This is a genomic window from Luteitalea sp. TBR-22 (genome assembly GCF_016865485.1).
Taxonomy (GTDB): Bacteria; Acidobacteriota; Vicinamibacteria; order Vicinamibacterales; family Vicinamibacteraceae; genus Luteitalea.
In genome coordinates this window covers 6391545-6449215 of sequence record NZ_AP024452.1, presented here as the reverse complement: position 1 = coordinate 6449215, position 57671 = coordinate 6391545, and the positions used below count along the sequence as shown (strand labels likewise).

General features: G+C 67.0%; 50 protein-coding genes and 2 pseudogenes (2 of these 52 cut by a window edge). 38 read left to right on the top strand and 14 right to left on the bottom strand.

Annotated features, from left to right (window positions below; genetic code table 11):
* Nucleotides 1-665 carry the 3' portion of an ABC transporter ATP-binding protein gene (locus tag TBR22_RS26590; protein ID WP_239490874.1) on the top strand. It extends 757 nt beyond the left edge of the window, so the window shows 665 of its 1422 coding nt (coding positions 758-1422); the start codon falls outside the window, past its left edge; its stop codon occupies nucleotides 663-665.
* Nucleotides 652-1155: a D-glycero-beta-D-manno-heptose 1-phosphate adenylyltransferase gene (rfaE2, locus tag TBR22_RS26585; protein WP_239490873.1), complete on the top strand. Its 504-nt coding sequence runs from the start codon at nucleotides 652-654 to the stop codon at nucleotides 1153-1155. The genes TBR22_RS26590 and rfaE2 overlap by 14 nt, the downstream gene beginning before the upstream one ends.
* 399 nt (nucleotides 1156-1554) lie before the next feature.
* Here rfaE2 and TBR22_RS26580 read toward each other — a convergent pair whose 3' ends face one another.
* Together TBR22_RS26580 and TBR22_RS26575 are read right to left on the bottom strand one after the other, a co-directional pair.
* A complete protein-coding gene (locus tag TBR22_RS26580) occupies nucleotides 1555-2799 on the bottom strand; it encodes an amidohydrolase family protein (protein ID WP_239490872.1) in 1245 nt (414 codons plus the stop codon).
* Between the two features lie 125 nt (nucleotides 2800-2924).
* Nucleotides 2925-3587 (bottom strand): DUF5612 domain-containing protein, encoded by a 663-nt coding sequence (locus TBR22_RS26575; protein WP_239490871.1) that lies wholly within the window; start codon nucleotides 3585-3587, stop codon nucleotides 2925-2927.
* 120 nt (nucleotides 3588-3707) lie between these two features.
* On the opposite strand from TBR22_RS26575, the gene mfd reads away from it, so the two are divergent.
* From mfd to dusB, 3 genes are all read left to right on the top strand, one after another.
* Nucleotides 3708-7367 carry a transcription-repair coupling factor gene (gene mfd, locus TBR22_RS26570; protein WP_239490870.1) on the top strand — a complete coding sequence of 1220 codons (3660 nt, stop codon included), beginning with the start codon at nucleotides 3708-3710 and terminating at the stop codon, nucleotides 7365-7367.
* Nucleotides 7368-7635: 268 nt separating this feature from the next.
* Nucleotides 7636-8760, top strand: coding sequence for a peptidyl-prolyl cis-trans isomerase (locus TBR22_RS26565; RefSeq protein ID WP_239490869.1), 1125 nt, complete (start codon nucleotides 7636-7638; stop codon nucleotides 8758-8760).
* Nucleotides 8761-8789: 29 nt separating this feature from the next.
* Nucleotides 8790-9914: a tRNA dihydrouridine synthase DusB gene (gene dusB / locus TBR22_RS26560; protein ID WP_239490868.1), complete on the top strand. Its 1125-nt coding sequence runs from the start codon at nucleotides 8790-8792 to the stop codon at nucleotides 9912-9914.
* Between the two features lie 209 nt (nucleotides 9915-10123).
* Here dusB and TBR22_RS26555 read toward each other — a convergent pair whose 3' ends face one another.
* From TBR22_RS26555 to TBR22_RS26535, 5 genes are all read right to left on the bottom strand, one after another.
* Nucleotides 10124-10438 carry a Dabb family protein gene (locus TBR22_RS26555; protein ID WP_239490867.1) on the bottom strand — a complete coding sequence of 105 codons (315 nt, stop codon included), beginning with the start codon at nucleotides 10436-10438 and terminating at the stop codon, nucleotides 10124-10126.
* Nucleotides 10439-10446: 8 nt separating this feature from the next.
* On the bottom strand, nucleotides 10447-10689 hold the full coding sequence (locus TBR22_RS26550; protein WP_239490866.1) for a hypothetical protein: 243 nt from the start codon (nucleotides 10687-10689) through the stop codon (nucleotides 10447-10449).
* Nucleotides 10690-10904: 215 nt separating this feature from the next.
* Entirely contained in the window at nucleotides 10905-11147 is a 243-nt protein-coding gene (locus TBR22_RS26545; protein WP_239490865.1) for a hypothetical protein, read from the bottom strand.
* 50 nt (nucleotides 11148-11197) lie between these two features.
* Nucleotides 11198-12391 (bottom strand): hypothetical protein, encoded by a 1194-nt coding sequence (locus TBR22_RS26540; RefSeq protein ID WP_239490864.1) that lies wholly within the window; start codon nucleotides 12389-12391, stop codon nucleotides 11198-11200.
* A 96-nt stretch (nucleotides 12392-12487) separates the two neighbouring features.
* Complete coding sequence (locus TBR22_RS26535) at nucleotides 12488-13897, bottom strand: sigma-54 dependent transcriptional regulator (RefSeq protein ID WP_239490863.1); 1410 nt, start codon at nucleotides 13895-13897, stop codon at nucleotides 12488-12490.
* 90 nt (nucleotides 13898-13987) lie between these two features.
* Between TBR22_RS26535 and TBR22_RS26530 the strand changes: the two genes are divergently transcribed.
* Both TBR22_RS26530 and TBR22_RS26525 read left to right on the top strand, forming a co-directional pair.
* Entirely contained in the window at nucleotides 13988-14215 is a 228-nt protein-coding gene (locus TBR22_RS26530; protein WP_239490862.1) for a hypothetical protein, read from the top strand.
* A gap of 335 nt (nucleotides 14216-14550) precedes the next feature.
* Nucleotides 14551-15093: pseudogene (locus tag TBR22_RS26525) on the top strand (sigma-70 family RNA polymerase sigma factor); the annotation flags it as partial.
* Nucleotides 15094-15284: 191 nt separating this feature from the next.
* On the opposite strand, the gene TBR22_RS26520 reads toward TBR22_RS26525, so the two are convergent.
* Nucleotides 15285-16880 (bottom strand): ATP-binding protein, encoded by a 1596-nt coding sequence (locus tag TBR22_RS26520; RefSeq protein ID WP_239490861.1) that lies wholly within the window; start codon nucleotides 16878-16880, stop codon nucleotides 15285-15287.
* A gap of 165 nt (nucleotides 16881-17045) precedes the next feature.
* On the opposite strand from TBR22_RS26520, the gene TBR22_RS26515 reads away from it, so the two are divergent.
* On the top strand, nucleotides 17046-17753 hold the full coding sequence (locus TBR22_RS26515; RefSeq protein ID WP_239490860.1) for a CsgG/HfaB family protein: 708 nt from the start codon (nucleotides 17046-17048) through the stop codon (nucleotides 17751-17753).
* A 149-nt stretch (nucleotides 17754-17902) separates the two neighbouring features.
* Here the strand turns inward: TBR22_RS26515 and TBR22_RS26510 are convergent, their stop codons facing one another.
* Nucleotides 17903-18382 carry a transposase gene (locus tag TBR22_RS26510; RefSeq protein WP_239490859.1) on the bottom strand — a complete coding sequence of 160 codons (480 nt, stop codon included), beginning with the start codon at nucleotides 18380-18382 and terminating at the stop codon, nucleotides 17903-17905.
* A 258-nt stretch (nucleotides 18383-18640) separates the two neighbouring features.
* A complete protein-coding gene (gene fabZ / locus TBR22_RS26505) occupies nucleotides 18641-19099 on the bottom strand; it encodes a 3-hydroxyacyl-ACP dehydratase FabZ (protein WP_239490858.1) in 459 nt (152 codons plus the stop codon).
* 140 nt (nucleotides 19100-19239) lie between these two features.
* Between fabZ and TBR22_RS26500 the strand changes: the two genes are divergently transcribed.
* The 22 genes from TBR22_RS26500 (at nucleotide 19240) to TBR22_RS26385 (ending at nucleotide 44458) form a co-directional block, all read left to right on the top strand.
* Nucleotides 19240-21033 (top strand): GAF domain-containing SpoIIE family protein phosphatase, encoded by a 1794-nt coding sequence (locus TBR22_RS26500; RefSeq protein WP_239490857.1) that lies wholly within the window; start codon nucleotides 19240-19242, stop codon nucleotides 21031-21033.
* Nucleotides 21034-21173: 140 nt separating this feature from the next.
* Nucleotides 21174-22085, top strand: coding sequence for a serine hydrolase (locus tag TBR22_RS26495; protein ID WP_239490856.1), 912 nt, complete (start codon nucleotides 21174-21176; stop codon nucleotides 22083-22085).
* A 367-nt stretch (nucleotides 22086-22452) separates the two neighbouring features.
* Entirely contained in the window at nucleotides 22453-22956 is a 504-nt protein-coding gene (locus tag TBR22_RS26490) for a UpxY family transcription antiterminator (protein WP_239490855.1), read from the top strand.
* A 247-nt stretch (nucleotides 22957-23203) separates the two neighbouring features.
* Entirely contained in the window at nucleotides 23204-23803 is a 600-nt protein-coding gene (locus TBR22_RS26485) for a polysaccharide biosynthesis/export family protein (RefSeq protein ID WP_239490854.1), read from the top strand.
* Nucleotides 23804-23806: 3 nt separating this feature from the next.
* A complete protein-coding gene (locus TBR22_RS26480) occupies nucleotides 23807-25306 on the top strand; it encodes a hypothetical protein (RefSeq protein ID WP_239490853.1) in 1500 nt (499 codons plus the stop codon).
* Nucleotides 25307-26929, top strand: a complete 1623-nt coding sequence (locus tag TBR22_RS26475) for a GNVR domain-containing protein (RefSeq protein ID WP_239490852.1) — start codon at nucleotides 25307-25309, stop codon at nucleotides 26927-26929.
* Entirely contained in the window at nucleotides 26926-27663 is a 738-nt protein-coding gene (locus TBR22_RS26470) for a CpsD/CapB family tyrosine-protein kinase (RefSeq protein ID WP_239490851.1), read from the top strand. The genes TBR22_RS26475 and TBR22_RS26470 overlap by 4 nt, the downstream gene beginning before the upstream one ends.
* Nucleotides 27664-27872: 209 nt before the next feature.
* The gene (locus tag TBR22_RS26465) at nucleotides 27873-28289 is read left to right on the top strand and encodes a hypothetical protein (RefSeq protein WP_239490850.1); all 417 of its coding nucleotides are present in this window, start codon (nucleotides 27873-27875) and stop codon (nucleotides 28287-28289) included.
* Nucleotides 28290-28380: 91 nt separating this feature from the next.
* A complete protein-coding gene (locus tag TBR22_RS26460) occupies nucleotides 28381-29499 on the top strand; it encodes a sugar transferase (RefSeq protein WP_239490849.1) in 1119 nt (372 codons plus the stop codon).
* The gene (locus TBR22_RS26850) at nucleotides 29500-29979 is read left to right on the top strand and encodes an acyltransferase (RefSeq protein ID WP_305068759.1); all 480 of its coding nucleotides are present in this window, start codon (nucleotides 29500-29502) and stop codon (nucleotides 29977-29979) included. It abuts the gene before it with no gap.
* Between the two features lie 348 nt (nucleotides 29980-30327).
* The gene (locus TBR22_RS26445; protein ID WP_370651559.1) at nucleotides 30328-31272 is read left to right on the top strand and encodes a Gfo/Idh/MocA family protein; all 945 of its coding nucleotides are present in this window, start codon (nucleotides 30328-30330) and stop codon (nucleotides 31270-31272) included.
* A 3-nt stretch (nucleotides 31273-31275) separates the two neighbouring features.
* Nucleotides 31276-32637: a hypothetical protein gene (locus TBR22_RS26440; RefSeq protein ID WP_239490847.1), complete on the top strand. Its 1362-nt coding sequence runs from the start codon at nucleotides 31276-31278 to the stop codon at nucleotides 32635-32637.
* Nucleotides 32634-33662, top strand: a complete 1029-nt coding sequence (locus TBR22_RS26435; protein WP_239490846.1) for a GNAT family N-acetyltransferase — start codon at nucleotides 32634-32636, stop codon at nucleotides 33660-33662. The genes TBR22_RS26440 and TBR22_RS26435 overlap by 4 nt, the downstream gene beginning before the upstream one ends.
* A gap of 125 nt (nucleotides 33663-33787) precedes the next feature.
* Complete coding sequence (locus tag TBR22_RS26430; protein ID WP_239490845.1) at nucleotides 33788-34990, top strand: DegT/DnrJ/EryC1/StrS aminotransferase family protein; 1203 nt, start codon at nucleotides 33788-33790, stop codon at nucleotides 34988-34990.
* Between the two features lie 111 nt (nucleotides 34991-35101).
* Nucleotides 35102-36598 carry a hypothetical protein gene (locus tag TBR22_RS26425; RefSeq protein ID WP_239490844.1) on the top strand — a complete coding sequence of 499 codons (1497 nt, stop codon included), beginning with the start codon at nucleotides 35102-35104 and terminating at the stop codon, nucleotides 36596-36598.
* A gap of 29 nt (nucleotides 36599-36627) precedes the next feature.
* Entirely contained in the window at nucleotides 36628-37818 is a 1191-nt protein-coding gene (locus TBR22_RS26420; protein WP_239493527.1) for a glycosyltransferase family 4 protein, read from the top strand.
* Entirely contained in the window at nucleotides 37815-38435 is a 621-nt protein-coding gene (locus tag TBR22_RS26845) for an N-acetyltransferase (RefSeq protein ID WP_305068758.1), read from the top strand. The genes TBR22_RS26420 and TBR22_RS26845 overlap by 4 nt, the downstream gene beginning before the upstream one ends.
* 35 nt (nucleotides 38436-38470) lie before the next feature.
* A complete protein-coding gene (locus TBR22_RS26405) occupies nucleotides 38471-39595 on the top strand; it encodes a DegT/DnrJ/EryC1/StrS aminotransferase family protein (protein WP_239490843.1) in 1125 nt (374 codons plus the stop codon).
* Complete coding sequence (locus tag TBR22_RS26400; RefSeq protein ID WP_239490842.1) at nucleotides 39595-40473, top strand: glycosyltransferase family 2 protein; 879 nt, start codon at nucleotides 39595-39597, stop codon at nucleotides 40471-40473. Before TBR22_RS26405 ends, TBR22_RS26400 begins: the two co-directional genes overlap by 1 nt.
* Nucleotides 40474-40492: 19 nt before the next feature.
* Nucleotides 40493-41701, top strand: coding sequence for a hypothetical protein (locus tag TBR22_RS26395; RefSeq protein WP_239490841.1), 1209 nt, complete (start codon nucleotides 40493-40495; stop codon nucleotides 41699-41701).
* 7 nt (nucleotides 41702-41708) lie between these two features.
* On the top strand, nucleotides 41709-43505 hold the full coding sequence (locus tag TBR22_RS26390) for a hypothetical protein (RefSeq protein WP_239490840.1): 1797 nt from the start codon (nucleotides 41709-41711) through the stop codon (nucleotides 43503-43505).
* Nucleotides 43506-43513: 8 nt separating this feature from the next.
* Complete coding sequence (locus TBR22_RS26385) at nucleotides 43514-44458, top strand: GNAT family N-acetyltransferase (RefSeq protein WP_239490839.1); 945 nt, start codon at nucleotides 43514-43516, stop codon at nucleotides 44456-44458.
* Nucleotides 44459-44461: 3 nt separating this feature from the next.
* Here TBR22_RS26385 and TBR22_RS26380 read toward each other — a convergent pair whose 3' ends face one another.
* Complete coding sequence (locus tag TBR22_RS26380) at nucleotides 44462-45592, bottom strand: hypothetical protein (protein WP_239490838.1); 1131 nt, start codon at nucleotides 45590-45592, stop codon at nucleotides 44462-44464.
* A gap of 311 nt (nucleotides 45593-45903) precedes the next feature.
* On the opposite strand from TBR22_RS26380, the gene TBR22_RS26375 reads away from it, so the two are divergent.
* The 3 genes from TBR22_RS26375 to TBR22_RS26365 all read left to right on the top strand — a co-directional run bounded on the left by TBR22_RS26375 (nucleotide 45904) and on the right by TBR22_RS26365 (nucleotide 49236).
* Nucleotides 45904-46809, top strand: coding sequence for a glycosyltransferase family 2 protein (locus TBR22_RS26375; protein WP_239490837.1), 906 nt, complete (start codon nucleotides 45904-45906; stop codon nucleotides 46807-46809).
* Between the two features lie 11 nt (nucleotides 46810-46820).
* Nucleotides 46821-47585, top strand: coding sequence for a polysaccharide deacetylase family protein (locus TBR22_RS26370; RefSeq protein WP_239490836.1), 765 nt, complete (start codon nucleotides 46821-46823; stop codon nucleotides 47583-47585).
* Nucleotides 47586-47691: 106 nt separating this feature from the next.
* Nucleotides 47692-49236, top strand: coding sequence for an O-antigen ligase (locus tag TBR22_RS26365; protein ID WP_239490835.1), 1545 nt, complete (start codon nucleotides 47692-47694; stop codon nucleotides 49234-49236).
* Between the two features lie 208 nt (nucleotides 49237-49444).
* On the opposite strand, the pseudogene TBR22_RS27020 reads toward TBR22_RS26365, so the two are convergent.
* Nucleotides 49445-49978: pseudogene (locus TBR22_RS27020) on the bottom strand (glycosyltransferase family 2 protein); the annotation flags it as partial.
* Here TBR22_RS27020 and TBR22_RS26360 point away from each other — a divergent pair.
* From TBR22_RS26360 to TBR22_RS26350, 3 genes are read left to right on the top strand one after another with little or no spacing between them, the layout of a single operon-like run.
* Nucleotides 49953-50822, top strand: a complete 870-nt coding sequence (locus TBR22_RS26360) for a bifunctional 2-polyprenyl-6-hydroxyphenol methylase/3-demethylubiquinol 3-O-methyltransferase UbiG (RefSeq protein ID WP_239490834.1) — start codon at nucleotides 49953-49955, stop codon at nucleotides 50820-50822. The pseudogene TBR22_RS27020 and the gene TBR22_RS26360 sit on opposite strands and share 26 nt — an antisense overlap.
* 58 nt (nucleotides 50823-50880) lie before the next feature.
* Nucleotides 50881-52368, top strand: a complete 1488-nt coding sequence (locus tag TBR22_RS26355; protein WP_239490833.1) for a lipopolysaccharide biosynthesis protein — start codon at nucleotides 50881-50883, stop codon at nucleotides 52366-52368.
* A complete protein-coding gene (locus TBR22_RS26350; protein WP_239490832.1) occupies nucleotides 52365-53288 on the top strand; it encodes a glycosyltransferase in 924 nt (307 codons plus the stop codon). Before TBR22_RS26355 ends, TBR22_RS26350 begins: the two co-directional genes overlap by 4 nt.
* Nucleotides 53289-53292: 4 nt before the next feature.
* Here TBR22_RS26350 and TBR22_RS26345 read toward each other — a convergent pair whose 3' ends face one another.
* Together TBR22_RS26345 and TBR22_RS26340 are read right to left on the bottom strand one after the other, a co-directional pair.
* Complete coding sequence (locus TBR22_RS26345; RefSeq protein WP_239490831.1) at nucleotides 53293-54363, bottom strand: Gfo/Idh/MocA family protein; 1071 nt, start codon at nucleotides 54361-54363, stop codon at nucleotides 53293-53295.
* 69 nt (nucleotides 54364-54432) lie between these two features.
* Entirely contained in the window at nucleotides 54433-55137 is a 705-nt protein-coding gene (locus TBR22_RS26340; protein WP_239490830.1) for a hypothetical protein, read from the bottom strand.
* A gap of 27 nt (nucleotides 55138-55164) precedes the next feature.
* Between TBR22_RS26340 and TBR22_RS26335 the strand changes: the two genes are divergently transcribed.
* Both TBR22_RS26335 and prsK read left to right on the top strand, forming a co-directional pair.
* Nucleotides 55165-56004, top strand: a complete 840-nt coding sequence (locus TBR22_RS26335; protein WP_239490829.1) for an exosortase/archaeosortase family protein — start codon at nucleotides 55165-55167, stop codon at nucleotides 56002-56004.
* A gap of 4 nt (nucleotides 56005-56008) precedes the next feature.
* Nucleotides 56009-57671, top strand: the 5' portion of a protein-coding gene (gene prsK / locus TBR22_RS26330; RefSeq protein WP_239490828.1) for an XrtA/PEP-CTERM system histidine kinase PrsK. Its footprint extends 425 nt past the window's final position; the window shows 1663 of its 2088 coding nt (coding positions 1-1663); its start codon is at nucleotides 56009-56011; its stop codon lies off the right edge, out of view.

Below are 57671 nucleotides of genomic sequence, written 5' to 3'. Positions count from 1 at the left end.
AGGTGGAGGAGAGCGAGGAGGCGTTCCTCGCGTCGCAGGACGCCAAGGCGCGCGCGCGCGTCGATCTCGGGGCCGGCAGTTCCGTGCCGTCGGAACAGGGCGACGCGTCGCAGCCGGGCGTCACCGCCGGCGACGTGGAAGCGCCAGCCGACATGTTCAAGGCCGAGGCGGGCCGCTGGGGATCGGGCGACATCGAGATCACCAGCGTCGAACTCGTCGGGCAGGACGGCAGGCCCGGCCACGTCTTCCACTCGGGGGAGGCGATGACCATCCGCCTCCACCTGAAGGCGAAGGCGGCCGTGAAGGACTTCGTGTTCGGCATCGGCCTGTTCAACGCCGATGGCGTGTGCATCTACGGCACCAACACGAACATCGAGGAGATGTCGGCGCAGGAGTTCGCCGGCGAGGGCCGGGCCGACTTCGTGATCGAGGAACTGGCCCTCACCGAGGGGACCTACAAGCTCGATCTCGCCGTCCACAAGCTCGACGGCTTCCCGTACGACTACCACCGGCAGCTGTACACCTTCCGCGTCAAGTCGTCGATCAAGGACGTGGGCTTCTTCCGCCCCCGCCACACCTGGCAGTTCAGCCCCTCGGTCCGCCTGAAGCAGTTGCAGGGGCCAGAGGGCTGGCGACCGCACATGAAGGACGATGACGCGGGTTGACGGGCAGGTGGGGCGCGTCGTGAGCCGGGAGGCGTGCGTCGCGCAGGTGCGGGCCTGGCAGGCCGACGGCCGGACGGTCGTCTTCACCAACGGCGTCTTCGACATCCTGCACCCGGGCCACGTGCGCTACCTGGCGGCGGCGCGCGCCGAGGGCGATCACCTGGTGGTGGGCGTCAACACCGACGACACGGTGCGGGCCGCCAAGGGTGCCGACCGCCCCGTGCACCCGGCCGCCGAGCGCGCCGAGTTGCTCGCGGCGCTGAAGGTGGTCGACCTCGTCACCATCTTCCCGGAGCCGACGCCAGCCGCGCTCATCGACGCCGTGCAGCCCGACGTGCTGGTGAAGGGCGCCGACTGGCCGCTCGATCAGATCGTCGGGCGCGAGACCGTGTGGGCCCGCGGCGGGCGCGTCGTGCGCGTGCCCACCGAAGAGGGCCACTCCACGACCAGCATCATCAGGAAGATCGCCGGCCCCGCGACCGGCGAGTAGCGGCTACACGGGCGGTGCGCCCGTCGTTCCCACTGGCGCCGCCATCCACAGCTTCAGCCCCGCCCGGGACCTCGGCGCGGGCCCTCTCGATTCGGCACGAGCCCTGCTCCTGGAAGGGCATGCTCGTTTGGGTCGAATTCTTCGAAGGTTGCGTCGAGCCGCTCGATTCAGGGCCGACGCGCACCCCGGACCTCCAGGTCGACCTCATGCCGACCTCGCGCGCATCCCCAGCCGCGCCCCGCACGAAGCGACGTGCGGCTGGCGCATCGGCTGCGGATGGAACGACCAACGGCGGGGTGGGGACACCCCGCCCTACGCCCCCGCAGAGGTAGGGCGCGGTCTCCCCTTCGACTTCGCTCAGGGCGAGCGACCGCGCCGTTGGTCCGATCGGCGGCGTGCCTACGGCGCCGGGTGCGATGGCAGCACGCGCAGCGCGTTGGCCTGGTAGACCTTCTTGAGGATCGGCTCCGGCAGGCCGAGGCCGTAGATCTGCCAGCGGCCCTGCGGTGGCACCGGCGCCGGCGCGTAGTCGAAGTACTCGTCCTCGGTCTGCAGGAACCGGTAATAGATCTGGTACAGGTCGAGGCCGAAGATCTGCTGCGGCGTCTCGGTGCCGTTGGGCACCGCGTCGGTGCCGAACATGATGCGGTCCTGGTACTTGTCGAAGAACTTGCGCGACTGCCGCGGCTGCCGCCCGAGTTCGCCGATGCGTGCGCCGATCTCGATGTGCACGTTGGGGAAGCGGTCGAGCATCTCGCCGACGGCGGGCAGGTTCTCGGCCCAGTGCCCGACGTGCAGCGCCACGAACGTCGTCTTCGGGTGCCGCGCGAACACGCGATCGCGAGCCTCGAGCACCGCCTTGAAGGACGGGAAGTCCTTTCCGTGGAACGACCAGTCCGGGTGGTTGGCCAGTTCCTCGTACCGCTCGTTGTACTTGTCGGTCGGCAGGAAGAAGGCCTCCGGATCGCCGACGTGAATCGCCACCGGCAGCCCGAGGGCGCCGGCCTGCTCCCACAGTGGATCGAAGCGCGGGTCGTCCACCTTCACGAGCGCGCCGTCCTTGCCGCTCGCGTCCTTGTCGCGCAGGAACAGCCCGAGCGTCTTGAGCACCTTGATGCCCATCGCGCCGGCCGCCTTCGACTTCGCGAGCTCGTCGGCCTGCCACTTGCCGTAGTCGGGCCGCTGCGCCTCCGTCCAGCCCGGTTCGGTGAACGTGAGGAAGCGACCCGGGTGCGCCTTGTCGAGGCCGGCGATGTTGTTCACGAGGCGCTCGCCATAGCTGCCCGTGAGGTTCACCATCGTGCGGATGTTGCGCGCGTCCATGACCTTCAGCAGGTCGGCCGTCGGCACCGCGCGGCGCGACTGCCGCCCGTTGGCCTGCGCATTGGCCCGCACCGCCAGGTGCGTGTGCATGTCGATCACCGGGAACGCGGCCTTCTCGACCGTGGTCACCGGCACGTGCAGCATGCTCTTCGGCTGGTAGTCCACCAGCTTCAGGGAGGCATCCGGCCTGGCCGCTGCCTCCTGCGTCTCGTACAGGTCGTGATCGTCAGCCGACGACCAGGCCCCTGCGCTCGCCCCACCCGTCGACACCGCGGCGCCCACCACCGCGCCGGTCCTCTGCAACCACTCACGTCGATTCACGAAACACTCCAAACACTGGGTAGGGCGCGGTCTCCGACCGCGCCGTTCCTGTTACGGCGGGGTGGGACACCCCGCCCTACCTTGCCCTGAGCCCTGAGCCCTGAGCCCCGACTCCCGAGCCTTCCTCAAAACACCCGCTTGCTCAGCCTGTCGATCGTGAACCGCGCCGTGTCCGCGATCGCCATCACCGCCATCACCCCGGCTTGCACCGGGTCGGTCACCACCAGGTCGCTCGCGTCGGGCACGCTGCCGGCCATGTTCAGGCTGATCACCGTGAGGCCCTGGGCCCGCACCTCGCGCACTGCCTTCTCGATCTCGCCGCCCATCAGCGACCCCGCGAGCACCAGCACACGGGCCCGCGGCAGCCGCGATACGGCGCGCACTGCCTCGGCCAGCGGCTGCTCGCCGACGAGCGGAATGGTGTCGACCGAGATCTTCTCGCCGCGGATGTTGTGGCGGTCGGCTTCCGCAATGGCCCCGATCGCCACCTGGCCCACCTGCGCCCCGCCGCCCATGATGATCACGCGCTTGCCGAACACGTGCTGGAAGGTGGCCACGCGCTCGACCGACATCACCGCGTTGGCCGCCTCGAGCGCCGCCAGCAGGGCGGCACCGTCGGGCACCGCCACCTCGAGCAACAGCCGCGTCTGATCCTGCCCGTGCTCGACGATGGTGAAGGTGGTGATGTCGCCGAGGTGGGCGGCGATGACCCCGCTGACCTCGTGCAACACCCCGGGGCCACTGCGCGTCGTCAAAACAAGGGCCAGCTGTGAGACCTGTTCCTGCACGGCGGCATGGTACGTCAGACACGGGTAGGGCGCGGTCTCCGACCGCGCCGTGAGCCGGACAGCGGCGGGGTGGGGACACCCCGCCCTACCTGATATTCTGAAAAGTCTTTCGTCCGCCCGATGTCCGGAACCTCTGCCTCCTCGCTCTCGCTTCGCCACCTGCTGAAGGACGCGGCCGCCGCCACCGGCCTGGCGGCGCCGGCGACCCGCCTGTCCGGGCTGACCCCCGCCGGCAAGGCCTTCGCCGTTGCGGCCGCCGCGCAGACCACGCCGGCCGTCGTCATCGTGCCCGCCGACCGCGACATCGAGCCGTTCATCGCCGACGCTCGCTTCTTCCTGGGCAGCCTGGAAGGGCTGAGCGGCAACGCGCTCGACCGCGGCGTGCTGCCGCTCCCGTCCCTGGAAGTCGACCCCTACCGCGGGCTGCTGCCGCATTTCGACGTCGCCTCGGCGCGCGCGAGGGCGTTCCATGCCCTCGCTACCGGGCAGGCCCGCGTTGTCGTCGCCTCGGCTGCCGCGCTGCTGCCGCGCCTTCCGGACCCGGCGACCCTCGTCGCGGCCTCGCTGGAACTGAAGCAGGGCGACGAGATCGACCTGATGGACCTGGCCGACGTCCTCGTCAAGGCCGGGTTCACCCGCGAGGACCCCGTCGACCAGCACGGCGAGTTCTCCGTCCGCGGCAACGTCGTCGACATCTTCCCGGCGGGGGACCGCCTGCCGGTGCGCCTCGAGTTCATCGGCGACACGATCGAGTCGATCCGGCAGTTCGATCCGGCGACGCAGCGGTCGGTGGCCGCCCTCGACCGCGTCACCATCGCGCCGGTGCGTGAGATTGCCGACACCCTGGAGGCCCGCGAAGCCGACCGCCCCGCGACGTTCTTCACGTACCTCGGCCGCACGCCCCGGCTGCGGCTGTTCGTCTCGGAGTTCGACAAGGTGCGCGAGGCGGGGGACCGGAAGTTCACGGCGCTCCTCGACAGCTACCAGGACGCGCTGGCGCGCGACGAGCGTCCGCTGCCGCCCGGTCGCCTCATGCTGCCGTGGCCCGACGTCATGTCGATGCTGCCGTCGGCCTCAAAGCTCGAGACGTTCGCCGCCGACCCGGTGATCGGCGACGACGCGATGCCGGACGTCCCCACCCCGTCGTCTGCGTCTGCCCACTCCGAACGCTACGTCTCCTGCCAGCCCGCGCCGACCTTCCACGGCCGCGTGCCCGATTGGGTGGCGGAGCTGCGCAAGGGGCGCGAGATCGGCGAGACGGCGGTGCTGGTCGCCGAAACGGCGGGTCGCGCCGAGCGCGTCATCGAGATCCTGCGCGACTACGGCGTCGTCGCCGTGGACATCAGCCGCGCCGAGGTCACCTCGGGCAGCGCGTTGCTGGTCACCACCGGCCAGCTTTCACAGGGCTTCCGCCTGCCGGCCGCGAAGCTGCGCCTGTTTGCCGAGACCGACATCTTCGACGAGGAGCGCGTCGGCACGCAGCGCCGCGCGTCGGCGGCCAAGGCGTTCCTCTCCGACTTCCGCGACCTGAAGGTCGGCGATCTCGTCGTCCACGTCGACAACGGCATCGGCGTGTTCGTCGGCCTGAAGCAGATCAACGTCGGGCACGAGACGCGCGAGTTCATGGAGCTGCGCTACGCCGGCGACGACAAGTTGTTCGTCCCGGTGGACCGGCTCGACCTCGTGCAGAAGTTCTCGGGCAGCGGCCGGCCGACGCTCGATCGGCTCGGCGGCGCCACGTGGGAGAAGGCCAAGGCGCGCGTCAAGAAGGCGATGCGCGACATGGCCGACGAGCTGCTCAAGCTCTACGCCGCGCGCAAGGCCGTGCACGGGCACGCGTTCCCGCCAGACACGCACTGGCAGGAGGAGTTCGAGCTCGCGTTCCCGTACGAGCTCACGCCCGACCAGGCCAACGCCGTCATCGACATCAAGCGCGACATGGAGTCGCCGACGCCGATGGACCGGCTGCTGTGTGGCGACGTCGGCTTCGGCAAGACCGAGGTCGCGATGCGCGCTGCCTTCAAGGCGGTCATGGACGGCAAGCAGGTGGCCGTGCTCGCGCCGACCACCGTGCTGGCGCTGCAGCACCTCAAGACGCTGCGCACCCGCTTTGCCGCGTTCCCGGTGCGCATCGACATGGTCAGCCGGTTCAGGACGAAGGCGGAGCAGGCCGAGTCGTTGAAGAACCTGCGCGAAGGCAAGCTGGACATCCTCGTCGGGACGCACCGGCTGCTGGCCAAGGATGTCGAGTTCCGCGATCTCGGGTTGCTCATCGTCGATGAGGAGCAGCGCTTTGGCGTGACGCACAAGGAGCGCATCAAGCAGATGCGCAAGAAGGTGGACGTGCTGACGATGAGCGCGACGCCGATCCCGCGGACGCTGAACATGTCGCTGGTCGGCATCCGCGACATGTCGGTCATCGAGACCGCGCCGCACGATCGCCAGGCCGTGCAGACGGCGGTGCTGCCCTTCGATCCGCAGATCATCGGCGCGGCAATCGCCAAGGAGCTCGAGCGCGGCGGGCAGGTCTACTTCGTGCACAACCGCGTCGAGTCGATTCACTCGATGGCCGGCCTGCTGCAGCGCGTCGCGCCCGACGCGCGAATCGGCATCGGGCACGGCCAGATGGGGGAGGAGGCGCTCGAGAAGGTCATGGTCGACTTCATCGAGCGCCGCTACGACATCCTGCTGGCGACGACGATCATCGAGAACGGGCTCGACATCCCGAACGCCAACACGATGATCATCAACCGCGCCGACCGCTACGGCCTCGGGCAGCTCTATCAGCTGCGCGGGCGGGTCGGCCGGTCCGATCGGCGCGCGTACGCCTACCTGCTCATCCCACCCGTCGACTCGCTGTCGGAGGTCGCGCGCAAGCGCCTCGCAGCGATCAAGGAGTTCAGCGCGCTCGGCAGCGGCTTCCGCATCGCCGCCCTCGACCTCGAGATCCGCGGCGCCGGCAACCTGCTCGGCGGCGAGCAGAGCGGCCACATCGAGGCCATCGGCTTCGAGATGTACACCAAGCTGCTCGAGGAGACGATCCGCGAGCTGAAGGGCGAGGATCTCGAGGACGACCGCCGCGCCACCGTCAACCTCGGCGTCGAGTTCCGCATCGACGAGGGCTACATCCCCGACACCAACCAGCGCCTCGGCATCTACCGCCAGGTGGCGCAGGCGCGCACCGACGCCGACATCGACAAGGTGCTCGACGACGTGCGCGATCGGTATGGTCCGGTACCGGAATCGGTGCTCAGCCTCGCCGACCACGCACGCATCCGGGTGATGGCCGATCACCTCAAGCTCGATGCCATCGAGCGCGAGGGCAAGACGATCGTCTTCAAGTTCCGCGACGGCGCGCGCGTCGAGCCACAGCGAGTGATGGCCGTCGTCAATCGCCGCGTCGACCTGCGCGTGGTGCCGCCGGGCCACCTCAAGCTCGATCTCGCCCCGCCCGAGATCGCACCGAGCCTGGGTAGGGCCGCGTCTCCCTTCGACTCCGCTCAGGGCAAGCCGACCGGGCCGCCTGCTGCCCCGATACCCGGCCGACCCGGAGGCCCGCTTGTCCGCCGTAGCCTTGGCGGAGGCGGAACCACCCACGGCCCCGTCGCGAAGGGCCGCGGCCCGTCGTGGTGGACCGTGCGCGCGACGGCCGGCGAGGTGGCCCCCGGCTTCACCAAGGCGGAGGTCCTCAAGCCGATGCCTGAGGACCCGCGGGCTCCCGACGGCCTGTTCGCCCGCATCGTCGGCGTGATGAAGGAACTGAGCGACGACCTCAGGTAGGGCGCGGTGTCTCACCGCGCCGTTGGCCGACGGCCGCGTACCAACGGCGTTTTCGTGGGCGTCGACATTCATGTCGACGCTCATCGCACAAGATGTTGTGCTCTCGACGTGTCGACTTCCCGCATCTAGCATCCGCCCGTCGCGCTGGCGCGATCGTCAAAACTCCTTGAGCCTGCCCCTCGAGCCCGCGCTCCTGAGCCATGAGCCTTGTTTTTGAGCCCTGCGCCCTGAGCCCTGAGCCTCTTGGGGGGGTACCATAGGTAAAGCGATGATGCGAATGAACTTGCGGACGTTCGTGGCCCTCGGCCTGGCAGTGGGACTCTCGATGGCCGGCCTGCGGGCCGAGGTGATCGAGCAGGTGCTCGTCAAGATCAACGGCGAGATCCTCACAAAGACCGACATCGAGCAACTGCAGGTCGCCGCACTGCGCGCCAACAACCCGAACGTCTCGGCCGCCGACCTGCAGAACGATCAGGCGCTCCGCAAGATGCTCGACGAGGTGACGCCGCGCGTCATCGTCAACGCCATCGACGAGATGCTGCTCGTGCAGCGCGGCAAGGAGCTCGGGCTCAAGATGAGCGACGAGCAGTTCAACGGCATCCTTGCCAACATCCGCAAGGAGAACAAGCTCGACACCGAGGAGAAGTTCCAGGCCGCGCTGAAGCAGGAAGGCCTGACGATCCCGGGGCTGCGCAAGGCGTTCGAGAAGCAGATGCTGATCAACCGCGTGCAGCAGCAGGACGTCTACTCGCGGATCAGCATCTCTGAAGAGGAATCGCGCGCGTATTACGACCTGCACAAGGAGGAGTTCCTCACCAACGAGTCGGTGACGTTGCGCGAGATCTTCGTGCGCGCCGCGCAGACCGCGCCTGCCGAGGGTCCTGCCGCCGCCAAGGCCGCCATGGACGCGGCCCGCGAGAAGGTCGTGCAGATTCGCCAGCGCGTCGCCAAGGAGGACTTCGCGGCCGTTGCCGGTGAGGTCTCCGACGCCGCGTCGAAGGCCAACGGCGGCCTGATCGGGCCGCTCAGCGCCGACGAACTCAATCCCGACATCCAGAAGGTCCTCTCGACGATGAAGGTCGGGCAGGTCACCGAGCCACTCGACGCCGGCAATGGCTACCGCCTGCTCAAGCTCGATGCGCGCATCCCGAAGAAGCAGGCCACCTTCGAGGAAGCGCGCGACCAGATCGCCGACAAGGTCTTCAACCAGCGTCGCGCTGGCGAGGTGCTCAAGTACCTCGATCGGCTGCGGTCGCAGGCGATCATCGAGTGGAAGAGCGCGTCGCTGAAGCAGGCGTTCGAGGTCGGCGTCAAGGAAGCGGAGAAGGCGATTGCCGAGGCCGCCAAGGCGGGCGAGGCCGGCGCCGCTCCCAAGCCCGGCACCAACCAGTGAGCGCCGTCGACACGTCGCGGCCAGTCGACGTGGCTGTCGACCTTCAGGTCGGCAGGCGCTCCGCTGAGGGCACGCCATCACCGGTCGCCACGCCGAAGATCGGCACGATCACGCTCGACGCGCCCGCGGGCGTCGCGCCGATGGCCGGGATGACCGACACGGCATTCCGTCGGCTGATCAAGCGACAGGGCGGCTGCGGCCTCGTGGTCACCGAGATGGTGAGCTCCGAGGGCCTGGTCCGCGGCATCGACCGCACCCTCGAGTTCGCCGAGTACACCGAGGAAGAACGTCCCGTCTCCATCCAGATCTTCGGGGGTGATCCCGCGAAGATGGCCGACGCCGCCCGCGTCGTCGAGGGCATGGGCGCCGACATCGTCGACATCAACATGGGCTGCCCGGTGCCGAAGATCTCCAAGCACAACGCCGGGTGCTCGCTGATGCGCGATCCGCGTCACGCCGCGTCGATCGTCGAGGCGATGGCTCGCGCCGTGAAGATTCCGGTCACCGTCAAGATGCGCGCCGGCTGGACCGAGGCCGAGATCAACGCGCCGACGCTCGCGAAGATGGTGGAAGACGCCGGCGCGGCCGCCGTCACCGTGCATGGCCGCACCGCGAAGCAGGCCTACACGGGAAGCTCGGACTGGTCCTTGATCGCGCACGTCGCAGAGCAGGTGTCGATTCCGGTGTTCGGCAGCGGCGACTGCGTCGAGCCCGAACACGTCATCGATCGCTTGCGCAGCGGGCCCGAAGGCGTGCTCGTCGGGCGCGGCGTGCTGCGCAATCCGTGGATCCTCGCGCAGGCGGCCGACATCGCCGCCGGTCGCGCGCCGCGCGTCGTCACCATGCGCGATCGCGGCCAGTTCCTCCTCGACTACATCCAGTTGCTGCTCAACGAGCGCATCGACGAGGCCGAGGGCTTCCGGCACACCGCGCCGGGCACGCTCGAGGAGGACCTCTCGCCGGCCGACGCGCGCGCCGCGGCGCTCCGCGCCCCCAAGCGCGGGCGGGAACGCTGGGTGGTGAACAAGATCCGCGCGCTCAACGGCTGGTACTCGAAGGGGTACGAAGGGGGCGCCGAGTTCCGCGCCAGCGTCAACCGCGCCGAGTCGATCGGCGAGGTGCGCGACCTCATCGCGCAGTTCTTCTTCGCGTAGAGCGGTAGGGCGCGGTCTCCGCCCGCGCCGTTGGTCCGGATCGATCAACTTCCTACGCAACTCCTGCTGCCGATCGCCGGCCGCCGACTGCCGTTCCCGTGCTGAGCGCGTCGCGGGCGGCGTGGCTGGGCGACCGGCTTGCAGAGCCTCAGCGGCTGGACTCCCGACGACTCCGATCCGCGATCCCCGGTCCCCGATCCGCGGCTCTCCTACTTCATCGCCTCCGCGATCTCGTAGTCGTAGATCAACGCGGCTTCCGCGGTGGCGTTGAAGCGCGTGCCAAGGTCGCGGTGCAGCGGGTGGGTGAGGTACGCCTGCAGGCCGGCGGTGTCGTCGAACTCCAGCAGCGCGATCCACGGGAAGCTGGGGAAGCCGCCGAGCACGTAGGTCGGCGGCGGGTCGAGGTGCGCCCCGATGCGGAAGCCGCGCACGCTCGGCACCTCCCGCGCCGCCACGCGCATCGATTCGAGCAGGCCTTCGCGCTCGGCGTCGCTGACGTCGGGCCGTGGGCGAAACAGCACCACGTGCACGATCAAGACGGGTCACCAGAGGGCAGGACAGCAAGCCCGAGTTCGCGTGCCGCGTGGCCTTGCGCGGCATCGAGCGTGACGAATCCCTCGAGCCGGGACTCGGTGTGAAACCAGAGGGCGCTACGGAGGTGCGCCAGGTTCAGCGAGCGGGGGGTCGCGACGGCCGGCACGAGTGACGAGGCACACAGGTCGAGCGTCAGGTCACGCACCGAGAATCGTTCGCTGTCGGACGCCACGCGCCTCATGCAGGCGTCGTACTGCCCGGCGTCGAGTGCCCCTTCTCGCGCAAGCCTGACGAGGTTGCGTCTTGCCTCGAGCACCAACAGGACACTCGAGCACAACTCGGCACCATCGGTGCACTCGGACAAACGCTCCCACCCATCTTCGCCCAACAGCACACACAGATAGGCCGAGGTATCGACGTACAGGCGGCGCGGGGAGGACTGGCGCGGCCGAGGGCTCACCGCTCGCACCGATCGTCGAGCAGCACGGCGAGGTAGCGCCCGTTCGTCCCCCGGGTCACGGCCGGCGTGAGCGTGAACGCTGCCTGGCGCGCGCCGACGTGCACGTGAGGCGAGACCGCCGGTCCGAGCTGAGCCACGGCACGATTGTGCCGGGTCACCAGCCACGTCTCGCCGGCCTCGGCCGCGGCGATGGCACCAGAGAGCTGCGCCTTGAGGTCCTGAACAGAGATGCGCTTCATGTCCTTATCTCGTCACGAGAAGGGCCCAGAAGTCTGGGTAGATCAGGGCGTCAGTCTTCCCGCTTCTTCTTGCGGTCGGCCGGCGGCAATTCGCCGACCCGCCACGTCTTGCCACGCTTGGCCGCTGGCTTCGGCGCGTCGCCACCCGAGCGCGGCGTCGCATCGCCGCGCGTCGCGCGGTCGCGCCAATCGCCGCGGGGCGCGTCGCTCGGCGCACCACGGCGTATCCCCGGACCGCTCGGCTTCCAGGCCGGCCGCTTGCCCTGAGCGGAGTCGAAGGGGTCGCCCTTCGGCTTGAACCCGCCGCCATCGCCCTGAGGGCGCTCGGCCCGCGGCTTGAACGACGGCCTGTCGCCGTCCGGCCGATCCGCGCGTGGCTTGAACGCGGGGCGATCGCCCTTGGGCTTCCATTCAGCCCTGTCCTCACGTGGCTTGAATGGCCGATCGCCTGCGGGTCGGTCCGACTTTGGCTTCCAGCCGCCTTCGCCTCTCGGCTTCGGCGGACCATCGGCGCGATCCGCCTTGGGCTTCCAGGCCGGTCGCTCGCCGCGTTCGCCATCGGGCCGATCCGAGCGAGGCTGGAATGCAGGTCGATCGGTCTTCGGCTTCCACGCCGGCCGATCCCCCGTGGGCTTGTCGCCCCGCGGCTTGAAGGGCCGATCGCCGCTCGGACGGTCGCCCTTGGGCTTCCAGGCCGGTCGCTCGCCGCGTTCGCCATCGGGCCGATCCGAGCGAGGCTGGAATGCAGGTCGATCGGTCTTCGGCTTCCACGCCGGCCGATCCCCCGTGGGCTTGTCACCCCGCGGCTTGAACGGCCGATCGCCGCTGGGCCGGTCGCCCTTCGGCTTCCACGCCGGGCGTTCGCCCCGTTCGGCGTTCCCCTCCGGTGCCCGGAACCCGCTGCCCGGTGCCCGGTCCTTCCCCTTGACCCACGGCCCGCGCCCGTCGGCCGCCTGCGACGCCCACCGCGCGCGCTTCACGTCGCGGGGCACCTTGTAGGCGTCACGCGGATCCTTGTGCTCGCCGCCGGGTCGCCAGGTGGCGCCGCGCCGCGGCGGCTTGCTGGCGTCCATGGCGTCGCCGGGCGTCTCCCACAGGCGTCCGCGCTGGAACCACTTGATCACGGCGTTGGGATGCTGCCGCTGCAGTTGCTTGAGGGTCGGCAGCAGGTCCTCCCGCACCGGGGCGCGGAAGGCGGTCGGCTGATCGTCGACGATGATGGTCCAGAATGCGCCGCGCGCCATGAGTTGCGTCCTTGCGAGTGTCGAGGCGTGTCGAGGCGTCGCGCCGAAGGCGCCGACGCCCCAGAATTTCACAGTTCCAGTTTCGAATGACCCGCGTCAGAGCAGTCCGTCCCCGAGTCCCATCCGCTCGAGTCGCTTGATCTTCTCGACGAGCGTCGTGCGTTTGACGCCGAGCAGGTCGGCCGCGCGACTGCGGTTCTGCTCGGTGCGCGCCAGCGCCTGCGTGATGTACACCCGCTCGACGAGCGCCAGCTCGCGCTCGAGGTCCATGCCCTGTTCCGGAAGGGCGATGGCCACGCCACGCTCGCCGGGCTTGTCGCCGCGCACGTCGGGCGGCAGCACGCTGACGTCGATCTGCGAGCGTCCCGGGCTCAACGCCAGCGCCCGCTCCACCGTGTTCTCGAGCTGTCGGATGTTGCCCGGCCAGTCGTGCGCCATCAGCCGCCGCATCGCCTCTTGCGAGAACGTCACGTCGGTGCGCGGCGGCACGGCCTGCGCGCCGAGCCGTTGCAGCATGTCGCGCACCAGCAGCGGCACGTCGTCTCGCCGATCGCGCAAGGGCGGCAACTGCACCGGGATCACGTTCAGCCGATAGAACAGGTCCTCGCGGAAGGTGCCCGCCTTGACCATCGCCTCGAGGTCGGCGTTGGTGGCCGCCAGCACCCGCACGTCGATCTTGATCGGCCGCGCCTCGCCGATCCGCTCGACCTCCCGCTGCTGCAGGGCCCGCAGCAGCTTGGCCTGCAACGGCATCGGCATCGTGCCGATCTCGTCGAGGAACAGCGTGCCGCGATGGGCCACCTCGAAGCGGCCGGGCCGGGCTGCCACCGCGCCCGTGAACGCGCCCTTGGTGTGGCCGAACAACTCCGCTTCGAGCAGCGACTCCGGGATGGCGCTGCAGTTGAGCGCCACGAACTTCTCGCCGGCCCGCGGACTGAGCTGGTGGATCGCCCGCGCCACGAGCTCCTTGCCCGTGCCCGTCTCGCCGAGGATCAGGATCGTGCTGGTCGTCGGCGCCACCGTCTCGACGACCTTGAACACCTCCTGCATCGCCGCGCTTCGACCCACCAGCTGGTCCAGTCGGTATCGCTCGCGCAGCTGCTCGCGCAGGTAGGTGTTCTCCTCGCGCAATCGCTGGCGCTCCAGCGCCCGCCCGAGGGCGAGGTCCAGCTCTGCCAGCTGGAACGGCTTGGTGACGAAATCCGCCGCCCCCTGCCGGATGGCCTCGACGGCGGCGCGAATCGAGCCGTGCCCGGTCACCACCAGCACGACGATGTCCGGGTAGCGCGCGCGGGCCGCCTGGAGGACCGCGGTGCCTTCGCCGTCGGGCAGGCGGAGGTCGGTGAGGACCACGTCGAACGCAAAACCCTCGAGTTGTTCGAGGGCCTCGGCCACGGTCGAGGCTTCGGTGACGGCGAATCCCGAGCCCGACAGGTACTCGGCAACTCCGCGTCGGAAGGCGCCTTCGTCATCGACGAGCAGGAGTGGACGAGCCGCGGCGGTCATGAAGCGTCAGTATTTTGACACAACTCGCGGGGCATGCCTCTACAGGCCCGCGACGGGCGGTCCGATACCACCTCTCGGTACGGCCCTCACATGACCTCCCTTGGCCCGCTGGGCGACCTCTTCCACAAGCTGAACAATCACCTCGGCATCGTTCTGGTCAATGCGGAGTTGATCGAAGCGAAGTGTCCGGACCCGGGAACCCGCACCAGGGCCGCCGACGTGGTGCAGGCCGCGGTCGGCGCGCTCGACGCCGTCAAGGCGATCCAGCGCCAGCTGCCGACCGACCTGCTCGACGCGGACGGGTCGTCAAAAAACTAACGGCCATCACCTGTCGGATAGCCAAAATATTGACGAATACACATTGTTGACCTTTTGACCGGCGCCAAATTGCCCTCAAATTGATCAACATAAGTTGCTGTAATAAAAGGGCTTACAAACAAGAACCCAGCGACAAGCTTCTCCTGTCACGTATTTGGCACCGTCGTTGCTCTGACACCAGTCGGCGCCGGTGCGAACCCGGCCCGGCCGACTCCCAGCCGGCGTGCGAGTGACAGGAGACTGACGTGTTGCAGCCCCTTCGTGAAGACCAGCAGAGTCGGGTAATCGCCAGCCGGGCGTTCGTGGAAGCCCTGGCCCGTCGCGTCGCGGCCTCCATGCCGTCGGGCGTCGACGTCGGCGACCTCGTGCAGGACGGCATGCTCGGCCTCATCGACGCCGTGCACCGGTATGACGAGGGTCGCGGCATCCGCTTCGAGACCTTTGCCGAGCGCCGGGTCCGTGGCGCCATGATCGACGCGCTCCGCCGCGACGCCTGGCCGCGCGGCGTCCGCCGCATCCGCCGTGAGCTCGAGGCGGCGCGTGAAGCGCTTCGGGCGTCCACTGGCGCCGAGCCGTCGCTGGCCGACCTGGCCGCGCACCTCGGCACCGACGAGGAGCGCCTCGGTCGGACCATCGTCCGCATCAACACCATCGAGGCCACTTCGGCCGCGTCCGGCGGTGACAGCGAGGACACCAACCTGCCGCCCGGGTGCGTCCCGACGGCCACCCCGCTGCCCGACGAGCGCTATGCCCTCGTCGAGCGCCGCGAGCGGCTCCGCCAGGCCATGGCGAAGCTCCAGCCCCGCGACCGCAGGCTCCTCTCCCTCTATTACTTCCAGGACGCGACGATGAAGAGCATCGGGCAGGCGCTCGGCGTCAACGAGTCGCGGATCTCGCAGTTGCACGCCCGCGCCCTGACGCGCCTGAAGGACGCCCTCGTCGCCTGCGGCTACACCGACGGCGCGACGCGCATGGCGGCGCTCGTCGACCTGCAGCAGGCCCGCAGCCAGCGCGCCACCGGGCACGACGCCGTGCTCGACGCCGCCTCGCCGAAGGGCAAGTTGCTCACCTATCCGACGACGTCGCGGACGACGCGCAGGAGTTCGGCGAGTCGGAACGGCTTGGCGAGCCAGCGACAGCCGCTCTCGTCGAGGAACCTGGCGGCCTCGGTGCCGGTCACGTCGCCGGTCACGAAGATCACCCGCCGCGCCTGAGGCGGCGAGATCGCCGCGATGGCCCGGTAGAACGTCGGGCCATCGACGCGCGGCATGCGCAGGTCGCAGATGACGGCGTCGAACGTCTGCGCCTGCGCCCGCGCCAGCGCCTCCTCCCCATCCCCCGCCATCGTCACCTCGAACCCCGCGTCACGCAGCGTGTCGGCCACCGCCCCGGCCAGCGCCGGCTCGTCGTCGGCCAGCAGCACCCGGAGGCCTTCGCCGAAGCGATCCGAGGTGTCGGCGACCACGGTCGTCTGCATGCGCGGCGCCTGGACGGTCGCGCCTGCGGCCGGGAGCACCACGGCGAAGCGCGCGCCCTGACCGGGCGTCGAGTCGACGTCGATGCGTCCGCCGTGCTCGGCGACGATGGCCTGGACCACGGCCAGTCCGAGGCCGGTGCCTTCGCCGACGTCCTTGGTGGTGAAGAACGGATCGAAGATGCGACTCACGACGTCGGGCGACATGCCCGGGCCGTCGTCTTCCACCTCGATCCGGACGTGATCGGTGTCTTCCATCGCCGTGCGCACGCGGATGCGCCTGCCGACGTCGGCGCGCAGCATGGCGTGCTCGGCATTGATCAGCAGGTTGAGCACCACCTGCTGCAACTGGTGAGGGTCGGCGAAGACGTCCGGGAGGTCGTCGGCCAACTCGGTCGCCACGCGTAGTCCCGCGCGATCGAGGTCGGCCTGGCGCAGGCGGACGGTCTCGGCCACCACCTCGTTGAGGGGAACCATCAGGCGCGTCGTCTGGCGCTTGCGGGCGAAGGTCAGCAGTTGGCGGGCGATGCGGGCGGCGCGCTCGGCTTCCTTGTGCAGGGTGTGGAGGCCGCTAGCCAGCGGCGTGCGTGCGCCCTGCAGGCGCAGCCGTTCGGCGAGCGCGAGGATGGCGCCGAGCGGGTTGTTCAGCTCGTGCGCGACTCCCGACATCGTCTGGCCGAGCGCCGCCATCTTCTCGGCCTGCAGCAGTTGCTGGTACAGGTCGCGCGACTGCTCCTCCCGTCGTCGCCGCTCGCCGACGTCGCGGACGAGCACGTAGGCGAAGGGGGAGGGCGGTGTGTCCCCTTCGACTCCGCATAGGGCAAGCCAGCCCGCCGTTGGTCCGTTCGTCGGGCCCGCACCGACGACCGCCGTGATCTCCACGTGGGCGATCGTCCCGTCGGCCCGCCGCAACCGCGCCGTCGCGTCGACGACGGGTTGCCGTTCACGCAGCGCCGTGCGCAGCCGATTGCGCTCTTCGGGATCGACCCACGCGGCTTCGGCAAACAGGTCGGGTGGGGTGCCGCTCGCGCCGCGGAGCAGTGCGATCAGGGCAGGATTGGCGGCGACGGTGCGCCAGGGGCCCTCGTCCGAGGGCGCGACGACGGCGAGGCCGACGGGCAGGAGATCGGCCAGGGTCTGCCACGGCTGTTCGTCCGGAGGGTGACCGTCCGTTTCGATCAGTGCGGCCATGCGCGGGGCCACTCTAGCACGTGGCCTCGCAGCGCCCGGGAGGAGCCTCCCGCCGCGCGGCTTCAGGCTGGCTGGAGCCGCACCCGGGCACGGGCCACGAAGGGCCCGCAGGTAGGGCCGGACGTCCCATCCGGCCGGAACTCGGAAAGGGTCATGGAGAAGTTCATGCGTACTTTGCTTCGTTCGTTCGTGGCCGCCGGTGTGGTGGCGCTGTCGGTGGTGGCGGTGGCGCAACCCGCGGCGGCGCAGTCCAAGCGTCCGACCGTCGCCGTGCTGGATCTCGACTTCGGCAGCGTGCAGCAGTGGTGGTCGGGGAACTGGGACATCGGCAAGGGCGTGGCCGACATGATCGTCGACGAGTTGGTCAACGACGGGTCGTTCCGGATGATCGAGCGCAAGCGCCTCGACGCCATCCTCGCCGAGCAGAACTTCTCCAACAGCGATCGTGCCGATCCGAGCGCCGCCGACATGGCCAAGATCGGCAAGGCGCTCGGCGTGCAGTACCTGCTGGTCGGGTCGATCACCAAGTTCGGCACCGAGAACAAGAACGTCGGCGTCGGCGGTGGCGGCTGGGGCGGCGGCAACTTCGGCCTCGGCAAGGTGGGCACGTCGAAGGGCAAGGCGACCGTGGCGCTCACCGTGCGCATGATCGACGCCTCGACCGGCGAGATCATGATCAGCGCCAAGGGCCAGGCCGAGTCGTCGCGCAGCGGCCTGCTGCTCGGTGGCGGCGGCGGGTCGGGGGCGGCGGGCTTCGGCGACGTGCAGATCGGCTCGTCGGACTTCCGCGAGACGATCCTGGGCGAGGCCACCGAGAAGGCCGTCGCGCAGGTGACCACCAACCTCGTGGCCAAGAAGGCGAACCTGCAGTAACCGAGGCAGGGCGCGGTGAGGTGGGATTGGGATAGGTAGGGCGCGGTCGAAGTGGAATAGGTAGGGCGCGGTCTCCGACCGCGCCGTTGGTCCGCGGAGGTATCGCTAACGGCGCGGTGAGGACACGGCGCCCTACCGCTGTGGCGCTGTCACCAGGTCCAGAAGTACGGCCACTCCTCCGGCCTGGCGGCCAATCCCGCACGCACCGGATTCATCCGCAGGTACTCCACCTTTGCGTCGAAGTGCTCATCGCGACGCAGGCGGTGCTCGAAGAAGTCTCGCTGCCACTCGATGCCGGCCTGGCGGGCGAGGTACCGCTTCCAGTAGGTCACGGTGTGGTCGAGGCTCGTCTCGGGCGACACCGTCGCGATGAGGTGGACGTGGTCCGGCATCAGTACGCACGCGTGCAGGCGCCACGTCGCTCGGGCCTGCTGGAACTCCAGCGAGGCGTGGATCAGCGCGGCAACCGTGTCGTGGCACAACTGATTGAGGCGGCGTGGTCGCGTGCACACCGTGAGCAGGTATGTCGAGGGTGACCGACGCTCCGTCCGTGTGCCGTGCGGCAGCAACCGCCGGACGGGCAGCCGCAGGTCATCGATCCACTCTTCCCACGCCTCGGGCATGGTCATGGGTTCAGCGAAGGGTGTGCCAGCGGGATGGCGCGATGTCGCCGCAGGCGGGCGCCCGCCGAGTGCGGGAACTGCGACGGAGCGGAGCGTCGCGGTGTGCGGATCATGGAACAGCCGGCCAGCTACGGCGCGGTCATCCCTTCGACTTCGCTCAGGGCAAGCGACCGCGCCGTTGGTCCGCGAGGTATCGCCAACGGCGCGGTGGGGACACCGCGCCCTACCTCTTGTAGGGTGGGACACCGCGCCCTACCTGAGCGATTAGCCCTGTGGTTCGTTGCGGGGGCCGAGCGCGAAGGTCATCGTCCCTTCGGCGACCACCTGATCGCCGACCCGCGCGAACCCCTTGAGCACGCCCATCCGGCTGCGCAGGCGCTGCACGTGCGCCTCGATCACGACCGTGTCGCCCGGGTGCACCGGCTTGCGGTAGCGGACGCGCTCGATGCCCATGAAATAGATGAGCTTCTCGCGGTTCTCGGGCTTGGCGAGGATCAGGATGGCTCCAACCTGCGCCACCGCCTCGGTGAGGATGGTCGGCGGCAGCACGGGCAGCTGCCCGTGCACGCGCGACAGGTAGCTCTCGTCACCGGTCACGTTCTTGATGCCGACCACGCGGGTGTCCACCTCGAACTCCGTGATGCGGTCGACGAGGAGGAACGGGTATCGATGCGGCAGGATCCGCTCGATGGCCTGGTAGTCGAAGGGGACGGTCAGCTCCATGCGCTCCGGCAGTATAATCCGCCCGTCACCACGGCACTGACGGCCCAGGGCCCCAGCTGTCGGCACTCCTGTCTCGTCCCTGCACCGCGTGGACCCGAACCGGCCACGGCGGAGCCGTCCCGATCCCAGAGCCCCGGCCCGTGACCGACCTGACACAGACCAGCGACTTCGTCCGGACCGCGCGCGCGATCAGCGACCAGGAAACGCTGCGCACGCTGTTCGACCTGGGCCGCCGGGTCATGTCGGTGCTGTCGCTCGAGGAGCTGCTCGAGACCATCCCCCGGCTCATCGAGCGGCTGATCCATTTCGACGCCTTCGCCATCTACATGCTCGACGGCGCCGGCACCGGCCTGCACGTCGACTACTCGATCGGCTACCCCACCGGGGTGGCCGAGTCGATCCGGCTGGCCATCGGCGAGGGCCTGGTCGGCATGGCCGTGCAGGACCGGCGCGCCATGCTGGTCAACGACCTCGAGAACGACCCGTACTACAAGGGCTACGTGCCCGGCATGCGGGCCTCGATCGTCGTGCCGCTGGTCTACCGCACGCGCACCATCGGCGCCCTCAACATCCTCAGCGCCCACCGCCACGCCTTCACCGAGAAGGACCTCGCCATCGTCCGCCAGTTCGGCGTGCACGCGGCGACGGCGCTCGAGAACGCGCGCCTCTACACCAACGCGGCCAAGAACGCGCAGGTGTTCGAGTCGCTGCTCGAGATCAGCCGCGAGGTGTCGTCGATCCTCGACGTCGACCTGCTGTTCGAGCGCATCGCCGCGGTCACCCGCAAGGTGATCGACTACAAGGCGTTCGCCATCATGCTGATGGACGCCTCGTCCAAGCGCCTCGAGATCAAGCACCTGGCCTCGCCCTACGGGGTCAACGAGAAGGTCACCAGCATCGAGCTCGGGCAGGGCGTCACCGGGTACGCGGCGCTCCACAAGGAGGTCGTGGTGGTCGGCGACGTGCGCGAGGACCCGCGCTACATCGAGCTGTTCGACACCATCACCTCGGAGATGGCCGTGCCCCTGATCTACCAGGGGGACTGCATCGGCGTGCTCGACCTGAGCACCGAGGAGCGCGACGCGTTCGACGCCCACGAGGTGGAGTTCGCCACCCTGCTCGGCGGCCAGTTCGCCATCGCGATCCAGAACGCGCGGCTGTACCACGAGCTCTCGACCAACCAGGCGCGCATCGAGCGCGAGCTCCGCTTCGCGCAACGCGTCCAGGCGGCGCTGCTGCCGCAGGAAGTGCCGTCCCGCATCCGCGGCCTCGACATCGCGGCGCGCTTCGACGCGGCCCGCGAGCTCGGCGGCGACTTCCACGACTACCTCGATCCGCTCGCCAACCAGCTCGTGGTGGCGCTCGGCGACGTGTCGGGCAAGGGCGTGCCGGCGGCGCTCTACGCGGCGTTCGCGTCGGAGCTGGTGCGATCGCGCACCTTCCGCAAGCGGTACATGCCGACGGCGATCACCCCGGCGACCGTGCTGCAGGTGGTCAACACGATCCTGCACGAGCGGCAGCTCGAGGAGATGTACTGCACGCTCTGCTACAGCCTCTTCGACGTCAAGCGACGCACCGTGACGATGTCGAATTCGGGCGTGCCGTATCCGCTGAAGATGAGCGCGAGCGGCGAGATCACGTGGCTCGACGTGACGGGCGTGCCGCTCGGATCGTTCCCGGCGATCGAGTACGACGAGTGCGTGGTCCCTTACGCGAAGGGCGACGTCTTCCTGTTCTACTCCGACGGCGTCTCCGAGGCGATGGACGCCGATGGCGACGAGTTCGGCCGGGAGCGCATCGCCGAGGTGATGCAGGCGCAGCGCGGGAAGACCGCCCGCGAGATCGTCGATGCAATCTTCGTCGCCATCGAGGCGTTCCGCGGCGACGCCGAGCAGAACGACGACATCACGGCCCTCGCCGTCCGCGCCCTGTGATCGCCGACCTCGTCCTCGCATCGATGCTGGACACAGGTAGGGCGCGGTGTCCCCACCGCGCCGTTGGCCCGGACCTCTGTTCCACCCCGCCGTTGGTTGCTGGCCCTGCTAACGGCGCGGTCGGAGACCGCGCCCTACCTGTGGCGTTCGCGGGCGCAAGCGAAGCAAGCGCCCCCGCAATTGCGAATTTCAAATCTGAAATTGCCGCCGCACAGCCCGACGCCAAGCGCGCCGAGCTCGCGGAACGCCTCACGCGGGAACTCGAGCGCATCGCCTCGGGCGTCGACGGCAGCGTCTCGTACCTGATCGTCGACCTCACCTCCGGCGAGCGCTTCGCCCGCCGCGCCGACGAGCCGTTCCCGACGGCCTCGGCGATCAAGATCGGCATCCTCCACGAGCTGTTCGTGCAGGCCGACGCCGGCCGCGTCCGCCTCGACGACCCTCGGCCGCTGCCGCCGGCGGCGCGGGTCGGCGGGTCGGGCATCCTGCAGCGCCTCTCGTCGCCGCAGCTCTCGCTGCGCGACCACGCGATGCTGATGATCCTGCTCAGCGACAACTCGTCGACAAACGTGCTGATCGACGCGCTCGGCATGGAGACGATCACCTCGCACATGCAGGCGCTCGGCGCGACGGGCTACCGGCTCCGGCGGCGGATGATGGACGCCGCGGCGGCGGCGCGCGGCGAGGAGAACGTCGCCAGCGCCAGCGACCTGGTCGTCGTGATGGACGCCCTGCGCACCGGGCGCGGCCTCACGTCGGCGAGCCAGGCCGAGGCGACGCGCATCCTGCGCGAGTACGGCCCGACGGCAATCCGGGCCGGCATACCGGCCGACGTGCAGGTGGCGGCCAAGCCCGGCGGGCTCGACGGCGTCCGCACCGAGGTCGCCTGGGTGGATCTGAAGGGGCGCCCCTACCTGATCTGCGTGATGACCAGCTTCCTCGTCACCGACGCCGATGGCGACCGGGCGATTACGGAATTGTCACGCACGGCATATCAGTACTTCTCTCGCCTCGCCCGAGCCGGGGTTGAAGGCAGATTGTTCTCCCGGTAAATCTTTCCGTAGGGAAACAAACCTGAGCAGGATTGTAAGTGTAGGGATATCTGACGCCACATTTACGTGATCGTCGGAATCCCTTGCAACTTCGCACTCGGAATGTGCTACGGTTGCGGTCTGCCCAGCGAGCCAGAACTAAAGTTGGCTCGCCGTTGCCGATTCTGTATGTGCGGCAGCGACTCGCGGCAGCAAGCAAGACTCGGCCAGGCGACGCGCCCGGACTGGATGTCCCTTCGAACCTCAGGAATGGGACTGACGGGGCGGTAGCCTACCCAGGGAGAGGTAGGGCGGCGTGTCCCACGCCGCCGTTAGCCCGACTCCAACGAACGGCGCGGTCGGAGACCGCGCCCTACCCTCAGTTCTGATGGAACGCGCGCTCGACTGGTTCGCCCTTCGCGTCAAGCCCCGCACCGAGCGCGTCGTCGCCGACGCCCTCGCCGGGAAGGGCTACGAGCAGTTCCTGCCGCTGCACAAGGAGCGCAAGCGCTGGTCCGACCGCGTCAAGATGGTCGAGACGCCGCTCTTTGCCGGCTACGTGTTCTGCCGGTTCGACGTCCAGCAGCGGTTGCCGATCCTGACCACCCCGGGCGTGATGCACGTGGTGGGCATCGGGCAGACGCCGTACCCGATCGACGAGGCCGAGATCGCGTCGCTGCGCGTGGTGGCCGACTCGGGCCTGCAGATGGAGTCCTGGCCCTACCTGCACGTGGGCCAGCGCATACAGATCGTGTCGGGGCCGCTCACCGGCGCCTCCGGCATCCTTCAGTCGGTCAAGAGCAGGGATCGCCTGGTCGTGTCGATTTCGTTGTTGCAGCGCTCGGTGGCCGTGGAGGTCCCGGAGCACTGCGCCTGGCCAGCTTCGGCCTGAACAGACGCTGACGAGCACCCAGGCCGACGCCTCCCCGCCGGCCTGCACACGGCGCGTGTCGACCCCTCCCCCCGAGGCACGCTGCCGGTCGCCGCTCACGCGGCGGCACCGCTGCTCCCACAACCGCCCCTGACGTGCGACGCACTCGTTCCTTCGTGAACGAACCGGCGGCGCCACCCGTATGGATTCTCGATCTGTAAGCTCGGCCGACACACGGCCGTCATGCCGGCCCGAGGTCACCGCGAGCATGTCCGTCTTCCGTTCCTGTATCGCCCTGCTGTTGCTGCTGGCCTCGCTCGCTGCTCCGGTCGCCGCCCAGGCGCCTGCCAAGCCGACGGGTCCGACCGTGGCCACCGAGCCCGGCTTCACGATCGGCCCCGAGGACGTGCTCGGCGTGCTCGTGTGGCGTGAGGCCGACGTCAGCGGCGACGTCACCGTGCGCGCCGACGGCATGGTGACCCTGCCGCTCATCCGCGACGTCAAGGCCGCGGGGCTCACCCCCAATGAGCTAGCCGAGCAGATCCAGACGGCGCTGCGCGAGTTCATCACCGACGCGTCGGTGACCGTGGTGGTGCGCCAGATGAACAGCCGCAAGGTGTTCATCACCGGCGAGGTCGGCAAGCCCGGCGCCTATCCGTTGACGGCGCAGACCACCGTGATGCAGCTCATCGCGATTGCCGGCGGGCTCACCGAGTTCGCCTCGAGCAACGACATCACGGTGATGCGCATGGAGGACGGCCGCAGCGTGTCGCACAGGTTCGAGTACAAGGACGTGGCCAAGGGGAAGAAGGCGGAGCAGAACCTCGTGCTGCGCCCCGGCGACACCGTGGTGGTTCCCGAGAAGTAGCGCGTGCGATCCACCTTCTGCTGCGGCGTGGTGATGACGATGGTGCTGGCGGGCGTGGTGTCTGCGCAGCAGCCTGCGCCTGCGCCGCCGCCGCAGGCGCCCGGCGGCACGCCGCCCGCGCCGCCCGAGAAGCCGGTCGAGAAGCAGGAGCCGGTGCGACAGGGGCGTGCAGGTCGGGTGTCGCGTCGCGAGCCGCGGCAGCCAGCCGCGCCGATGGGCGGCTCGATCACGGATGCGCGGCTCGAACGTCAGGGCGGCCCTTTGCGCCGGACGCTGAGCCTCAACTCGACGCTGCTCGGCGGCTACGACGACAACCTCGTTGGCGGAACCGGTCCCGGTGGCGGCGCGCCACAGTTGCCCGACGCCATGCCGAGCGGGTCGGTCGGCACATTCGACAGCACCCTGGCGTGGTACCAGGGCAACAACCGACACTCGATTCAGCTCGATGGGACCGGACGCGCATTCGCATACCCACAGTACCTGGACGGCGTCGTGCCTGGCGCAACCGCGAATGTTGCGGTGACGACCACGATGGGCCTCAGGACGAAGCTCAATGCATCGCAGGCCGGCGGCTACGACCCGTTCTTCAACACCTTCGCGCCCGACTCGGCGGGTGTGCCACTCCCGCCCAGCGTCGACCAGGCGGTCTCGGCGGCTGGCTTGTTCGAGCGACGGTCGTGGGTATCGACGTCGCAGGTGGGACTCACGCAGCAGTGGACCCGCCGGATGTCGATGACGGCCACGTATGCGTATGGACTGCGGGACTTCACCGACGGCAGCGACGGCGACAACAGGTCGCACACGGCCAGCGCCGGTTATCGCCACGTGCTCTCGGACAGTCTCCGTCTCCGCGGCGACTATCGATATACCGATATCGAAACCACCGAGTTCGATGGAATGGTGCGCCCCAACACCACGGAGCGTATCGAGGGTGGCTTCGACGGCGAGCACGAGGTGTCCCGAACGAGCCTGGTGTCCTGGACGCTCACCGCCGGCGTCGGCCGGGTCGAGTCGACCTCGGGTGTCGAGCGCGTGCCGTTCACCGACAGCATGCCGGTCGGCACCGCGAGCCTCAAGGTGCCCCTGTCGTCCACGTGGTATCTCGAAGGCGGCTACCAGCGCGACTTCCGCCTGCTCCAGACCGTGACCAGCGAGCTCTACGCCGCTGACACGGCGACGCTGACGCTCGGCGGCTTGATCGGTCGCCGTACCACGCTGCAGCTCATCGGTTCTTACGGTGATTGGCAACCCCCCGTCGCCTCCGGCGTGACCAGCACGCTGGAGGTACTGGGGGCCAGCCTTCAACTCCAGCACATGCTGACCGACGTGCTCGGCGTGGTCTGCAACTACAGCTACTACAACCACCGCTATACCAATTCAGGCGAGCTGCCCGACGGGTTCCCGCCGCGCTACGACAGGAACTCGGTGCGGATCGGCGTCACCGTGCGGCTGCCGATCGCGGGCGATCGCCAGTTGTCATCGGTCGGAAGGCAAGTGCAGTAGATGCTCCCGGGTCGTCAACTCTCAATCGGTGCGCTCGTCGCCGCCCTGCGTCGCTGGCGCTGGCTGGTCATCGTCCCGGCCGTGATCGGCATCATGGGCGGGCTGCTGGCGTCGCGGTTTCTCCCGAGCCTGTATCGGTCCGACGCGCTGATTCAGATCGTGCCGCAGCGCGTCCCCGAGTCGTACGTCAGCGCCACGGTGACCGAGGGCGTCGAGGACCGGCTTCGCGCCATCAGCCAGCAGGTGCTGAGCCGCACGCAACTGGAGAAGCTGGTCACCGACTTCAACCTGTTTCCGGAGGAGCGCGGCAAGCTGCCGATGGAGGACGTCATCGAGCGCATGAAGGCGCGCGTGACGATCGAGCCCGTCGTCGTCGCGAGATCGAGCACACAGCGCAACACAGAGAGCGAGGCGTTCCGGATTGCCTTCGACTACGAAGAGGCCGGGACCGCCCAGAAGGTCGTCGAGCGCCTCGCCAGCTTCTTCATCGATACCAACGCCCGTGAGCGTGGCACACAGGCCGAGCAGACGAGCGCCTTCCTCGAGGCGCAGATGGCCGACGCCCGCTCGCGCCTCGAGGCACAGGAGCAGAAGCTCAAGGATTTCCGTGAGCGGAACGCAGGTCGCTTGCCCACCCAGGCGCAGGCCAACATGCAGGCGATTCAGAACGCACAGCTCGGCCTGCAGGCCGCCGTCGAGTCGTTGGCCCGCGACAAGGACCGGAAGTTGATACTGGAGCGCTTGCTCAACGAAGCCGAGTCCGACGAGACGCCGGCAGCGCCGACGGCCGGTACGCCCGACGCCGTCACCGGTGTGCCAGCGGGCGCCACGCCGGCCCAGCGGCTCGATGCCGCGCGCACGGCGCTGTCGCAGATGGAACTGCGCCTGAGCCCCAAGCACCCCGACGTGGTGCGCATGAAGCGGCTGATCGCCGATCTCGAAGCACAGGTGGAATCGGCAGCGCTGCAGCGGCCGCTCGGTGGCGACGACACGGCCGCCCAGCCGGCCCTCTCGCCCGAGGATGCACGCCGCCGCGACCGCCTCCGCGTGCAGCGCGCCGAGCTCGAAGCCCTCGACCGGCAGATCACGTTCAAGACCAATGAGGAGCGTCGCCTGCGTGGTGTGATCGCCGCGTACCAGAGTCGTCTCGAGGCCGTGCCCGGCGTCGAGTCAGAGTGGGTGGCACTTACTCGCGACTACGACACGCTGCAGGCGACATATCGCGAGTTGCTCTCGAAGAGCGAGAACTCCAAGATGGCCGCCAGCCTCGAGCAGCGGCAGATCGGCGAGCAGTTCCGCATCCTCGACCCGCCGCGCGTCCCGCAGAAGCCGTTCAAGCCGAACCGTCCGCAGATCAACGCCATGGGCGCGGTTGCCGGCATGGGGCTGGGCCTGGCGCTCGTCGGCCTGATGTTCTTCACCGATTCGACGATGCGCACCGAGGCTGACGTGACGGGCGCCGTGGACCTGCCGGTCCTCGTGCTGCTGCCCTATGTGACCACTGCCGACGACCTCGCGCGGCAGAAGCGGCGCGTATGGGTAGAGGCGGCAGCGGTCGCCGCGCTGCTCGCGACGGTGGCCGCACTCGTCTTCGTCCTCAAGCTGTGGCGGTACGTGCTGTGAGTCCCTTCAGGCGCAGGAAGAGCGTCGTCGCCATGGCCGCCGCGCACGACGCCGGCGCGGCAGACAGGCTGCTGTCGGCCGCCAACGCCGGGCCGCTGCTCGTCGAGCAGTTCCGCAATCTCGCCGCGTCGCTGAACCGGTTGCACCAGGAGGGCAAGCTGCGCACCCTGCTGGTCACCTCGCCGGCCCCCGGCGACGGCAAGAGCAACGTGGCCATCAACCTGGCGCTCACGCTGAGCGACTCGTATCGCCGCAAGGTGCTGCTCGTGGACGCCGACATGCGCCGCCCGACCTTGCACCGCCTGTTCGGCGTGCACGCCACGCCGGGCCTGCTCGAGGCGCTCAGGGCCGACGTCGAAGGCGACCCCGTCGTCCACGCGGTCAACGACAAGCTCGATCTGCTCACCGCCGGCCGCCAGCAACCCAACCCGGTAGGCGACCTGTCGTCGGCCCGCCTGCCGCGCCTCATCTCGTCGGCCGCGTCCCGCTACGACTGGGTGATCGTCGACTCGCCGCCGGTGGCCGGCCTGGCCGACGCGCGCATTGTGGCGGAGACCGTGGACGCCGCGGTGCTGGTGATCAGGGCGGGGGTCACGCAGTTCCCCGAGGTGCAGGCGTCGGTGGACGCGCTGGGACCCGAGCGGATCCTCGGCGTGATCCTCAACGCCGTGGATGCGTCGGAAATCCGCCGCGAGGACTACTACAGTCACTACTACGGAGCGTCAGACGAGTAGCCCCTTTCAAGCCTTTAGTCTCCCGGTGGGATGTATATCGGATCGCGGACTGCCTCTGTGGCAACCCCACCAGACATCCTCATCTCGTTCGTAAGGCCCTGCTTCTATTGACCTTGCGCCGCACGAGCCAGTTCGACCGGACAGCTCCGCGCACCTCTGCCACAGTGGCGTTCCGTTTGCTTCAGGTAGTCACCTGAGGGTTGGTGGTCATGCCCAGTTCCCAGTTCGACACGATCCGGGTGCTCGAGTCGAGAGACGACGGGCCGTACGACGAGGAGACCTTCGGGTACCTCCTGTCGCTGGAGCAGGCGCGCGCCGCCCGTGCCGGCCAACCCCTCTGGCTGCTCGTGGCGTGCCTCGACACGCCGCGAGCCACGCCGATGGCACCCCGCGTGGTGGCCCGGCTGCACGTCGGGCTGCGTCAGACCCTGCGCGACACCGACGTCATCGGCTGGCACAAGGCGGGCGTCGAACTGGCCGCGGCGCTCTCCACCGTGCCGCCCGATACGGCGGCCTTCGCGGCTCGCGTCGAACGCGCCCTGGCGGCCGGTCTGAAGCCCGCCGTGGCGCGAACCCTGCGCGTGTCGGTCGTGCGCATCGACGACCGGAAGCTGGCAACCGCATGAACCTCACCGGTAGGGCGCGGTGTCCCTGGGCACCGAAGCGCTTGGCGCGAAGGTGGCCCCACCGCGCCGTTGGTCAAACGAGGCACACGACGTGAGCGCAACACATCTCAAGGCCGCCGGCCGCGTGGAGAGGGTCACCTCGCGCCCAGGATCTGCCGGGCAGCCCGACGCGTACATCCTCGGCCAGGCGGTGCTGCGGCAGGCGCTCGTCAGGGAGCGCAAGCGCGCCGAACGTCAGGGCCTGACGTTCGCCGTCCTCGTGATCGACAGATCCCACCTGGCTGCCGGCGAGGCCGACTGGGCACCCATCGTCCGCGCCGCCGTCGCGGCCCGTCGCAACGAGGACGCCGTCGGCTGGCTCGAAGACGACGCCGTGCTGGCCGTGATCGTGCCCGACGCGACCCGCGACACCACGCATGCCCTCGGCCGCCGCCTTCGGCAGCACGTCGCCACCAGCCTCGGCGAGGCCGGCGACGCGCTGTCCACGCGCCTCTACGTGCATGGTCCTGACAGCGACGACTTCGGCGGTCACCTGCCGTCGGTGGACCTGCTCATCGAGGCCTTCATCCAGTCGCATCGCCCGGAGCCGCGCGATGTCGCCAAGCGCGCCCTCGACATCGTCGGCAGCCTGGCTCTGCTCGCGTTGTTCTCGCCGGTCATGCTCCTGGCATACCTCGCGGTGAAGTTCACCTCGCGCGGTCCGGCCCTGTTCCGGCAGGTCCGCATCGGCCGTCGCGGCGAGCCCTTCGAGATGCTCAAGTTCCGGAGCATGCGCACCGACATGAGCAGCGCGATCCACCAGGAGTACGTCACCTGGTTCATCACACAGAGCGGCAAGCAGGAGCGCACCGGCACCGAGGTGTTCAAGCTCACCGCCGACCCGCGCATCACGAAGGTGGGCCACTGGCTGCGCAAGACCAGCCTCGACGAGTTGCCGCAGTTCATCAACGTGCTGCGCGGTGACATGTCGCTGGTCGGGCCGCGCCCGCCGCTGCCCTTCGAGGTGGACAAGTACCAGCCCTGGCATCGTCGCCGCGTGCTCGACGCCAAGCCCGGCATCACCGGCCTGTGGCAGGTGAAGGGCCGCAGCCGCACCACCTTCGACGAGATGGTGCGCATGGACCTGGAGTACGCACGGACGCGCTCGCTCTGGGCCGACGTGAAGATCATCGCGGCCACGCCGCTCGCGATGGTCAAGGGGGCGATGTAGGTGGATCCGTTCCTGGCCATTGCGCCCGACGTCAAGCTCGGTCGCGACGTCAAGCTCTCGAAGTTCATCAACCTGTACGGCTGCGAGATCGGCGACGAGACCAAGATCGGCGCCTGCGTCGAGATCCAGAAGGGCGTGGTGGTCGGCAAGCGCTGCAAGATCTCCAGCCACACGTTCATCTGCGAAGGCGTGACCATCGAGGACGAGGTCTTCGTGGGCCACGGCGTCACCTTCACCAACGACGTCTACCCGAGGGCGACGACGGCTGGCGGCGCGTTGCAGACAGAGGCCGACTGGACGGTCGAGCCGACGCTCGTGAAGAAGGGCGCATCCATCGGCTCCGGAGCCACCATCCTCCCTCGCCTCACCATTGGCGAAGGCGCCATCGTCGGCGCCGGCAGCGTGGTCACCAGGGACGTCGCCCCATTCACGATCGTCGTCGGCAACCCGGCGAAGTTCGTCCGCCCCGTCGATCAATAGATGGGGCGCGGTCTCCGACCGCGCCGTTGGACCCGCTAACGGCGGGGTGGCTTGCCCTGAGCGAAGTCGAAGGGGACACCCCGCCCTACCTGTGCGGATGATTCAGACCGCGACCGCCTCCCCGGTCGCAAGACAGACGCAAGCCCCTCCCACGTGTAGCCGTCGCGCTCGCGCGACGGTCAGTGATCCAGGCGACCCATCGTCGTCCGTCGTAGCCGTCGACCTTGGCAGGCGGCAAGTAGCCGTCGACCTTCAGGTCGACGGTCAGTGAGGTCTTCCCTCGTGAATCGCATCCGCGTCGGCGTCATCGGCTACGGCTACTGGGGCCCCAACATCGTCCGCAACCTGATGGGCATCGACGGCTGCGAGGTCGCCGTCGTGTGCGACCGCAGCGAGAAGGCCCTGCAGCGCGTCCACCGCACCTATCCGGGCATGCGGGTCACCACCGATCACGCAGAGGTATTGACCGCGTCCGACATCGACGCCGTGTGCATCATCACGCCGGTCTGGACGCATTACGAGCTCGCCAGGACCGCGCTCGAGAACGGCAAGCACGTCTTCGTGGAGAAGCCGTTCACGTCCACGTCGCAGCAGGCCGAGGAGCTGATCGAGCTGGCCGGGAAGCGAAACCTGCGGATCATGGTGGACCACACCTTCCTCTTCACGGGCGCCGTGAGGAAGATCCGTGAGCTCGTGGACGCCGGGGCGATGGGCCAGTTGCTGTACTTCGACTCGTCGCGCATCAACCTCGGGCTGTTCCAGCACGACGTGAGCGTGATCTGGGACCTGGCGCCGCACGACCTCTCGATCATGGACCACGTGATCCGCGAGGAGCCGCAAGCGGTGGTGGCCACCGGCGGCACGCACTTCGGCAAGCACGCCGACATCGCGTTCCTCACCATCTACTACCCGAACAACGTGCTGGCGCACATCAACGTCAACTGGATGTCGCCGGTGAAGGTGCGCACCACGCTCCTTGGCGGCACCGAGAAGATGCTGGTGTGGAACGACCTCGACGTCGACGAGAAGATCAAGGTCTACGACAAGGGCGTCACGGTGACCAGCGCCGAGGGCGTCTACGACCTGCTGGTGAGCTACCGATCGGGCGACGTGTGGTCGCCGAAGGTGGCGCAGGTGGAGGCGCTCACCGCGGAGCTCTCGTACTTCGTGGAGTGCGTCACGAGCGGCGAGACGCCCTTCAACGACGGCGTGGCTGGCCTGCGCGTGGTGCGCATGCTCGAGGCCGCCGATCGTTCGCTCGCCGAGCGCGGCACGGTGATCCCGCTCGGCTGACCGATGACGCACCCGCTGGTCGAGTACTACCGGTGTCCCGATCACCTCGCGGTGGTCGAGACCGCCGAAGGGCTGCCCGCGGAGCCGCGCTACTTCCGCCTCGGTCACGGCCTGGCCTACGGACGCCATCGCCCTCCGGATCGGGCGCAGGCGGTGGACGGGCCGGTCGAGGTATCGGACGGGGTCGTCGTGCAGGGCGACCGCCTGGTCACGCCGTTCGACCTGGCGGAGGCCGTGGACAACCTGCGTGGCGAGCGCTATCCCGAAGCGCTGACCGCGATCGCCGACCTCTCGCGCGTGAGCCTGAAGCGCCTTGCCTACTACGGCGTGCGCCCCATCCTCACCGTCGGCGTGCGCAAGCACCTGCAGCGCCTCCACTGGCGCGGGTGGGAGCAGATCAGTTTCCCGCGCTGGCCGGTGGACACCTCGGTGGAAGCGGTGATGCGCCGCGTGGTGGGGCTGGCGCTCGAGCACGGCGCGGTGGGCGAGTTCCCGTTCATCTGGTTCTGGCCCGACGGCGCGTCGAGCTGCGTGATGATGACGCACGATGTCGAAGGCGCGGCGGGTGCCGACGCCTGCGATCGGCTGATGGACGCCGACGCGGCGCACGGCGTGCCCTCCTCGTTCCAGGTGGTGCCCGAGGCACCCTGGTCGACGCGCACGCGGACGCGCAGCCTGGTGGGGCGCATGCGGGCGCGCGGCTTCGAGGTGAACGTCCACGATCTCAGCCACGACGGCACGCTGTTTCGCAATCGCGACAGGTTCCTGCGGCATGCCGCGACGATCAACGCGCGTGGCCGCGAGTTCGGCAGCCGCGGCTTCCGGTCGGGCGCGATGTACCGTCGGCAGGACTGGTTCTCGGCGCTCGACATCTCCTACGACATGTCGGTGCCCAACGTGGCGCACCTCGAGCCGCAGCGCGGCGGCTGCTGCACCGTGATGCCCTACTTCAACGGGCACGTGCTGGAACTGCCGCTCACCACGTCGCAGGACTACACGCTGTTCAACGTGCTCGGGCGGCACGACACCGGGCTGTGGCAGCAGCAGATCGACGCAATCCTCCGTGAGCACGGCCTCCTCAGCTTCATCGCGCATCCCGATTACCTGCTCGACGAGCGCGCCTGGGGCGTGTACCTGCAGTTGCTGGGGATGCTCCAGGGGTTGCGGGACGAACACGGCGCGTGGATGGCGGCGCCTGCCGACGTGGACCGCTGGTGGCGCGAGCGGCAGGAGATGAGCCTGGTGCACGAGGACGGCGAGTGGACCGTCACCGGCGCCGGCAGCGAGCGGGCCCGGGTGGCGTGGGCAAGGCTCGACGAGGGTCGGGTGGTGTACGACGTGTCGCCGGCCAGGAGGGCGGCGTGAACGCACCCGTGCACACGATGGATCCGCTCGCCGACCGGCGGTGGGACGCGTTCGTGGCCAGGCATCCGCGCGCCTCGGTCTTCCACGGGCGTCACTGGCTCGAGGCGCTGCAACGTACGTACGGTTACCGGCCATTCGTGCTCACCACGACCGACGCCGGGCCGCTGGCCAATGGCCTCGTGGCGTGCGAGGTGCGCACCACTCTCGCGCGCCGCCTCGTGTCGCTGCCGTTCTCCGACCACGCGGACGTGCTGGCCGACGATCCGGCGCACGAGTCCGCGCTCTGCGAGGCGCTCGCAGCCCGCACGCGCGATGGCCACTGGCGCTCGGTGGAGGTGCGCGGCCAGGCGCACCAGTCGGCGCTCGCCGCCGGCGCCACGTATGCGTGGCACGTGCTCGATCTGCAGCGCACGCCCGACGAGATCTTCGGCGCGTTCCACCCGTCGAGCACGCGTCGCGCCATCCGCCGTGCCGAGCGTGAAGGCCTCGTCGTCGAGGTCGGCCGGTCGGAGGCGCTCCTCGGCGAGTTCTTCGCCCTCTTGCGCCAGGCGCGACGACGGCACGGCGTGCCGCCGCAGCCGCTCGCGTGGTTCCGCAACCTCTCGGCGAGCTTCGGCGATCGCCTGTCGGTGTACGTGGCGCGGAAGGCGCACGATCCGGTGGCAGCGATTCTCACCCTGCGCGCCGGCACGACGCTCGTGTACAAGTACGGCGGGTCGGACGCGCGCCACCACGCGCTCGGTGGCATGCCGCTGCTGTTCTGGACGGCCATCCGGCAGGCGCGCGCCGATGGCGCGGCACGGCTCGACCTCGGTCGTTCCGACCTCGACCAGCCTGGCCTGATTGCCTTCAAGGACCATCTCGGCGCGGAGCAGCGCCGGCTCACGTACCTGCAGTGGCCTGCAGCGGCGACGCGGCGCCAGCCACCCGGCGCGCTCGGCCGCGCGGCGCGGCGGCTCCTGGCGCACCTTCCCGACCCGTTGTTCGACCTCACCGGCCGCCTCGCCTACCGCCATCTGGGCTGAAAGAGGTAGGGCGCGATGTTCGACCCAGGTAGGGCGCGGTCTCCCCTTCGACTCCGCTCAGGGCAAGCGACCGCGCAGGTAGGGCGGGGTGTCCCACCCCGCCGTTAGTAGAAAGCACAATGACCATGACCCCAACTCCCGTCCCGTTCCTGGACCTCGTGACGATACATCGCGAGCTCGAAGACGAACTCGTCGAAGCCTTCCGGCAGTCGCTGCGGTCAGCCGCGTTCATCGGCGGCGCGCAGGTGGAGGGCTTCGAACGCGAGTTCGCCGAGTACTGCGGCAGCACGCACTGCGTCGGCGTGGCCAACGGCACCGATGCCGTCCGGTTCGCCCTGATGGCGGCGGGCGTGAAGCCTGGCGAGGCCGTGGTCACGGTGGCCCACACCTTCATCGCGACGTGCGAGGCGATCAGCCAGGCTGGCGCGGCCACCGAGTTCGTGGACATCGACCCGCGGACGTACTGCATGGACCCGCAGGCGCTCGAGGCGTACCTCGCCGGGTGCCGCAGGGACTCGGCCACGGGCCGACCGCTCGGACAGCGCACCGGGCAGCCGATCACCGCGGTGGTGCCGGTGCACCTGTACGGCCAGGTGGCCGACATGGACGCGATCCTCGCCATCGCCGCGAAGTACGACCTGATCGTGGTGGAGGATGCCTGCCAGGCGCACGGCGCCGAGTACCACTGTGCCGACGGCACCTGGAAGCGCGCGGGCACGTTCGGCAAGGCAGCGGCGTTCAGCTTCTACCCGGGCAAGAACCTCGGCGCGTGTGGCGAGGCCGGTGCGGTGACCACCGAGGATCCGGAGGTCGCCAGGACCATCCGCATGCTGCGCGAGCACGGGCAGGCGCAGAAGTACTACCACGACCTCGAGGGTTACAACGGCCGGCTCGACGCGGTGCAGGCGGCCTTCCTGCGCATCAAGTTGCGTCGGCTTCCCGGATGGACGACGCAGCGGCGCGAGGCGGCGTGCCGTTACAACGACCTGCTCGGTGGCCTGCCCGACGTGACGACGCCGTACGAGGGTGAGCGGAGCCGGGCGGTGTACCACCTGTACGTGATCCGGCACCCGGAGCGCGATGCCCTCGCCGATCACCTGAAGGCGCAGGGCGTGTTCACGGGCCTGCACTACCCGCAGCCGGTGCACCTGCAGAAGTGCTACGTGGAGTGGGGCTACAAGGAAGGCTCGCTTCCGGTGACCGAGCGCGCGGCAAGGGAGATCCTGTCGCTGCCGATGTTCCCGGGGCTCAAAGCCGAGCAGCAGGCGCTTGTGGCTGCGGGCATTGCTTCCTGGCAGCAGCGCGCCGAACTGAGCGGCGTGCAGTAACGGATGATTGGCGTCGTGGCCGGCCCTGACGACTGGGCGATCGTTAGAGAATTCTTTCAGTTGTTCAAGATCGCCTGGGAACCCGCTGCGTCTGGGCAGTACTACCGCGCCGTGATCACGAACATCGAACTTCCGGCCGACGTCAAGGCTGATGTCGTTGTGGCATTCGGAAGTGCGCGACAGGAGATCGATCGGGCAAACGAGGTCATACTCGTTGCTCGTCCGTCCGGCCGGCAGACCGAAGTGGCTGGGGTCAGGACCTGGCTGCACCGGCATTCGTGTACCTTCGAGTGCCCCACTGGCGGCCTCGATCTGTCATCAGGGGGAGTGGAGTACAGCACCGGCCTTGCGGGCTGCGTCTGGCACCGCGTAGGGTACGACCTCTTCGCTGAAGTTCGCCACCTGCTGACCGAGGGACAGGGCACGGAGCAAGCGACATGGCCGTCGCTCGACCTGCATATCGAGGCGCTCAAGCAGATCCTTCGGAACAACCAGGTCACGTTCGTCGAGGTTGAACCACGGCCGTCGGGGTTCCCGTTCATCTGTTGCTTGACGCACGACATCGACTTCGCCGGTATGCGTCGGCATGGCGTCGACCGAACCATGGCGGGCTTCCTGTCCAGGGCAAGCCTCGGCACCCTACGGGACCTGGTCAACGGGCGCCGAACGTGGTCTGAGGCTTTGAAGAATCTAGGTGGCGTGCTCTCGTGGCCACTGGTCTTGCTGGGCCTCAAGTCCGATCCCTGGCGTCCTTTCGACGATTACAGCCTGGCCGACGCTTCGCGAAGCTCGACGTTCTTCGTCGTTCCCACGAGGAATCACGCAGGTGTGTCACCTCGGGGTGACGTCGAGCCGACGAGGGCGGTCCGATACCAGGCCGACGACGTGCGGGACGAGCTCGCGGCTGCGGCAGCGGAGGGCCGGGAGATCGCGCTGCACGGACTCGATGCCTGGCGAGACACAACGGACGCGGTGCGCGAGTGCGCTCGCGTCGGGGCCGCGTCGGGCCGTCCGGTGTCCGGCGTCCGGATGCACTGGCTATATTTCGACCAAGGCTCCGCTCGACGACTCGACGAGGCAGGTTTCGACTACGACTCGACATCAGGCTACAACGAAGCCGTGGGTTATCGCGCCGGCACATCACAGGCATTCATGCCCCCGGGTTGTACCCACCTCCTCGAGATTCCGCTCCACATCATGGACACGGCGCTCTTCTTTCCCGATCGACTCGGTTTGTCGACGGCTGAAGGCATCGCGCGCTGCGAGCCGATCATCATGCACGCGCGCAATGCTGGCGGCGCCATCATCGTGAACTGGCACGACCGTAGCCTCGTGGTGGAGCGGCAATGGGGGCGGGCCTACGACGCGTTGCTCGCCCAACTCGACGCACATGCGCCCTGGTACGCCACCGTCCGCGACGCCGTCGAGTGGTTCCGTTGGCGTCGGGCGATCGCCTTCAGCCGTACCAGCGATGGTAAGGTCGCCGTGCAGGCTCTCGCTGCACGACCGGGGCTGCCGGGCGCATTGTTCAAGGTGGATCGAGGCAGCGCCGGGCACACCGAGAGCCATGTGCTTGCACCGGCTTCGGCCTTGGTCGTGCAACTGTGACCAGCCAAAGCAGGGACCACCTCGTGGCGATGGTGGTCTACACCAACTACGACAACGATGCCCGAGTGAGGCGGGAGGCCGAGACCCTCGCCGCAAATGGCTTCCGCGTCGTGTGCTTCTCGAACCGCACGAGCGATCGGCCCCGCCGCTACATGCTGGACGGCGTCGATGTTCGTGAACTTGATGTGCCGAAGTACCGGGGCAAGAGTGGCGCAGCGTACCTTGCCTCATATGGCCGCTTCCTGCTCAAGGCATCCGTTGCCTGCGTTCAGTTGTCCCGCGAAGCCAGAGTGGATGTCGTCCACTGTCACAACCTCCCGGACATCCTCTCCTTCGCTGGCCTCGTACCGAGGCTGAGGGGTAGCCGAGTGGTGCTGGACATTCACGACTCCATACCGGAGACGTTTGCCAGCAAGTTTGCCAACGGCGCACTGCGCTGGAAGCTGCTCTGCCTGGAAGAGAGGCTCGGCACGCTGATCGCCGACCGGGTCATCTGCGTCAACCATCCCCAGCGCGACGCGCTGATCACGCGAGGGCTGCCTGCGGGCAAGACCTTCGTGTCCATGAACGTCCCCGATCCGCGCATCTTCGTGCCGACACAAGGTTCAGTCGCCGCGCGGCCCGATGGCGCGTTCAATCTCGTGTACCACGGGACCATGGCGTCGCGGCTTGGGGTCGATCTCGTGCTCCGGGCTGTGCACGCACTTGCCGAGCGACTGCCGCGATTGCGTCTTCATCTCTGGGGTGGGGGCGACGACCTGCCTGCGTTCCAGGCGCTCGCCAGTCAACTCGGCGTGGCGGACCGTATCCATTTCCGTCCGCAGGGCTATCCACTCGAGGAGCTACCCGATCGACTGGCGTCGATGGACGTGGGCGTCGTCGGCAACCGTCGGTCCCCGGCAGGCGAACTGATGTTGCCGGTGAAGTTGCTGGAGTATGCCGCGCTTGGCATTCCAGCGGTGGTGCCTCGCCTCAGGACGATCAGTCACTACTTCTCGGACGAGATGGTCATGTACTACGAGCCCGGGGACGTGGCATCGATGGCAGAGGCCATCGAGAGACTGCTCGGCGATCAGATCCGGCGCCGAGAGCAACCCCGCAAGGCCGCCGAGTTCCTGAATCAGCATGGGTGGCACCAACAAGGGCCTGAGCTCGTGGATTTCTACAGGAGCCTTGTCAGCAGCGAGGCCGTCACGCGCACCGAGGCGCTGTACAAGTGACCACATTCAAGATCTACGAAGGCGTCGATCTCGGGGACGGCACCATCGTTGAAGATTTCTGCCTCATCGGCGTGCCGCCGCGCGGTCGCGCCGAGGGAGAACTTCCGACGCGAATCGGCGCCGGTGCCTGCATCAGGTCGCACACGGTGGTCTATGCCGGCAACACGATCGGCGCAAACCTGCAGACCGGCAACAAGGTGAACATCCGCGAGTCGAACACGATTGGCGACGACGTGAGCATCGGCACGATGTCCGTGATCGAGCACCATGTCGAGATCGGTCATGGTGTCAGAATTCACACGCAGGCCTTCATCCCCGAGTTCTCGGTGCTCGAGGAAGGTTGCTGGATCGGCCCGAACGTCGTCCTGACCAACGCCAGATACCCCCAGTCGCCCGGCGTGAAGGAATCCTTGCGTGGACCGATCATCCGCCGCGGCGCGAAGATTGGTGCCAATGCGACGCTGCTCCCCGGAGTGGAGATCGGCGCGAACGCCGTGGTCGGCGCCGGGTCAGTCGTGGTCCATGATGTGCCGCCATATGCCGTCGTTGTTGGCAACCCAGCGCGGGTCGTCAACCACGTCTCGAATCTCCCGTACGGCACGACTGCAAACGAGTAGCCCCGACCCAACGTTTCCATCCGTCAGAGATGCTCATGCCCATCACCGAGAAGCACCTCCATGTGCCATTCGTCGACCTGCAGGCGCAATACGCGTCCATCAAGACGGAGGTCGATGCGGCGATCGCTGATGTCCTGAATCGGACGTCGTTCATCGGTGGACCACAAGTCAAGAGCTTCGAAGAGGAGTTCGCCAGGTACTGCGGTGTTGGGCACTGCGTCGGTGTGGCCAACGGGACCGATGCCATCGCCATCGCATTACGGGCGCTCGGGATCGGCGCAGGTCACGAGGTGATCACGGCCGCGAACTCCTTCATCGCGACGTCGGAAGCGATCACGATGGCTGGTGCGTCGCCGGTCTTCGTGGACATCGATCCGAGAACGTGCAACATCGACGTCTCTCGCATAGAGGAGAAGATCACCGCGGCTACTCGGGCGATCGTGCCGGTCCATCTCTATGGCCAGCCTGCCGACATGGATCCCATCCGCGACATCGCCTTCAGGCATGGCCTGCGGATTGTTGGCGATGCCGCACAAGCTCACGGCGCGCTGTACAGGCAGCAGCCGATTGCGACCCTGGCCGACGCGACCTGCTACTCCTTCTATCCGGGAAAGAACCTGGGTGCGTACGGCGATGCCGGGGCGATCGTGACCGCCGATGCCGACGTGGCAACGCGGGCCCGCATGATTGCCAACCACGGGCGCATCGCCAAGTACGACCACACGATGGAGGGTGTCAACAGCCGACTGGACGGCCTCCAGGCGGCCATTCTTCGGGTGAAGCTCGCGCACCTCGAGCGATGGACCGAGGCGCGCCGCTCGAACGCCGCCCGGTACACGGCTCTGCTCCAGGAGACGCCGGTCACGCTGCCATACGAGCTTCCGGATGTCCGCGCGGTCTACCACCTGTACGTGGTGCGCGTGCCTGCGGCGCGTCGCGATGCGATTCAGGCTTCCCTCAAGACGAGCGGCATCGAGACCGGCATCCACTATCCGATTGCCCTGCCGCACCTCGAGGCATACCGGCACCTCGGCCACGCTCCCGCGGACTTCCCAGAGGCATTGCGAGCGTCGGGAGACGTTCTTTCGCTTCCCATGTTTCCCGAGTTGAGCGGCGCGCAAGCCGACCATGTGGTGAACAGCCTGCGTTCGTGCCTTTGATGAGCGACCTCTCCTACGCTCTCGTCACGCCGGCCCGGAACGAGGCGGACTACATCGGCAAAACCCTCGAGTCAGTGGCGCGGCAGACCGTACTGCCCGTGCGGTGGGTCATCGTGAGCGACGGTTCCACTGACGCCACGGAGCGGCTGGTCGCCGAGTATGCGGCTTCGGCGCCTTTCATCGAACTGGTCTGCCTGTCGCAGGATCGCTCGCGGGACTTCGCTGCGAAAGTGCAGGCCTTCAATGCCGGCCTTGCCAGGCTCTCGGCCGTTCGTTACGACGTCATTGGCAGCCTTGATGCGGACATCTCGTTTGGGCCGGACTATTTCGAGTTCCTTCTGAAGAAGTTCAGCGACAGCCCGCGACTCGGCGTGGCCGGAACTCCCTTCGCCGAGGGTGGAGCGACGTACGATTACCGCTACACGAACCAGAACCATGTGTCGGGCGCCTGCCAACTGTTCAGGAGGGAGTGCTTCGAGGAGATCGGGGGGTACGTCCCGATACCCGGCGGAGGCATCGATTGGGTGGCCGTCACCACGGCTCGCATGAAGGGCTGGCAGACCAGGACCTTCACCGAGCGCATCAGCATCCACCATCGGCCGATGGGTACGGGCGCCTCACAGGGTAAGGTCCGCGCTCTGTTCCGGCACGGCCAGAAGGACTTCGCGCTCGGCGGCCACCCGGCATGGCAACTCTTCAGGGGCGCGTATCAGATGACGCGACGGCCCCATCTGGTGGGTGGTGCCGCACTCCTGACCGGATACTTCTGGGCGCTGCTGTCGGGCAAGCGCCGCGTGGTCTCGCCAGAGCTCGCGCGGTTCAATAGATCGGAGCAGATGGCACGATTGCGATCAGCCCTGGTCCGCAGGACCGCGTGACGACCCGATGAGCTTACACATGAAAACCTATTCGCGAGCGTTCTCACCCGAGTCGCTCGACGCACGATCCGGGGCCGTGTACCAGAGCCTCAAGCGAGTGGAGCAGTGGGTCGAGCAGCACGAATACATGGCCTACGAGCCCTTCGACGGCCTGTCGTCACCGCTTCGCTCGCTGACGTTCGGCAACCTGTTGTGCGAGCGGCTCCTGATGCAGGCTGTGCGTCAGAGCCCGCTCAACCTGCGCCCGCTGCTCGGGATCAGACCGCTGCCATCCACCAAGGGCCGCGGCTACATGGCCGCGGCGTACATTGAAATGTGGAAGCTGACCGGCGACGACAGCTATGCAGCCAGGGCTCGCGCGTGCCTCGACTGGCTGATCGTGCACAAGTCACCGAAGTTCGAGAAGCATTCGTGGGCAAACCACTTCGACTTCGCCAGCCGGGGTGGCCGCTACTCCAAGGACGAGTCGATCATCGTGTGGACGTCGCTGATCGGGCTGGCGTTCCTCGACGGGTACGAAGCCCTCGGCGAGCCTCGTTACCTCCGGATCGCCGAAAGCGCATGTGACTGGATCATGGACCTGCCGCGTGAGCGAACCAGCGACGGTACGTGCATCAGCTATCACATGATCGAACAGGAGTCGATCCACAACGCCAACATGCTCGGGGCCGCGTTCCTGGCGCGAACGGGGCGCTTGACCGGCAACAGCGACTACACGGCAACAGCGACGGCCGCGATGGAGTACAGCTGTTCGCGGCAGCGACCGGACGGGTCCTGGTGGTATGCCGAAGAGGACAAATACCACTGGATCGACAACTTTCACACCGGCTACAACCTCGATAGTCTCAAGTGCTACGCGGACGCCACCGGCGACAGCCGGTTCGACGCCGCAATTGCCAGGGGGCTGGAGTACTACATTGCGCACTTCTTCCGCGAGGACGGGTGCCCCCGGTACTACCACGACCGCACGCAGCCGATCGACAGCCAGTGTGCAGCGCAGTCCATCGAGACTCTCGCGCGCTTCGGCAAGACACGGCCTGACTGTCTTGACCTCGCGCACCGGGTCGCTGGCTGGACGATCGCCAACATGCAGGCGCCTGATGGGCATTTTTACTACCGTGCCTACCCGATCATGAAGGCGAAGGCGCCGATGCTGCATTGGGCTCAGGCGACAACGTACAGGGGGCTGGCGGCACTGTTGTCGGCCGTTGTGCCGATTGCCGACTGACGACCGCATGTCGAGCCTCGTTGCCTACGTCGGACCCCTACCGGCCAAAGAAGCGCGCGCCACACTCGCGGCCATGCACCGAGCATCCGCGACCGCGCCAGGTCAAGGCTCACAGCTCAATCTCGACGAACTCGGCGTTCACGTTCAGACGTCTCGGTTGCAGGCCAGAGCCCCGTCCGCCGCGCCTCTGCTGATCGACACCGGCCATTCGTTCCTGACCATGATCGGACAAGTGGATCTTGGAGCCTCTAATGATGCCGCCGACCGACTGAACGAGCTTGCCGCGGCCTGGCATTCGGGTGACCGACCTGGCTTCATGAGCAGGCTGCTGACCTTGAACGGCACGTACGCCGGCGTCGTCGTCGATCGACGTACGGGCCGAACGGCCATCTTCAACGACCGATTCGGTGTCCAGCGGCTGTTTGCGCGCTTCACGAGCACCGGAGTGTGCGTCGCTTCGTGTGCGCGAGGCGTCATCGCCGGCCACCCCGAGCCGACCAGTATCGATCGCAGAGGTCTCGCCCAGATGGTCGTGTGCGGGTGCACACTGTCAGGCACTTCACTGTTCACGGGCATCCAGGTACTGCCGCCGGCGCAAGTATTGTTCTTGGAGCCAGATGGTGCCATCGAGCGGCGGACATACTTCGACCGCCGAGACTGGGAAGATCAGAACGCGCTCGAGCCTGAGACCTTCGCCGCACAGTTCTCTGTCGAGTTCGCCAGGGCGACGATGCGCCAGCTGCAGGATGTAGATGCCGCTCTCTCGCTGACGGGCGGACTCGATTCGCGCATGGTCCTCTCGGTCGCGAATGCCGCACGCCGCACGCTTCCTTGCTACTCCTTCGGCGGGCCTGTGCGAGAGCCGTTCGACGTTCGAATTGGACGCGAACTCGCCCACCGGTGCGAGGTGCCCTTCGAGGCGCTTTCCCTGGATGCAGGATTTGCCAGGTCTGCAGATACCTGGTTCGAACGGTCCGTGTGGATATCGGACGGCTACATCGGACTGCCCGGCGCGGCAGAGTTGTACGTGAACACCCTGGCGAGTCGCATCGCGCCGGTTCGCATCACAGGCAACTACGGCAGCGAGATTCTCAGGGGCGCCAGAGCCGTCGGCGCCAGCCTCAAACGTGTAGCCGTGTTGTGCCCAGATCTTCGTGCTGACGCGGCGGAGGCCCATGCCGAGTTTGGCGAGATAGCCCGCTGGCATCCGGTGTCATTCGCGGCCTTCCATCAAGCACCGGACCATGGCTATGGCCGCCGAGCCGTCGAGACGTCACAAGTCGTGACGACGACACCCTTCCTGGACAATGAAATCGTCCGTCTCGTCTACCAGGCTCCACCTGCGATGGATGGGACAGCACTGTCCGTGCGCGTCATCAACGACCACAGTCCACAGCTGCTCGACGTTCCCACGGACCGCGGACTGCTCGGTCGAGGTTGGTCGGCCAGACGATACCTCCTCCGTTTCTGGAGGGAGGTCACCTTCAAGGCCGAGTACCTCGCCAACACGGGAATGCCTGACCTGCTGACGAGACGACCACGGTTGCGACGAGTGATGGGAGTCGAATCGAGACTGCTCGGCCGCCACAAGTTCTACCACCTCCGTGCGTTGCTGCGGAACGATCTGGAGCCGTATGTGAGAGACACGCTCTGCGGCAGCGACTTGCCAGCCTATCTCGAGCGCACGCGAGTTCGAGCGATGGTCGACGAGTTCTACTCGGACCGACAGAATCATGCCTCGAACATCGATCTCGCGTTGACGCTCACGGTCGCAACGCGGTCCCTGCTGTCCCAGCCTTGCTGAACGAGCCCATGGAAGCCCATTCAGCAGAGACGACCGAAAAGGGTGTCCGGACGCGTCGAGCCGCCATACCGATAGGCGACGACCTGAAGGTCGTGGTGCGCAGGGGCGTAATGAGTGTCGGCTCGATCCTCGACGAGTTCTGGCTCCCGTCAGACTCTCTCCCACCGCTGGAGTCGATCATCCGCACTCTCAGGTCGGCAAGCGGGTGTCCCGATGTGTTCACCATCGCCGAGCGCCTGCCAGCCCCTTCACTGAGGCTCGACTTCGCGACCGAGAACGAATCCCTCGCCGTGGCGACCTTCTCGTCGTACGAGGAATGGTTCGACAAGGTCAACAGGAGCGTCCGGAAGCACATCCGGAAGGCCGAGCGGGAAGGGATCGTGGTGGCAGAAGCTCCCTTCAACGACGAACTTGTCGCCGGGATCCACCGCGTCTACAACGAGGTTCCAGTTCGACAGGGCCGTCCGTTCTGGCACTTCGGCAAGGATCTCGCCGTTGTCCGCGCCGACAATGCCACGTTCCTGGACAGGAGCGTGTTCTTGACGGCTCATGCCGACGGCGACTTCGTCGGCTTTCTCAAGATGGTGGAGATCGAGCCTGGCGTGAGTGCGCTCATGCAGATTCTGTCGACGGTTGCGCACCAGGACCGTCGTCCGACAAACGCCCTGCTTGCGAAGGCGGTCGAAGTCTGCGCGCGCCGCGGTGTGAAGCAGTTGGTCTATGGGCACTATGCCTATGGTTCCAAGGAGAGCGGATCCCTGGTCGACTTCAAGCAGGCCAACGGCTTTGAACGCGTCGACGTTCCGCGCTACTTCATTCCCTTGAGCGCCGTTGGCCGTGTAGGACTCAAGCTCGGTTTGCACCGACCGCTGAAGGATCGGATTCCTCCGGCACTCCGCTCCCGCCTCGTATCGCTGCGCGCCCGCTGGCATGCGACCCGAGGCGCTGCGTAGCGGTCACTGTCCCGGTATCAGTCGGAGATTACTCGGCGCCGCCGGCGTGGACAACGGGTGGGGATACTGGTACGGCACGTACCCTGGCTTGGCACCCGCGTTGGCGACGTAGTCGCGGCCGGACTTGATGTGGACCGCTGACCCATTGACGACCTCCACTCCGAGTACGGCTCCGTTGATGGTGTTGTCCCAGAAGTACGCTGGCTCCAACGACTGCGCGGGATATGGCGCAGCCGACCAGAGGGCAGCATCCCGTCCTCTCCCGATCTGGTCACGACACGGGTACCCGTTCGACTCGGCGTTTCCGTCCCAGACCGAGGCGCCGCTGCACTGGCCCACCTCCCCTCCGACATTGGTGAACGTCCTGACGTTGTCGAGATGAATGGCCGGAGCGGTGAAGTTACCCGTGAACGTGTTCCCAAAAACGACGCCGGTGCCGCCTCTGAGAAACATCGGCCGGTACACCGAGGTGTTGGCCTGACGGAGGGTGTTGTCGTAAATCTCCCACTTGCGACACGCTCGCGCATGCCCCTGGATGGAGTGAGACTCCAAGTAGGAATCCGTGACGCTGTTGTACCGGAAAACCATTCGCCCAGAGTACTCGCAATCTATCGCATTGTAGAAGACTGTGAACGTGAAGGCGTTGGCTTCCACGTAAACCGCCTCGGCCGAGCCCAGTGCGAGTGGTTCTGACCAGTGATTAGTATTGCGAAGGTCTGTAGGGCCCACACCCGCGTACCCATGCACGAGAACACGACCGTTGAGGAACTCGCAGTGGTCGATCAATCCGCGTGGGTGCATGGAAGCGTTGGTCCCGCGGACGTAGACGGCCGTGTACGCGGCATTGCCCCGAAAGCGGATGTCATGGATGCGCCAATCCCGGTTCGACCCGACACCGATGCTGGCACCGCCATCGAGGGTCATCGCCGAAATGCTGGCTCCGTCAGCGGCTATTCCGAACACGGCCTGCCCATTGCTGGCCGCCACGATGACCGTTGCCGCCTTCCCGGCTCCAACCAGCGCGATGCGCTTGACGCCTGTAGACACGTAGCCCGACCATGTGCAGGTGCCCTGCGGCAATCGAACCTCGTCGCCGTCTGCCGCGGCGTTCACGGCCGCCTGTACATCGCTCATGGCGCAACTAGCAGCGGTCCGCGTGGCCGCGCTGGCAGTAGAAGCACTTGCAACTGCGACGGCCACGACAAGGATGACGAGGGTCAAACTGGATCTCATGCAGGTTCTCCGCGCTCCCGAAGCCACGCCCTTCCGTGGAATCTCTTCCATCATACCCTTAGCAAAAACAGAGCCAACAGCACCCCATACAGAAGGCGGCGCCCGGAGCTGCATCACGATGCCTGAGCGACGAAAGGCCGTCAGTTCTGAGCTCGACCGGGCAAAACGCTCCTGGTTCCGAACGGGGGACTGGGCTTTGGGTGTACAGGCTCATGCCTGACATCTCGGTCTGCGTCTGCACATTCCGCCGGCCTGTCCTGCTCAAGCGCTTGTTGGAGGCCATGCGACAGCAGGATCTTCCGGGCCACGTCGAGCTAGAGATCGTGGTGGTTGACAACGCTCCAGAGGCATCAGCAGAAGCGGTCGTTCGTGAGTTCGTGACAGCGGGAGGAAGCCCCGTACGTTACGTGGCTGAGCCTTCCCGCAACATCTCCATCGCCCGCAACACCGCCCTGGCGTCGGCCACGGCGCCCATCCTCGCCCTCATCGACGACGATGAGCTGCCATCCAAGAGGTGGCTGCTGAACGCTCTGAACACGCTCGAAGAGACAGGCGCAGACGGCGTACTCGGACCGGTCATTCCGGAGTATCCCCTGGGTGCGCCCTCCTGGCTGCGTTCTCTGGCCGCCACTCAACGACGGCGACTCACGACGGGAAGCCGTGTGGAGCAGCGAGACGCCCGCACGGGAAACGTTGTCCTGAGGCGCGAGCGCATTGGGGCAGGCCCGTGGTTTCGCCCAGAGTTCGGGCGCACAGGCGGCGAGGACAGCGACTTCTTCCAGCGGCAGTTTGCACGTGGCCTGCAGTTCGTGTGGTGTGACGAGGCGGTCGTCAGCGAGGCCGTTCCAACCAGTCGATGGACCATCCGCTACCACGTGATAAGGGAGTGGCGGTCCGGCAGCATCACCGGGAGTGCGCATCGCCTGGGACTCGGGCCCTCCCTTTCATTGCGCCGAATGGCCAGGGAAGCCATCTACGCGGTGGTATGTACGGCTGCGGCTCTGCCGGCGGTCGCTCTGCCAAGATCAGTTGGCGTGCGGATCTGGCAAAAGGCTGCGTACTCGCTGGCTCTCTTGCTCTCTGCGGCGGGGCTGAGTTCGGCCGCCGAGCGCACTTGATGCAAGGGTCCATGTTCATCAGACACCTCGATGGCGCCCGAAGCCGATACCGGCGGCAGGTGGCTTCGTACTTTAGCCGCCGCACAGTGCCCGTTGACCTGGCCGATCCGCTAATCTCCTTCACGTTCGACGACTTCCCCGCCAGCGCGCTGCGCTCCGGAGGGCCCATTCTCGAGCGGCACGGTGCTACCGCCACGTACTACGTCAGCCTCGGGCTGCTGGGCATGCCAACTCCTACTGGTCGCATTGTCGAGGGAGCTGCGCTTCCTGGCCTGCTCGCCTCGGGACACGAACTGGGGTGCCATACGTACAGCCACTGCCACTCTTGGAACACGGCTCCGGCAAGATTTCGGGCGGACGTCCTCAGGAATCGAGATGTTCTGGCCGACCTGCTGCCGGAAGGCCGGTTCGAGACGTTCTCATATCCGATCGCACCACCCCGTCCGCGAACCAAGATCCTGACCTCGAATCTGTTCCGTTGCTCCCGGCTCGGCGGACAAAAGATCAACGCCGGCTACTGTGACCTCAATCAGCTATCGGCGTTCTTCCTGGAGAAGGCAAACGGCGACATCGGCGAGGTCGAGCGGATCATCAACGAAGCCTGCGCCGCAAAGGGGTGGTTGATCGTGGCAACCCACGATATCGACGAGCAGCCCACACCCTTTGGATGCACGCCGTCCTTCTTCTCTGAGGTCGTGCGTCGCGCTGTCGGCTCAGGAGCTCGGATTCTGCCGGTCGGCCGAGCCTTGGACGTCGTCCTGCGAGGTCGTGCCTAGACAGCTTGCAGCGATCGCGTGCCTCGCCTTCATCGCGGTCCTACTGCGATGGTCGGCCGAGCCGCCCCCCCAGGCATCCCGCGCGCGCTGGGTAGCATTCGCCTGGGTGCTCCTGGCCGGTTCCCGCTTTCTGTCGCGCTGGCTGGCCATCGTCGGCATAGGCATGACGGGCGGAGGGTCTGCGGCCGACGGGAGCCCGATCGACATGGTGGCGTTCCTCGTCCTGATGACGCTGATGGCGGTCTCGCTGGCACGAAGAAACATCAACTGGCCTTCGTTGCTGGGTGCCAACTGGACCTTGTGCGCGCTCTATGCATTTGGCTTGCTCAGCATCACGTGGAGCGCGGACCCGGTAGTAGCCCTGAAAAGACTGATCAAGAGCACCGGTACCGTGGCGGCCGCCTTGGTGATCCTCACTGACAAGTACCCTTACAAGGCGCTGAGGTCGGTCATGACTTCACTGAGCGTGGTTCTCCTGCCGCTCTCGATTCTCTTCATTAAGTACTACCCAGAGATTGGCCGCCAGTATCACTCCACAGGGGCACAAATGATGACGGGAGTGACTACGCAGAAGAACTCCCTGGGTGAACTGTGCATGCTGACAGGCCTCTACGCTTCTTGGAACCTGCTTCACGTCAGGCCCACCGGCGGAAACAACGGCGGCCGGCTCCCTTGGCACGTCGCCCTGCCGGTCCTCGCGATGGTGGCGTGGCTCATGCTGCTTGCCGACAGCGCCACCGCCCTAGTATGCCTGGCGACTGCGACGGGAGTGCATTTCATCGGCCGGTCACCGCAGATCGCCTCGCGTCCAACCCGCCTCGCGCTGGTACTCGCAGCAACGGCCTCCAGTTACGTCATCCTGCAGTTCGGCTTCGACATCAATGCAGTCCTTCTGGGACTACTGAACCGTCGTCCTGATCTGACCACCAGAGTGCCGATGTGGGAAGACCTCTTGGCTACGGCGGCCAACCCGCTAGTGGGCTTCGGCTGGCAGAGCTTTTCACTGACAGAGCAACACAGCCGCATCTTTGAGAGATGGCAGGTCGTTTCAGTGCACAACACCTATCTCGATTTGTACCTGAATCTCGGGCTAGTCGGGCTGGCACTGTACGGGCTCGTGTGGCTCCGGGGGGTATGGAGCAGCGTGCGCTGTCTGACGGCATCGTACCAACAGGGCGTTCTTAGGATCAGCTTGCTGCTGGTGGTAGCGCTCTATGGCTGGACCGAAACCGTCGATCTCGGCGTGAGCAACATGTACTGGGTGCTGCTCTTGGCTGCGATCGATCTCCCGATCCTGACCGCACCTCTCACCGCCCGGTCGTCCATGGGCGGAGCTGGACGACAAGGAACGACAAGCGCGTCCTCAATGCCGCCTCCGCGTGTTCCGGTCAATCGGGGCTCTTGGTCAAAAACCAGCAGGCACACTTCTCAAGGCGGTAGGCGGCCGCGGCGCGCACCCGTGGAAGGATCCGCCGGCCCCGTTGTATCGACGCACGGAGCCCGAGACGGTCAAGGAGCACCCACCCCTGAGCCTCCTGCGGCGCGACCAGAATTCCATCGAACTCTTGCGCAAACTGGCCGAGGTGAGCAATCAGCGCGGGATGATCGGGATAGAACAGGGGATATAGACGTTGAAGGTACGAAAGGATAGCCGATCGTGAAGCCTCGGAGGAGTCGAGCGCACGCAGCCTCCGCACCTGCAGGATCGACGAGCGAAGTTGCGAGGCCAGTCTGTCAGGAGAATGGACTTGCTGGCTAAGGCTCCCCGCTGGTCCGCGACGGACGTAGGAGCAGGAGTCGGCAACGAATCTGATACCCGAGCTCACCGCCATGACGCGCGAGAAGTACTCACCATCATCGTCCATCGACAACGTTTCGTCCCAGGGGCCTGCCGCCTCCGCAAGCCTTCGGCTGACCAACCAAGACTCGATGGCCATCCAGGAATTGTCTCTGAACTTTCGAATTGCCCATTCGGCCGGCGACAGATCCGTCCACAGTGCCGACCGCTCGAACCGAGCCCTTGCGGGGCACGCACGAAAGCGCCCCCAGGCGGACGAGTACAGCGCCGTGTCTTCGCGTCCTTCCGCCAACTGCCTGGCGATCTTGCTCGGGGACAGGAGATCGTCCGCGTCCAGCCACTGTATGAACTCGCCCTGGGCAGCACGCAGCGCCAGGTTGCGGGCCGCACTCGCGCCACGATTCTTCTGCGACAGCACCTGGACCCGCGGTGATGCAAGGGATTGCAGTACAGCAAGCGTGGCGTCGGAAGAGCCGTCGTCGACCGCAATCACCTCGAGCCGCTGCCACGTCTGCGAGGTGGCGGACCGAACGGCATCAGCGATCCAGCGCTCTGCGTTGTAGGCGGGTATGAGGACGGAGACGAGTGGCGCCATCGGAGACCAGGACAAAACAGTAACACCGCAGCCGAATCCCTCCCAGAACAATATGCAACGCGACCAGCACGAGTCATGCAATTCAGTGCCCTTCGATCATGGGCAGAACCTCGCGTCCCTGTCGGGTCCCCGGGCGGCACTTTCGGTGATGTTCCAGTGCGGCAGTCCCGCGTCCCTTCTCGACGTCGGCTGTGGCATCGGGCAGTGGGTCCAGGCAGCGCGTGAACTCGGAGTCAAGGATGCTTGGGGGCTGGACGGCGTACGTATCCCATCGGCCTCTCTACATTTCCCCGCCGAGAACTTCCTCACGCAGCCGCTGACGAAGCCATTCAGCCTTGCGCGGCGCTTCGACGTCGCCCTGTGCCTCGAGGTCGGCGAGCACCTCGACTCCGAACACGCTCGCACCCTGATTGAGACGCTCGTGGCTCACGCAGATACGATCTACTTCTCTGGCGCTTGTCCCGGGCAGCCCGGACAGCATCACGTCAACTGCCAGTGGCCAGCATACTGGCAGCAGTTGTTCAACGAACAAGGTTACGCCTGCTCGGACCGCCTGCGATGGATGCTCTGGGCTGATGAGCGGATTGAGCCGTGGTACCGGCAAAACATCTTTGTGGCGAAGCGCGAACCGACACTCGCCGGTAAGGAGGCGCGGATCCCACCGGTGGTGCATCCGGCACTGCTTCCCTTTCTGTTACAAGGCGAGGAGATAGCCAAGGTCGAGACCGGTCGGATGTCCCTTTCATGGTATGGCGCGATCCTGCCGAAGGCGCTGTGGGCTAAGCTTCAGCGGCGAACTGCCGCTCTCACGAAGCAAGATAGTGTCGACCTCACAAAGAGCTGAATCAGTGCCGCCAAATGAACCTCAGGACTCACCAGAGCTACCTGGACCTCGCGCCGCGGTGCGCCAGGCAGTACTCGGTCGCCAGGTCATAACGGGCGGCATCCTGACGGCACTCGCGCAAGGGGCCAAGGCGGGGCTTGGAATCCTGTCGGCGATGGTTCTCGCAAGGCTTCTTGCGCCGCAGGACTTTGGTCTCGTCGCCATGGTGGCGAGCGTGGCGAGTCTGCTTCGCATATTCAGAGACGCAGGTCTATCGACCGCAACAATCCAGCGGGATTCAATCTCACAGGCCCAGGTGTCAAATCTCTTCTGGGTGAACGTAGGGATTGGTGCAGTTCTGGCGCTGACGCTCGCAGCCAGCGGCCCACTAATCGGAGCCTTCTACCGCGACTCACGGCTGCCAGCCATAGCTGTGGCATTGGCACTCGGATTCGTGCTCAGCGGAGGCATTGTCCAGCACCAAGCACTGTTGGCGCGGTCACTTCGTTTCGGCCGACTTGCAGCAATCGAAGTCGCGTCGGGCGCTGTCAGCTTGGTGGTCGCCGTAGTGCTGGCATCAGCCGGGTGGGGATACTGGTCTCTGATCGCCTCATCGCTGGCGCTGGAGGCGTGCACGCTGGTACTGACCTGGAGCGCATCCGGGTGGAGACCTCGGTTGCCGGCACGTGGCGTCGGAACTCGTGAACTTCTGAGTTTCGGAGCCTCGATGACGGCTGGCTCGCTGCTGCACATTCTGTCCCGCAACGTGGACAACGTGCTCTTGGGGCGTGTGCACGGCGCCGAAGTCGTGGGGCTATACAGTCGAGCGTACATACTCCTGATGCGCCCAGTCGACCAGTTCTTGATGCCAATCGGCCCGGTCATAGTGCCAGCGCTTTCTCGTCTCAACGGCGATCCCGCACGGTACCGACGTGCTTTCCTTCGTTTCTACGGTGCGGTAGCTCTCGTGGGTTTTCCGTTCGCAGGGATCTGTCTTGCGCTTGCCGGTCCAATGACGCTGGTCCTGCTCGGCCCTCGTTGGAGTGATTCGGCGCCGGTATTCCGAGCGTTCTCGCTGGCAGCGCTGTTCCTCCCGCTAGCCGCTCCCAGCGGATGGCTTCTGATAAGTCAGGGACGCGCGCGAGAGTATGTCGGACTGAATGCCGCGGTCGCGACGGTCTCTATCGCGTCCTACGTAGCAGGCGTCCGCTTTGGCGCGGTTGGGGTTGCATACTCATACTCGGTCGCATCACTTCTCCTCAGCCTTCCAGTCCTCTTCCATATCTGCGGACGCCGAGGCCCGGTGTTGTCTACGGACCTCTGGAGCGTATTCTGGCGCCACGCCCCGCTGTGGTGCCTCGCGTTCGCGGTAGCGAGCTCCGTTAGCAGCTCGTTGAACTCATCCACGCCCCTAGTGCAACTACTGTCTGGTGTTGGGAGCGCGTCCCTTGCCGTCATAGGCGTTCTGATGGTGGTACCAGCGTACCGTCGGAACGCACAAGTCCTGCTGAGCGACGGGGTCGCTGCATTGAAGTCGTACGCGGGCGGTTCGAGGGTCGTCGGATGATCAGCGCTATCGTGTGTACTCACAACCCGCGCATGGAGTACCTGAACAGGGTACTGAATGCACTATCAATGCAGGAACTCGAGAAGTCTCTGTGGGAACTACTCGTTATTGATAACGGCAGCAGTGATCCACTAGAGGACAGACTGGAACTCGGCTGGCATCCACAAGCCCGAGTAATCACGGAGCACAGGCTAGGTTTGACGCACGCGCGGTTCCGCGGCATAGCTGAATCCCGAGGGGAAACGTTGCTCTTCATCGATGACGACAACGTTCTTGATCCTGGATATCTTCAAGCGTGTTGTGACATCGCGTCCGAGTGGCCCCAGTTGGGCGCGTGGGGCGGCGCAATCGTCCCGGAGTTCGAGAAGCAGCCTGAGCCAGATGTGGTGCCATTCCTGTCGGCGCTCGCATTGCGCGACGTGACACGGGCAACATGGACCAACGTGAGGCGCTGCAGTTCAGCGGAGCCTTGGGGAGCGGGCTTGTGTGTTCGCAGGCAGGTTGCTGAAGCCTATGTCACCCACCTTCGAGAGGCCCCGTTCCAGATTCTGGACCGAGTGGGCGGCATGCTGCTGAGTGGCGGCGACACGGAGATGTGCTTCGTTGCCTGCGAATCTGGAATGGGCATGGGTCTCTTCCCGTCGCTGAAAGTGACTCACCTGATCCCCGAGCGCAGGGTGGAACCGTCGTATATCGTCGCGATCTCCAAGGGCCTGGCGGCTAGTGAGGCGCTGATGTCGTTCAAGTGGGACAGGCAATCACCAGAGGCCGAGACGTCGTTCTCTCAGTTGTTCCGCTGTCTGAAGCGCATGATACTGGCCGGGGGGCGGTTGGAGCGTCGCGTGCACTGGGCACGCTATCGAGGCCGTGTTGAGGCCGCGCGGATGTATACGGCACGCATCAATCTGCCACCTCGGTAGAACCTTAGCGATCTTTCAAATCCAGTCCCAAGGGCACACCCTCAGGAACATATCGAAGGCGAACCTCCTTCCGGGTGGCGGCCGCTTGATATATTGCTATTACGAGTTCCAGGGACTTTCGGCCCTCGATACCGTCGAGCATCGCTCGCCGACGAGTTCGGATGCAGTCCAGGACATCGTTGTAGAACGCCATGTGCCCGAATCCATAGACCGTGGGAGGATTCTGGCTCCACTCCTCGGGGTTCACGTCATCGGCGCTGGCTTCGGCGAAGTTCCACGTCTCCACGCGATTGACCGCAAATCCACCGATGACCGCCGATCCTCGCTCGCCCAGGACCGATACGCTGCCTTCGAGATCACGCGGGCGGGCTGTCGTCGTGGCCTCGGCAACCCCCAGCGCACCAGAGCGGAACTTGAGGATGGCGAGGCCGACGTCCTCTACTTCGACGTCGACCAGACGGGTGGCGGTGTATGCCTGCACGCTCTCGACAGGTCCCATCAGCCACTGCAGCAGGTCGACATGATGACTCGCCTGGTTGGCGAACACGCCGCCGTCGTCCCTCCAGGTGCCGCGCCAGGCATCGAGGTCGTAGTATTCCTGTGTGCGGCACCAGCGGACCCGCACGGTGCCCAGCGAGAGCTTCCCGAACCGGCCACGGTCGAGTGCCTGACGAAGCTTCACGACAGGCCGGTTGTAACGGTTTTGCTGCACCACGAACAGGCCCACGCCAGCCCGGTCGCAAGTGTCAATCATCCGATCCGCGTCATCGAGCGTCAGCGCCATCGGCTTCTCGACGACCACGTTGCCGGTGTATGGCACCACGTCGCACGCCACCCGCGCGTGCGCTCCCGAATGAGTCAGGACCGAGACGATGTCCGGCCGGACGGTGCGCACCATCTCCAGGTAGTCGGTGAACGCCGGGGCGCCGCTGGCGGTCGCCGCCTTGGCGAGGCGATCTTCACGGCTGTCGCAGACGCCGACGAGCTGGATGCCCGGGTGATCAGCGAGAACCTCGATGTGCCGGGTGGAGATGCGACCACAGCCGACCAGCACACACGTCAACTTCTCCGACATAAGACTCCTGCGCAGGGCATGGCATCCGCCGCTCCTGTTGCCGACCGCCAAGATTCGTGTGGGCTCCTGTCAGCGACCGTCCTCCGGGCAACACAGGAACGGCATGACTCGGAAGCGATAGTACTGAAGCTTGACCCACTGCTCCAAGACATTCTGCACGCCATGCCATGTGTCGGACCAGTGGGCGACGCTCGCTCGCTGATCGTCGACGTCACAGTGCACGGTGATGCCTGATCGCGCCATGACGGCCCCATACACGAGGGCTGAACGGCGACTACGAAACAGTGGCGTGACCAGCACGACCGACCGGATGCGCTCTCGATCCAGATACCTTCTGATGTCCTTCGCGGCGTTCAGGCTGATGGGCTCGACCTCGCGAATCGGCACGAGCTCGATGGGCCCGATCGCCGATATCCTTGCCATCACGTCGGCGATGCCTGTCGACACGCTGTTCAGTCGTGTCGTCCCCGGATCGACCCGTACTGGCACCAGCACCCGCGATGCCACGCCACTCCGCTTGAGGTCACGGGCGCGTTCGAACAGCAGGTACTCGGGATCGAAGTTCTCGACGAGGATGGCGTCGCCCTGCCTCGGGCCTGGCGAGCACACCAGGCTCTCTCCGATAGCCCGGACCCATAACGGTGCCGTGACGCGCAGCGCGGCAAAGAGGGCGAGCAGCAGGCCGGCGCGAAGGAGCCAGGTGGTCCTCGTGCGGGTGTCGCGTTTCAGCAAGTGGCGCTTCCAGCCGGTCACCGTCGCAGCCTCCTCGGACACGGCCGGATCATATCGTCGGAGGGGCGCGTGACGCTGTTCGTCGCGGCGCTGACGTCGGCATTCTGCCTGCCGCTCTACAGCCTTCTCCTGCATGGCCTGGCAAGCGATCTCCACTCGCACGTCGTGCTGGTGCCGTTGGTGAGCCTGTTCCTACTCAGAGAGCGCCGAGCGACGATGCCACCCGCGGGCCCTGCCTGGCTCGGTGGCTCGGTGGTACTGGCCATTATCGGCGTCGCAACGGTCGGTGCCAGCCTCGCCTCACGACGCGTGCTCAGTCACAACGATCACCTTGCCCTCTTCGCACTTGCCTACGTGTCCCTCCTTGCCGCTGGCGGGGCGTGGTTCAAGGGGCAGGCATGGATGCGCGCCGCCGCCTTCCCGTTCGCGTTCCTCATCTTCATGGTGCCCCTGCCAGACGGCGCCGTGGACTGGCTTGAACGCGCATCCGTTGTCGGTTCGACCGATGCCACCGAGCTGTACTACCGTATCTTCGGCACTCCATACCTACGCCGCGGCGTCATCTTCGAGCTGCCTACCATCACCCTGCGCGTCGCGCAGGAGTGCAGCGGCATTCGTTCGAGCTGGGTCCTGTTCATCACCAGCATCCTCGCCGCCAACATGTTCCTGCGCACCACATGGCGGCGCATCGCCCTGGTCGCCTTCGTGATCCCGCTCGGCATCCTGCGCAACGGGTTTCGCATCTTCGTGCTGAGCGAGCTGTGCATCAGGATCGGTCCCCACATGCTCGACACCGCCATCCACCATCGCGGCGGCCCAATCTTCTTCGCGCTGTCATTGATCCCCCTCTTCGCCTTCCTCTGGTGGCTGCGCCGAGGCGAGGGCGCACCGACGCCACGGGCGGCATAGCCGCGTGCCCCTGATCCTCCTGCTGCCGTTCGGCGCCGCCCTGCTCGCGGCGCTGCTCGCGTCCGCGAGCCTGGTCCGCAAGGCGCCCACCGTTGCCTCGTGGTGCTTCGCCACCGGCATGCTCCTGCTCGCTGCCGACAGCGCCTGTGGTGGGCTGGCCCTGACAGCGGCCACCGACGAAGCGCTCGCGCAGTGGCTGCGGCTCGGCGTGATCGTCAAGAGCGCGATTCCCGTGGTGTGGCTCGGCTTCAGCCTCACGTACTCGCGCGGCGACTGGCGCGAGTCGGTGCACCGGTGGCGCCACGCGCTCGCGCTCTTCGGCGCCCTGCCCGTCCTCACGCTCCTCGTGGCATTCACCGTGCCTTCCGCGCTCCTCGACGTGCTCCGCGTCGGCGAGGATGGTGACATTCTGGTGCTCAGGCCGGGCCCCCTCGGCCAGGTGCTGAACGCCGTGCTGCTGGTCGGCAGCGTCCTCGTGCTCACCAACCTCGAGCAGACGTTCCGGGCCGCCGTCGGCACGGCCCGCTGGCGCCTGAAGCTCGTGGTCATCGGACTCGCCGTGCTCTTCGGTGCGCGCATCTACGTGCGCAGCCAGTCGATCCTCTTCTCCGCGCACGGCCTCGACCTGCTCGGCGTCGAGGCCAGCGGCCTGCTGGTCGGCTGCGCCATCCTCGCGCTCGCCTACCTGCGCACCGGCCTGTCCGAGGTCGACATCTACCCCTCGCGCGCCGTCCTCCGCTCCTCGCTGACCGTGCTCATTGTCGGCACGTACCTGCTCGTGGTCGGGGTGCTGGCGCAGGCGGTGCGGCGCTTCGGCGGCGCGGAGAGCTTCCAGGTGCAGGCGCTGGTCCTGCTGATCGGCATGGCCGGCCTGGCGGTGCTGTTGCTCTCGGATCGCCTCAGGCAGGGCATCCAGGTGTTCGTCGGCAGGCATTTCGCACGCGCCCAGCACGACTCGGTGAAGGTGTGGACCCAGTTGTCGCAGGCGCTCGGCACCGCGCGCGACCGCACCGGCGTGTGCACCGCTGCCTGCCGCCTCGTGTCCACCACGTTCGAGGTGCTGTCGGTGTCGTTGTGGCTCGTGGATGGCTCCGGCGACCGCCTCGAGCTGGCCGCTTCGACGACGCCGAGGCAGGCCGCGCCGATGCGCCTGCCGACCGCGCTGCGTGGCCTGGTCACTCCCCTCGACATCGAGGCCCTGCGCGACGAGTGGGCCGCCGAGTGGCGCCACGCCAATCCCTCGACCTTTCCGCAAGGTGGGCACCGCTGGGTGGTGCCGCTTCGTGAGGGCCAGATCACGCTGGGCGCCATCGTCCTCGCCGACCGGGTGAACGGCGCGCCCTACAGCCGCGAGGCGCTCGACCTGCTCCAGTGCATCGGCGATCAGGTAGCCTCCGCGCTGCAGAACCTCCGGCTCGGCGATGAGCTCGCCGAGTCGCGCGAGCTCGAGGCGTTCCGCACGATGTCGACGTTCTTCGTGCACGACCTCAAGAACGCCGCCGCGTCGCTGAACCTGATGCTCAAGAACCTGCCCGTGCACTTCGACGACCCCGAGTTCAGGGCCGACGCGTTGCGGGGCATCGCCAACACCGCCAGCCGCATCGAGACGATGATCGCGCGGCTCGGCGCGCTGCGCGATCACCCGGCGACGACCCGCCGCACGTTCC

Coding starts and splice junctions, on each gene's coding strand:
- rfaE2 (WP_239490873.1), top strand. CDS start 652: ATGACGCGGGTTGACGGGCAGGTGGGGCGCGTCGTGAGCCGGGAGGCG.
- mfd (WP_239490870.1), top strand. CDS start 3,708: ATGTCCGGAACCTCTGCCTCCTCGCTCTCGCTTCGCCACCTGCTGAAG.
- TBR22_RS26565 (WP_239490869.1), top strand. CDS start 7,636: ATGATGCGAATGAACTTGCGGACGTTCGTGGCCCTCGGCCTGGCAGTG.
- TBR22_RS26550 (WP_239490866.1), bottom strand. CDS start 10,689: ATGAGGCGCGTGGCGTCCGACAGCGAACGATTCTCGGTGCGTGACCTG.
- TBR22_RS26545 (WP_239490865.1), bottom strand. CDS start 11,147: ATGAAGCGCATCTCTGTTCAGGACCTCAAGGCGCAGCTCTCTGGTGCC.
- TBR22_RS26540 (WP_239490864.1), bottom strand. CDS start 12,391: ATGGCGCGCGGCGCATTCTGGACCATCATCGTCGACGATCAGCCGACC.
- TBR22_RS26535 (WP_239490863.1), bottom strand. CDS start 13,897: ATGACCGCCGCGGCTCGTCCACTCCTGCTCGTCGATGACGAAGGCGCC.
- TBR22_RS26530 (WP_239490862.1), top strand. CDS start 13,988: ATGACCTCCCTTGGCCCGCTGGGCGACCTCTTCCACAAGCTGAACAAT.
- TBR22_RS26520 (WP_239490861.1), bottom strand. CDS start 16,880: ATGGCCGCACTGATCGAAACGGACGGTCACCCTCCGGACGAACAGCCG.
- TBR22_RS26515 (WP_239490860.1), top strand. CDS start 17,046: ATGCGTACTTTGCTTCGTTCGTTCGTGGCCGCCGGTGTGGTGGCGCTG.
- TBR22_RS26510 (WP_239490859.1), bottom strand. CDS start 18,382: ATGACCATGCCCGAGGCGTGGGAAGAGTGGATCGATGACCTGCGGCTG.
- fabZ (WP_239490858.1), bottom strand. CDS start 19,099: ATGGAGCTGACCGTCCCCTTCGACTACCAGGCCATCGAGCGGATCCTG.
- TBR22_RS26490 (WP_239490855.1), top strand. CDS start 22,453: ATGGAACGCGCGCTCGACTGGTTCGCCCTTCGCGTCAAGCCCCGCACC.
- TBR22_RS26485 (WP_239490854.1), top strand. CDS start 23,204: ATGTCCGTCTTCCGTTCCTGTATCGCCCTGCTGTTGCTGCTGGCCTCG.
- TBR22_RS26475 (WP_239490852.1), top strand. CDS start 25,307: ATGCTCCCGGGTCGTCAACTCTCAATCGGTGCGCTCGTCGCCGCCCTG.
- TBR22_RS26465 (WP_239490850.1), top strand. CDS start 27,873: ATGCCCAGTTCCCAGTTCGACACGATCCGGGTGCTCGAGTCGAGAGAC.
- TBR22_RS26445 (WP_370651559.1), top strand. CDS start 30,328: ATGGGCATCGACGGCTGCGAGGTCGCCGTCGTGTGCGACCGCAGCGAG.
- TBR22_RS26440 (WP_239490847.1), top strand. CDS start 31,276: ATGACGCACCCGCTGGTCGAGTACTACCGGTGTCCCGATCACCTCGCG.
- TBR22_RS26430 (WP_239490845.1), top strand. CDS start 33,788: ATGACCCCAACTCCCGTCCCGTTCCTGGACCTCGTGACGATACATCGC.
- TBR22_RS26420 (WP_239493527.1), top strand. CDS start 36,628: ATGGTGGTCTACACCAACTACGACAACGATGCCCGAGTGAGGCGGGAG.
- TBR22_RS26405 (WP_239490843.1), top strand. CDS start 38,471: ATGCCCATCACCGAGAAGCACCTCCATGTGCCATTCGTCGACCTGCAG.
- TBR22_RS26400 (WP_239490842.1), top strand. CDS start 39,595: ATGAGCGACCTCTCCTACGCTCTCGTCACGCCGGCCCGGAACGAGGCG.
- TBR22_RS26395 (WP_239490841.1), top strand. CDS start 40,493: ATGAAAACCTATTCGCGAGCGTTCTCACCCGAGTCGCTCGACGCACGA.
- TBR22_RS26390 (WP_239490840.1), top strand. CDS start 41,709: ATGTCGAGCCTCGTTGCCTACGTCGGACCCCTACCGGCCAAAGAAGCG.
- TBR22_RS26385 (WP_239490839.1), top strand. CDS start 43,514: ATGGAAGCCCATTCAGCAGAGACGACCGAAAAGGGTGTCCGGACGCGT.
- TBR22_RS26380 (WP_239490838.1), bottom strand. CDS start 45,592: ATGAGCGATGTACAGGCGGCCGTGAACGCCGCGGCAGACGGCGACGAG.
- TBR22_RS26375 (WP_239490837.1), top strand. CDS start 45,904: ATGCCTGACATCTCGGTCTGCGTCTGCACATTCCGCCGGCCTGTCCTG.
- TBR22_RS26370 (WP_239490836.1), top strand. CDS start 46,821: ATGTTCATCAGACACCTCGATGGCGCCCGAAGCCGATACCGGCGGCAG.
- TBR22_RS26360 (WP_239490834.1), top strand. CDS start 49,953: ATGAGGACGGAGACGAGTGGCGCCATCGGAGACCAGGACAAAACAGTA.
- TBR22_RS26350 (WP_239490832.1), top strand. CDS start 52,365: ATGATCAGCGCTATCGTGTGTACTCACAACCCGCGCATGGAGTACCTG.
- TBR22_RS26345 (WP_239490831.1), bottom strand. CDS start 54,363: ATGTCGGAGAAGTTGACGTGTGTGCTGGTCGGCTGTGGTCGCATCTCC.